Annotated in this window: 35 protein-coding genes and 2 rRNA genes; 35 read left to right on the plus strand and 2 right to left on the minus strand. The window is 53.9% G+C overall.

All coding sequences use genetic code 11. The features are described from left to right. The first annotated feature begins 46 nt into the window (after positions 1 to 46). From H5U36_00005 to H5U36_00020, 4 genes are all read left to right on the plus strand, one after another. Entirely contained in the window at positions 47 to 1054 is a 1008-nt protein-coding gene (locus H5U36_00005; protein MBC7216574.1) for an ABC transporter substrate-binding protein, read from the plus strand. 61 nt (positions 1055 to 1115) lie between these two features. After that, on the plus strand, positions 1116 to 2012 hold the full coding sequence (locus H5U36_00010; GenBank protein MBC7216575.1) for an ABC transporter permease: 897 nt from the start codon (positions 1116 to 1118) through the stop codon (positions 2010 to 2012). A 2-nt stretch (positions 2013 to 2014) separates the two neighbouring features. Further along, on the plus strand, positions 2015 to 2812 hold the full coding sequence (locus H5U36_00015; protein ID MBC7216576.1) for an ABC transporter ATP-binding protein: 798 nt from the start codon (positions 2015 to 2017) through the stop codon (positions 2810 to 2812). An 18-nt stretch (positions 2813 to 2830) separates the two neighbouring features. Continuing rightward, positions 2831 to 4147: a TrpB-like pyridoxal phosphate-dependent enzyme gene (locus H5U36_00020; protein ID MBC7216577.1), complete on the plus strand. Its 1317-nt coding sequence runs from the start codon at positions 2831 to 2833 to the stop codon at positions 4145 to 4147. Positions 4148 to 4192: 45 nt separating this feature from the next. On the opposite strand, the gene H5U36_00025 is transcribed toward H5U36_00020, so the two are convergent. Next, entirely contained in the window at positions 4193 to 6067 is a 1875-nt protein-coding gene (locus H5U36_00025) for a phosphoenolpyruvate carboxykinase (GTP) (protein MBC7216578.1), read from the minus strand. 242 nt (positions 6068 to 6309) lie between these two features. Between H5U36_00025 and H5U36_00030 the strand changes: the two genes are divergently transcribed. The 10 genes from H5U36_00030 (at position 6310) to H5U36_00075 (ending at position 18836) form a co-directional block, all read left to right on the plus strand. Next, the gene (locus H5U36_00030) at positions 6310 to 7842 is read left to right on the plus strand and encodes an FGGY-family carbohydrate kinase (protein MBC7216579.1); all 1533 of its coding nucleotides are present in this window, start codon (positions 6310 to 6312) and stop codon (positions 7840 to 7842) included. Between the two features lie 47 nt (positions 7843 to 7889). Beyond that, on the plus strand, positions 7890 to 8537 hold the full coding sequence (locus H5U36_00035; GenBank protein MBC7216580.1) for a rubredoxin: 648 nt from the start codon (positions 7890 to 7892) through the stop codon (positions 8535 to 8537). A gap of 123 nt (positions 8538 to 8660) precedes the next feature. Continuing rightward, positions 8661 to 11685 (plus strand): 23S ribosomal RNA (locus tag H5U36_00040). Positions 11686 to 11726: 41 nt separating this feature from the next. Further along, a 5S ribosomal RNA gene (gene rrf, locus H5U36_00045) occupies positions 11727 to 11843 on the plus strand. A gap of 56 nt (positions 11844 to 11899) precedes the next feature. Next, a complete protein-coding gene (gene murJ / locus H5U36_00050) occupies positions 11900 to 13450 on the plus strand; it encodes a murein biosynthesis integral membrane protein MurJ (GenBank protein ID MBC7216581.1) in 1551 nt (516 codons plus the stop codon). Positions 13451 to 13454: 4 nt separating this feature from the next. Continuing rightward, positions 13455 to 15257, plus strand: a complete 1803-nt coding sequence (lepA, locus tag H5U36_00055; protein MBC7216582.1) for an elongation factor 4 — start codon at positions 13455 to 13457, stop codon at positions 15255 to 15257. After that, positions 15254 to 16411: a radical SAM family heme chaperone HemW gene (hemW, locus tag H5U36_00060; GenBank protein ID MBC7216583.1), complete on the plus strand. Its 1158-nt coding sequence runs from the start codon at positions 15254 to 15256 to the stop codon at positions 16409 to 16411. Before lepA ends, hemW begins: the two co-directional genes overlap by 4 nt. Positions 16412 to 16489: 78 nt before the next feature. Further along, positions 16490 to 17176, plus strand: coding sequence for a rhomboid family intramembrane serine protease (locus tag H5U36_00065; GenBank protein ID MBC7216584.1), 687 nt, complete (start codon positions 16490 to 16492; stop codon positions 17174 to 17176). Positions 17177 to 17192: 16 nt separating this feature from the next. Further along, complete coding sequence (locus H5U36_00070) at positions 17193 to 17627, plus strand: CBS domain-containing protein (protein MBC7216585.1); 435 nt, start codon at positions 17193 to 17195, stop codon at positions 17625 to 17627. Between the two features lie 15 nt (positions 17628 to 17642). Next, entirely contained in the window at positions 17643 to 18836 is a 1194-nt protein-coding gene (locus H5U36_00075) for a phosphoglycerate kinase (GenBank protein MBC7216586.1), read from the plus strand. Here H5U36_00075 and H5U36_00080 read toward each other — a convergent pair whose 3' ends face one another. Continuing rightward, a complete protein-coding gene (locus H5U36_00080; GenBank protein MBC7216587.1) occupies positions 18837 to 19286 on the minus strand; it encodes a Mut7-C RNAse domain-containing protein in 450 nt (149 codons plus the stop codon). A 51-nt stretch (positions 19287 to 19337) separates the two neighbouring features. Here H5U36_00080 and H5U36_00085 point away from each other — a divergent pair, with 51 nt between their 5' ends. From H5U36_00085 to H5U36_00185, 21 genes are all read left to right on the plus strand, one after another. Continuing rightward, positions 19338 to 20912, plus strand: a complete 1575-nt coding sequence (locus tag H5U36_00085) for a hypothetical protein (protein ID MBC7216588.1) — start codon at positions 19338 to 19340, stop codon at positions 20910 to 20912. A gap of 73 nt (positions 20913 to 20985) precedes the next feature. Further along, a complete protein-coding gene (gene rplM / locus H5U36_00090; GenBank protein ID MBC7216589.1) occupies positions 20986 to 21429 on the plus strand; it encodes a 50S ribosomal protein L13 in 444 nt (147 codons plus the stop codon). Further along, positions 21426 to 21827 carry a 30S ribosomal protein S9 gene (gene rpsI, locus H5U36_00095; protein MBC7216590.1) on the plus strand — a complete coding sequence of 134 codons (402 nt, stop codon included), beginning with the start codon at positions 21426 to 21428 and terminating at the stop codon, positions 21825 to 21827. The genes rplM and rpsI overlap by 4 nt, the downstream gene beginning before the upstream one ends. Positions 21828 to 21875: 48 nt before the next feature. Next, a complete protein-coding gene (locus H5U36_00100; GenBank protein ID MBC7216591.1) occupies positions 21876 to 22976 on the plus strand; it encodes an alanine racemase in 1101 nt (366 codons plus the stop codon). Beyond that, positions 22973 to 23902, plus strand: coding sequence for an ornithine carbamoyltransferase (gene argF / locus H5U36_00105; protein MBC7216592.1), 930 nt, complete (start codon positions 22973 to 22975; stop codon positions 23900 to 23902). The genes H5U36_00100 and argF overlap by 4 nt, the downstream gene beginning before the upstream one ends. Positions 23903 to 23921: 19 nt before the next feature. Then, entirely contained in the window at positions 23922 to 24677 is a 756-nt protein-coding gene (locus H5U36_00110) for a TIGR00159 family protein (protein ID MBC7216593.1), read from the plus strand. A 158-nt stretch (positions 24678 to 24835) separates the two neighbouring features. Next, entirely contained in the window at positions 24836 to 26920 is a 2085-nt protein-coding gene (gene fusA, locus H5U36_00115) for an elongation factor G (GenBank protein MBC7216594.1), read from the plus strand. Then, positions 26917 to 27306, plus strand: a complete 390-nt coding sequence (locus H5U36_00120; GenBank protein ID MBC7216595.1) for a 4'-phosphopantetheinyl transferase superfamily protein — start codon at positions 26917 to 26919, stop codon at positions 27304 to 27306. The genes fusA and H5U36_00120 overlap by 4 nt, the downstream gene beginning before the upstream one ends. After that, on the plus strand, positions 27299 to 28888 hold the full coding sequence (locus tag H5U36_00125; GenBank protein ID MBC7216596.1) for an NAD(P)H-hydrate dehydratase: 1590 nt from the start codon (positions 27299 to 27301) through the stop codon (positions 28886 to 28888). Before H5U36_00120 ends, H5U36_00125 begins: the two co-directional genes overlap by 8 nt. Beyond that, positions 28830 to 29948, plus strand: coding sequence for an alanine racemase (gene alr / locus H5U36_00130; protein MBC7216597.1), 1119 nt, complete (start codon positions 28830 to 28832; stop codon positions 29946 to 29948). The genes H5U36_00125 and alr overlap by 59 nt, the downstream gene beginning before the upstream one ends. A 3-nt stretch (positions 29949 to 29951) precedes the next feature. Continuing rightward, a complete protein-coding gene (tsaE, locus tag H5U36_00135; GenBank protein ID MBC7216598.1) occupies positions 29952 to 30398 on the plus strand; it encodes a tRNA (adenosine(37)-N6)-threonylcarbamoyltransferase complex ATPase subunit type 1 TsaE in 447 nt (148 codons plus the stop codon). Then, positions 30382 to 31050 carry a tRNA (adenosine(37)-N6)-threonylcarbamoyltransferase complex dimerization subunit type 1 TsaB gene (gene tsaB / locus H5U36_00140; GenBank protein MBC7216599.1) on the plus strand — a complete coding sequence of 223 codons (669 nt, stop codon included), beginning with the start codon at positions 30382 to 30384 and terminating at the stop codon, positions 31048 to 31050. The genes tsaE and tsaB overlap by 17 nt, the downstream gene beginning before the upstream one ends. Then, complete coding sequence (rimI, locus tag H5U36_00145; protein ID MBC7216600.1) at positions 31013 to 31510, plus strand: ribosomal protein S18-alanine N-acetyltransferase; 498 nt, start codon at positions 31013 to 31015, stop codon at positions 31508 to 31510. Before tsaB ends, rimI begins: the two co-directional genes overlap by 38 nt. Next, complete coding sequence (gene tsaD / locus H5U36_00150; GenBank protein ID MBC7216601.1) at positions 31507 to 32535, plus strand: tRNA (adenosine(37)-N6)-threonylcarbamoyltransferase complex transferase subunit TsaD; 1029 nt, start codon at positions 31507 to 31509, stop codon at positions 32533 to 32535. The genes rimI and tsaD overlap by 4 nt, the downstream gene beginning before the upstream one ends. Positions 32536 to 32609: 74 nt before the next feature. Beyond that, a complete protein-coding gene (groL, locus tag H5U36_00155; GenBank protein ID MBC7216602.1) occupies positions 32610 to 34184 on the plus strand; it encodes a chaperonin GroEL in 1575 nt (524 codons plus the stop codon). A gap of 18 nt (positions 34185 to 34202) precedes the next feature. Continuing rightward, complete coding sequence (locus H5U36_00160; protein ID MBC7216603.1) at positions 34203 to 35363, plus strand: GuaB3 family IMP dehydrogenase-related protein; 1161 nt, start codon at positions 34203 to 34205, stop codon at positions 35361 to 35363. Positions 35364 to 35365: 2 nt separating this feature from the next. Further along, a complete protein-coding gene (gene guaA, locus H5U36_00165) occupies positions 35366 to 36904 on the plus strand; it encodes a glutamine-hydrolyzing GMP synthase (GenBank protein MBC7216604.1) in 1539 nt (512 codons plus the stop codon). 13 nt (positions 36905 to 36917) lie between these two features. Further along, positions 36918 to 38204: an adenylosuccinate synthase gene (locus H5U36_00170; protein MBC7216605.1), complete on the plus strand. Its 1287-nt coding sequence runs from the start codon at positions 36918 to 36920 to the stop codon at positions 38202 to 38204. Positions 38205 to 38218: 14 nt separating this feature from the next. After that, positions 38219 to 40234 (plus strand): NAD-dependent DNA ligase LigA, encoded by a 2016-nt coding sequence (ligA, locus tag H5U36_00175; GenBank protein ID MBC7216606.1) that lies wholly within the window; start codon positions 38219 to 38221, stop codon positions 40232 to 40234. A 3-nt stretch (positions 40235 to 40237) separates the two neighbouring features. Continuing rightward, the gene (gatC, locus tag H5U36_00180; protein MBC7216607.1) at positions 40238 to 40549 is read left to right on the plus strand and encodes an Asp-tRNA(Asn)/Glu-tRNA(Gln) amidotransferase subunit GatC; all 312 of its coding nucleotides are present in this window, start codon (positions 40238 to 40240) and stop codon (positions 40547 to 40549) included. Beyond that, positions 40546 to 41023: Asp-tRNA(Asn)/Glu-tRNA(Gln) amidotransferase GatCAB subunit A (locus H5U36_00185; GenBank protein MBC7216608.1), on the plus strand; the 478-nt coding region annotated here is incomplete at its 3' end. The genes gatC and H5U36_00185, both read left to right, overlap by 4 nt.

Consider the following 41023-nt stretch of genomic DNA (forward strand, 5'->3'; position numbering starts at 1 on the left):
CCTGCGGCGAGGGGTTTTTTTGTAAAAAACGAGAGGGGGGTTTGGCATGAAAAGGATAGGTATTGTGCTCTTCGTGGTTTTGCTCTTTGGACTTGCCCTGGGTGTGGGAGCAGAGGAAAAAGTGCGCATCGGTATCATGCAAATCATTGACCACCCGGCCCTCAATGCCGTCCGCCAGGGGTTCATCGACGCCATGAAGGAGGTTTACGGGTACGAAGAAGGGGTTAACATAGAGTACGATGCACAGTCTGCCCAGGGGGATATTGCAACGGCCAACACCATTGCCCGGAAATTCGTCACCGAAAAGGTGGACCTTATTCTCTCCATTGCTACTCCCACGTCACAGGCTGCGGTCAACGCCACAAAGGAAATACCCATCGTTTTCTCGGCGGTTACCGACCCGGTGAGCGCAGGTCTTGTGAAAGACCTCGAGCACCCGGGAGGAAACGTCACAGGAATTTCTGATATGACACCGGTAGCCCGCCAGATTGCGCTCATCAAGTTCCTCTTCCCTGAGGCAAAGCGCATTGGGACGCTCTACAATGCCGGAGAGGTCAACTCGGTGGTGACGAATGAACTGGCTAAAAAAGCCTGTGCGGAACTTGGCCTTGAACTTGTTGAGGCAACGGTGGCAAGCACTGCCGATGTGGCCATGGCTGCCCAGTCCCTGGTCGGAAAGGTTGACGCCATTTACGTTTCCACCGACAATACCGTGGTGAGCGCTCTGGACGCGGTGGGGAACGTATGTCTTACCAATAAAATCCCCCTCATTCTTGCGGATCCGACAACGGTTGGAAAAGGAGCCCTCTGCGCCCTTGGGTTTGACTACTACCTCCACGGAAGGCAAACCGCCGATATCGCAGCTCGAATCCTCAAGGGAGAAAAACCGGGGGATATTCCGGTCGAGTTTGCCAAAAAACTCTTTCTCCTTGTGAATCCCAAGACCGTTGAGGCTTTAGGACTTTCGGCGGCTGACCTTGAGGCCAAGCTCAACGAGTTCGTCAAGGCAATGGAAAAAGAGGGTGTCGAGGTTACGCTGGGTAAGCTCGAGTAAAAATTAATGAGCGGGAGACTGTTTCCAGTCTCCCGCCTCGAGAAAGAGAGGGGGCATTCCGATTCAGGAGTTTTTCCTCTACAGCATCCAGGAAGGATTGCTCTTTGGGATTCTGGCCCTTGGGGTTTTCATTACCTTTCGGTGCTTGAATTTTCCCGATCTTACCGTTGATGGGAGCTACCCCCTGGGGGCGGCGGTCTTTGCCCTCATGATGTACCGGGGGTATGGTCCGGGAGTGGGAATTGCCGTTGCTCTTGGTGCGGGGGCGGTAGCAGGACTTTTCACCGGTATCCTCCACACCTTTTCCCGGATTCCGGCGCTTCTTTCGGGTATCCTCACCATGATTTGCCTGTACTCCATAAACCTTCGAATCATGGGGAGACCCAATCTCTCTCTTTCTGAGTACCTTGGGCACCGTACACTCTTTACCATCCTTCGGGATTCCTTTCCTTCTGTGCCCGAGGTGTACGTTCGTCTTGTCTTTCTCTGCGGCCTCATCATTTTCCTGAAATTCCTCATCGATGCTTTCCTGCAGACGGAAGTCGGTCTTTCCATTCGGGCTACAGGGGACAACGAAGTCCTTGTGGCCACCCAGGGTATTGACCCAAACGACATGAAACTCATCGGTATCAGCCTTTCAAATGCTTTGGTGGCCCTTGCAGGAGCGATGTTTGCCCAGTACCAGGGCTTTGTGGACATCAACATGGGCATCGGCATGGTCATCTCGGGACTTGCCTCGGTCATTGTGGGAGAGGTACTCCTGCGGGGGAAAACAATCTTTGTCATGACCCTTCAGGTGATTGTGGGGTCGGTGGTGTACCGTTTGGCCACGGCCATTGCCCTGAACTGGGGGTACAGCATCGGCTTTAAACCGTACGATCTGAAGCTCTTTACGGGGCTTCTCGTGATTATCATTCTCTCTTTCCCTGTTCTCAAGGAAAAATTTGGGAAGGCGTAGCCATGCTTCGGCTTGAACGGGTGAACAAGTACTTTTTCCGGAATACTCAGGATGAGCGATGGGCCATCCGGAACCTGAGCCTTGAGGTGACCAAGGGGGAATTCGTGACCGTTGTGGGGAGTAACGGTGCGGGGAAAACGACGCTTCTCAACCTCATCGGAGGTACGTACTTTCCCGACAGCGGCCGTATCTTCATCAACGGTAGCGATGTGACCACGGTTCCCGCTCATGAACGGGCGAAGTACCTCGGGAGGGTCTTCCAGAATACGTTCCAGGGGACGGCTCCAAACCTCACCATTGAGGAGAACCTGGCAATTGCCTATCTCAAGGGGAAACGGAAGGGTATCCGCATGGCCATAAACGAGAAAATGCGGGAGTACTTCCGGGAGCGTCTTGCCGAAATTGGACTTGGCCTTGAGAAGCGCCTGAAGGACCGGGTTGGACTTCTCTCGGGGGGTCAAAGGCAAGCCCTTGCCCTTCTTATGGCTACCTTTGGGAATCCGAAAATACTCCTTCTTGACGAACATACGGCAAATCTTGACCCCAAAACGGGCGAGAAGATAATGGAGTTGACCACGCGTCTCATAGAAGAGAACGCCCTCACGGCCATCATGGTGACGCATAACCTTCAGGATGCTCTCCAGTACGGGAACCGGACGCTCATGATGGATGAAGGGGAGATTGTGCTTGACATTTCCGGGGAAGAGCGAAAGCGCATGACCCTGCAGGAGCTCCTTGAGCGGTTCAGCGAGCGACGTCACAAGAAGTTCGCGGACGATAGAGCTCTGCTCTCGTCATAGAAGAAAGGAGGAAAGAGTATGGATGAGAATCGCGTTCTTCTGAGCGAGCGGGAGATGCCCACGGTCTGGTACAATATCCTCCCTGATCTTCCCCGTCCCCTTGACCCTCCGCTCCATCCTCTCACCAGGGAACCGGTGAAACCGGAGGACCTTGCCCCCGTGTTTCCTCCAAGCCTCATCGAGCAGGAGGTGAGCGGGGAACGCTTCATCGATATCCCGGGGGAGGTTCTCGATGTGTACCGCCTGTGGCGGCCAACACCCCTTGTCCGGGCCCGGCGTCTTGAGAAGGCCCTCGGCACACCGGCCCGCATCTACTATAAGTACGAGGGGGTGAGCCCTGCAGGGAGCCACAAGCCGAATACCGCCGTGGCCCAGGCGTACTACAACAAAAAAGACGGGACGAAGCGTCTGACCACAGAAACCGGGGCGGGTCAGTGGGGTTCGGCCCTGGCCATGGCGTGTCGGTTCTTCGGTCTTGAGTGTACGGTGTACATGGTGCGGATAAGCTACGAGCAGAAACCGTACCGGCGAGTTCTCATGGAAACCTGGGGAGCAGAGGTGTACCCAAGCCCAAGCACCCGTACGAAGGCAGGGCGTGACATCCTCGCTCAGGACCCGAATTCCCTCGGAAGCCTTGGCATCGCCATCAGTGAAGCCATAGAAGACGCGGTGACGACCCCAAACTCCAAGTACAGCCTGGGAAGCGTTCTGAACCACGTGCTCCTGCATCAGACCATTATCGGCGAAGAGGCAAAGCTCCAGCTTGAGAAAGTCGGGGAATACCCGGATATCATTGTGGGGTGTGTGGGAGGAGGGAGCAATTTCGGAGGAATCCTTCTCCCCTTCATGCGGGACAAGCTCGAGGGAAAGAAGAACTTTCGGGGGATTGCGGTTGAGCCGGTGGCCTGTTCCTCCCTTCTTCGGGGAAAGTACGAGTACGACTACGGGGATGTGGCCAAGAACACCCCTCTTTTGAAGATGCACACCTTAGGGCATGATTTCATTCCTCCGGCGATTCACGCGGGGGGCTTGCGGTACCACGGTATGGCACCCATTATAAGCCTTCTCTACGATGCTGGTCTCATCGAAGCCCAGGCGTACCACCAGAACGCCGTTTTCGAGGCAGCGGTTCTCTTTGCCCGTACTGAGGGATTCGTGGTGGCTCCGGAGACGGCTCATGCGGTGAAGGCGGTTATCGAAGAAGCCAAAAAGTGTGCAGAAACCGGTGAAGAGAAGGTGATTCTTTTCAACTGCAGCGGCCACGGATTCTTGGACCTCAGTGCCTACGATCAGTACCTCTCTGGGAAACTCCCTGATGTGAACCACGGAAAATAGAGAAAAGCAGGGCAAGTTGCCCTGCTTTTCTCGGACACTTCCTCCTCAGACTACCTCAAAGACAAAGGGGTTCACGTACGGTCCGTATTTCTCAAGGACGGCAAGCAATCGCTTTCGTTGCTCTTCAAGGACCTCAAAGAGAATCGGGGGAGTGTCCTCAACTTTTTCGCGGTAGATCTTCGTGACTCGCTCAATTTTCCGAAGATTCTCGTTTACCCGAAGCATGAACTGCTTCACGTAATCTTCCTCCCGATACTCTTTTTGCAAAACCTCTTTGAAGAGCGCCTTGAGGTCTGGGTAAAGGGGAATGAATCCGGTCGGGGTTTTGGCAGCTCTGACCTCCCCGTGAACTCTCTTTTCCATCCACTTAAACCAAACCTTTTTGTCCCTTTTCTCGTTGAGGTAACGGCCATCCGCGTCCTTCAGGAAGTAGTTGACAGAGAAGATTTTTGGAACTCTCTTTAATCCTTTCCCAAAATTGAGGTTGTTTTGGATGTACCGACCAATAGGGATGGAGAGGAAGTCAAGGTTTGACATGGGGTTGAGTTCTCGTACTCCCACTTCTCCCAGAGTAGCAGCAGTGGTTTCTGATTCCAGGGCTGCGCCCTTTGTGATGATACCGTGAACCCAATCGAAAGCTTCTTCTACCGGTGGCCAGGTATCCGAGTCCCTTCCTCCATACACAATGCCGCTGACTACAACCCCAAGAGGGTCGTCAAGGTGAGGATCGAGGTTTTCAAGCTTTTCGAGAGAAATCGTAAAGCGGGCGTTGGGATGGGAGGGAGGAATCTCTCTTCCCTTTTCATCCTTTTTGCCGGGGAACCACATTCCGCTGTGATTTATCCCCCTTTCGGGCAGGGGAGCGTCTTTACCCTCCCAAAAAACCCCTCCGTCTTCGGTGATGAGGACGTTGGAGAATATGACCTCGCCCGGGGTACACAGGGCCTTGTAGATAATGGGGTCGTCAACGGAGTTTATTCCCTGAATGATACCAAACATTCCCCGCTCGACGTTTACTGCCCGAGCTTCGCCGTTGATATTTCGCAGATAAGCGATATCGTCTCCTACGATGGTTTCCCCCTCGAGCATAGCGGTTGAAGTTTTTCCACACAGTGAGGGAAAGGCGCCGGTGAAGTAGGTCACTCTTCCTTGAGAACCCCGGACACCCATAATGAGCATGTGTTCGGTGAGCCAGTTTTCACGGTCTCCTCGGCGGATGGCCAGACGCATGGCCAGCTTCTTCATTCCAATGCTGTTTCCTCCGTACTGGGTGTTCACGCTGTACACCGTTTCTCCCTCAAGGTCAATGTAGATTCTCCTTTTGTCGATGTTTTTGCAGGTCTTTCTCTCGTCGAGTTCTCCTTGGGCGTGAACAAACCGGAAAAAGTCGAAGGAATTTCCCCGACGAATGAATTCCTCGTATCCCGGACGGTACAGAAGATACTCATTGTGGGCCACATAACTTGAGTCAGTGAGCTGAACACAGGGTATGGTGAAAGGGGAATTTGCCGGTCCAAGGCACAAAAAGAGGACGTACATTTCTCGACCTTTCATGATATCTCTGAGAAGTTCGAGAATTTCGGAGAGGCCTTTTTCTCGGTCCATAGTCTCAATAAAGGGGCCGAGGTTCTCTCCAGGAGGAACAAGGATCTTGGTGTTCTTCTTATCCCGTCCCTGATCAAAGTAACTATCAAAATGCGCCGTATGTCCCGGTATGGCCAGAGGGATTTCTTCTCCATTCTTTATGGCACTTTCCCGGATGTACTGGAGGTCTTCCTCGCTGTCCGTTGAGATGAAAACCCTGTCGGGATTGCACAAGGACACGAAAAAGGCGATGAATTCATGGACCTGAGGGTTGGTGATACGCGCCAGTCTCTCCCACATGTTTGGGCTTAATCGCACTCTCAGGTTTTCCTTCATCCTTTCCACTCCTTTGTTTTTAGCGAGAATTTTAAAGGTTTGCGTTCCAAGTATCAATAGTTTCTCGGCATTTCTCTGTCGTTTCAGTTCGGGAGCCGAAAAAGGCATGGTAGCTGCGTTGTTGTCCTTGTTACATTCTTCAGATGTTTAGAGAAAGATTTTCCCGAAAGTGGATTTACAGGAATTTTTTTGAGTTATGGTACAATAGCCCCAGAGAACTTCTGGTAGGCGGGGGTGAACGTATGTACCTTCTTGGAACTGATATCGGGACCAACGGCACCAAGACGGTTATGGTGGATGAGAAGGGGAATTTCATCGCCGATGCCTTTGTGGAGTACGGCGTTATCACGCCGAAGCCATCCTGGGCAGAGCAGTGGCCGGATGTCTGGCTTGACGCGGTGGTGAAAACTGTTGCCCGCTGCGTGGAGAAATCAAAGGTCAATCCCAAGGATATTGCCGGCCTTGCCATAAGCGGTCTCTACGGTGGTTCGGGCATTCCTGTGGACAAGGACATAAAGCCTCTTCGTCCCTGCCTCATCTGGATGGACCGGAGGGCAAGGAAGGAAACGCAGTGGGTGAAGGACAACGTTCCCCTTGAGAAAATCTTTGGCATCACGGGGAATTACGTTGATTCGTACTACGGCTTCACGAAGATGATGTGGATACGGAACAACGAACCCGAGGTTTGGGAAAAAATTTACCAGTTCGTCACTCCCAAGGACTACGTGGTGTACTGTCTCACCGGGGAGCTCGCCACGGACTACTCTTCGGCGGGCAATATCGGTGGAGTCTTTGATATCCGCAAGCGCACCTGGTCTGATGAAATGTGCGAAATCCTTGGGATTCCAAAGCGGATGCTCCCCGAGAGAATCTATAAATCCTCCGAGATTGTGGGGAAGCTCAAGAAGGAATTTGCCGAGAAAATGGGTCTTTTGAGCGGCATGCCCATCGTGGCAGGGGGCATTGATGCGCCGGTTGCGCAGCTTGCGGCAGGGGTTTTAGGTCCTGGAGAACACGTGGCCATGGCAGGAACCTCCATGTGCTGGGGAACGGTGCACGATGGGACGTACCTTACCCCGTTCCTGGTGAGCTTCCCGTACGTGGTGTACGATGATAAGCTCATCTACACCTTCGGCGGAAGCGCAACCTCTGGAGCCTTAGCGCGCTGGTTTCGTGACCAGTTCGGGCGGCTTGAGAAGGAAGCGGAGAAAGACTTCGGCATTCCTGCGTACACTCTTCTTGAGCTCCAGGCACGGGACATCCCACCAGGAAGTGAGGGTATCGTCGTGCTCCCGTACTTCATGGGTGAACGCTCGCCCATTTGGGACCCCGATGCCCGGGGAACAATTCTTGGGCTCTCCCTCTACCACACAAGGGCTCACGTCTACAAGGCCATGCTTGAGGCTGCGGCGTACGCTCTCCGGCACAACATGGAAGAGGCTCTGAAAACGGGAATGAAGCTCAACCCCGAGTGCTGGATTGTCGGTGGTGTTGCCCGTTCCTCCTTCTGGGTGCAGATTTTTGCCGATGTGACTGGTTTTGATATGAAGCGTCTCTCAAAGGACGTCGAGGCACCTTTTGGTGATGCTTTTCTTGCCGGTCTTGGCACGGGGGTCATCGACAAACCGGAGCGCATCAAGGAGTGGGTGAGCTTCCGACCGGTCATTAAGGTGGACCCCGAAAGAAAAGCAATGTACGACCGGTACTACGAGCTCTTCCGGGAACTCTACGAGAGCACCAAAGGCGTCATGAAAAAGCTTGCGGATTTGATGTAGGGGGAGTTTTGGTGAATCTTGACGCCCTTTTTTCGCTCAACTGTGGAATGTACGTTTTATCTGCCCGCCATGGGGAGGAGGTGAATGGGTGCATTATCAACGCTTTGGTCCAGGTCACGGCTTTTCCTCCCCAGATTGTGGCAAGCCTCAACAAGGAGAGCTATACCCTTCCCCTTGTGCAGCAGAGCGGGTACTTTGGCATTTCGGTTCTTGACCAAGATACACCCCTCCAGGTAATAGGTCTTTTTGGCTTTCGAAGCGGCAAGGACACGAAGAAGTTCGACCAGGTGAAGTATTTCCTTGGAAAGACGGGTGTTCCCATTCTTGCTGAGCACGTTGTGGCTTTTGTCGAGGCAAAACTCGTCAAAAGTGTAGACGCAGGAACCCATGTCCTGCTCCTTGGGGAAGTGGTGGAAACGGATTTTGTGAATGCAGAAGCTAACCCCATGACCTACGGGTACTACCGGGATGTCAAGGGCGGAAAGGTCCCTCGCACCGCAGCAACGTACAAGGAAGAAAAGGTGAAACCCGAAGAAGTAGGACGGTACCGCTGCAAGGTCTGTGGGTACATCTACGACCCCCGTTTCGGAGACCCAGATTCAGGAATCCCTGCGGGGACTCGTTTTGCCGACCTTCCGGATACCTGGGTTTGCCCGATTTGTGGGGTTGGTAAGGACCAATTCGAGAGGGTGTAGAATTTTCACCCCTCCCCCTTGCAAAAGGAAAAGAAACCGAGTAAAATACCACTTGCCCTGTTGGGCATGCACCTTGACAAGTGAATACCGTCTGGGGAAAGCATCCTGCCGAATAGACAGGTTTGCGGTCAAGTTAGAAAGGGCACACGGTGGATGCCTTGGCGCCAGGAGGCGATGAAGGGCGTGGCTAACTGCGATAAGCCCCGGGTAGCTGTAAGCAAGCGATGATCCGGGGATTCCCGAATGGGGCAACCCACTGGGGCAAACCCCCAGTATCCTCCGCAAGGAGGAGGCGAACCGGGGGAACTGAAACATCTCAGTACCCCGAGGAAAAGAAAGAAAACTCGATTCCCCAAGTAGCGGCGAGCGAACGGGGAGGAGCCCAAACCCAGAGAGTGCCAAAGCCCCTGGGCGTTGCTCTCTGGGGGTAGCGGGACACAGAAGGGCCAAGCCAGGGTGCGGCCAGAGAGTTACAAAAGAGCGTCCGAGCCGAAGAGGACTGGAAAGCCTCGCCAGAGAGGGTGATAGCCCCGTAGGCGAAGGACAGCTCTCTCTCGGTTCTGTGTTCCCAAGTACCACGGTCCACGCGGAATTCCGTGGGAATCTGGGAGGACCACCTCCTAAGGCTAAATACTCCCTGGCGACCGATAGTGCACCAGTACCGTGAGGGAAAGGTGAAAAGAACCCCGGGAGGGGAGTGAAATAGAACCTGAAACCGTGTGTCCACAATACGTGGAAGGACCATGGTATGGACGTAGTCCATATCGGTTCGACTGCGTGCCTTTTGGAGAATGAGCCGGCGAGTTACGGGAGCTGGCAAGGTTAAGCACTTAAGGTGCGGAGCCGTAGGGAAACCGAGTCCGAACAGGGCGCAGAGTCAGCTTCCGTAGACCCGAAGCCAGGTGATCTACCCATGGCCAGGGTGAAGTGGGGATAAAACCCCATGGAGGCCCGAACCGGTGTGGGTTGCAAACCGCTCGGATGAGCTGTGGGTAGGGGTGAAAGGCCAATCAAACCTGGAGATAGCTGGTTCTCCCCGAAATAGCTTTAGGGCTAGCCTCCGGTGGTGAGGAGAGGGGGTAGAGCACTGGATGGGCTAGGGGGCTTACCCGCCTACCAAACCCAACCAAACTCCGAATACCTCTCCTTTGAGCCGGGGAGTCAGACCGCGGGGGATAAGCTCCGTGGTCAAAAGGGGAACAGCCCAGACCGCCAGCTAAGGCCCCCAAATGCAGGCTAAGTGGTAAAGGTGGTGGCGTTGCTGTGACAGCCAGGAGGTTGGCTTAGAAGCAGCCATCCTTTAAAAAGTGCGTAATAGCTTACTGGTCTAGCGACGCTGCGCCGAAAAATTCTCGGGGCTCAAGCCTGCTGCCGAAGCTGCGGAATGCAAAAGGTTTTGCCTTTTGCATTGGTAGGGGAGCGTTGGGTAGGCCGTTGAAGCGGGACCGTGAGGACCCGTGGAGGTATCCCAAGTGAGAATGCCGGCATGAGTAGCGTTAAAGAGGGTGAGAATCCCTCTCGCCGTAAGCCTAAGGTTTCCTGGGGAAGGTTCGTCCGCCCAGGGTAAGTCGGATCCTAAGCCGAGGCCGAAAGGCGTAGGTGATGGGCAGCCGGTTAATATTCCGGCACTACCTGCCACCGTTTGAGGATGGGGGGACGCAGGAGGGTAGGCGAGCAGCCTGGAGGAATAGGCTGTCTAAGCCCGTAGGCGGAGGGAGGAGGCAAATCCCTTCCCTCGTCAACGCCGAGAGGTGATGGGGAGCCCCTTTTTGGGGCGAACTCGCTGATCCCACACTGCCGAGAAAAGCCCCTAACGATGGGCGGCAGGTATCCGTACCGCAAACCGACACTGGTAGGTGGGATGAACATTCTAAGGCGCGCGAGTGATCCCCCGTTAAGGAACTCGGCAATCTGACCCCGTAACTTCGGGAGAAGGGGTGCCCCACTAAGGTGAGGAGGCTTGCCCTCTGAGCCTGAAGGGGTCGCAGGGAATCGGCCCTGGCGACTGTTTACTAAAAACACAGGGCTCTGCTAAGCCGTAAGGCGACGTATAGGGCCTGACGCCTGCCCAGTGCTGGAAGGTTAAGGGGAGGGGTTAGCCTATGGGTTCTCCTGTAGGCGAAGCTCCAAACCGAAGCCCCAGTAAACGGCGGCCGTAACTATAACGGTCCTAAGGTAGCGAAATTCCTTGTCGGGTAAGTTCCGACCCGCATGAATGGCGTAACGACTGGGGCGCTGTCTCGACGGGGGGCTCGGCGAAGTTTCAATGCAAGTGCAGATGCTTGCTACCCGCGACTAGACGGAAAGACCCCGTGAACCTTTACTGCAGCCTGATATTGAATCCGGGTGTGTCTTGTGCAGGATAGGTGGGAGGCGGAGAAGTGGGGGCGCCAGCTCCCATGGAGCCACCCTTGAGATACCACCCTTGACATATCCAGATTCTCACCTGCGGGAGTCATCCTCCCGAGGGACAGTGTCAGGTGGGCAGTTTGACTGGGGCGGTCGCCTCCTAAAAGGTAACGGAGGCGCCCTAAGGTTCCCTCAGCACGATTGGAAACCGTGTGGTGAGTGTAAGGGCATAAGGGAGCCTGACTGCGAGAGGGACGCCTCGAGCAGGGACGAAAGTCGGGCCTAGTGATCCGGTGGTGCCGTGTGGAAGGGCCATCGCTCAACGGATAAAAGGTACTCCGGGGATAACAGGCTGGTCTCCCCCAAGAGTCCACATCGACGGGGAGGATCGGCACCTCGATGTCGGCTCGTCGCATCCTGGGGCTGGAGCAGGTCCCAAGGGTTGGGCTGTTCGCCCATTAAAGCGGTACGCGAGCTGGGTTTAGAACGTCGTGAGACAGTTCGGTCCCTATCTGTCGCGGGCGCAGGATACCTGAGGGGAGCTGTCCCTAGTACGAGAGGACCGGGATGGACGGACCTCCAGTGTTCCAGTTGTCCTGCCAGGGGCATCGCTGGGTAGCTGTGTCCGGATGGGATAAGCGCTGAAAGCATCTAAGCGCGAAGCCCACCCCAAGATGAGGTATCCCACTGGGTCGACCAGGTAAGACCCCGGGAAGATGACCCGGTTGATAGGCCCCAGGTGTAAGGGTGGCAACACCTTGAGCCGAGGGGTACTAATAGGTCGAGGACTTGACCGCAATGGCTTCATTCCAGGATGCTTCCCCAGAGGTATACAGGTTTCCCGGTGGCCATAGCGGAGGGGAGACACCCGGAACCATTCCGAACCCGGAAGTTAAGCCCTCCAGCGCCGATGATACTGCCTGGGGAACTGGGCGGGAAAGTAGGACGCTGCCGGGAAAGAGCCGGAGAGCAATCTCCGGCTTTTTTTGTATTTACGCCTTGAGGAGATGGATATGCAGGAGAGCAGGCTCTTCAAAAACACTGTAGTCGTTGGTCTTGGGACGTTACTCTCACGAGTTTCGGGTCTTCTCAGGGAAATCCTTATATCTTCCTTCTTTGGGGCCACCTGGGTCACCGACGCATTCCTTCTTGCGTACACAATACCGAATCTTCTGCGGCGGCTTTTTGCCGAGGGTGCCCTGAGTACTTCTGTTGTTCCTGTGTTCTCTGAGTACTTTGCTTCCTCCCCTCGAAAGAAGGACCCTCAAAACTTCGTTTCTTCCGTATTCAGCGGTTTCACCTTCATCGTGGGCCTTGTGTGCCTTTTTGGCATCCTTTTTTCCCCGTGGATTGTCCGTCTTGCCGCCATTGGCTTTCGGGATGATGCGGCGAAGTTTCTCTTTACCGTCCACTCAACGCAAATCATGTTCCCCTTTTTGCTCCTCATCTCCTGGTCGGCGCTCCTTATGGGCTTTCTGAACACTCTCAATATCTTCAGCTGGCCCGCAGTGGCTCCCTTTTTCTTCAACCTGGGGACAATTGTGAGCCTCCTTTTTCTGCGGAAATCCTTTGGTCCCTATGCCCTTGCTTTCGGGGTGATTCTTGGGGGTCTCTGGCAATTCCTCTTTCAGATTCCTCCTCTCGGACGGAAAGGCTTCCTGCTCCGGGTGAACTTTCGGTTCTGGGAGGACGAAGGGTTCCAGAAGGTTCTCCACCTGATGCTCCCGGTCACCTTTTCTCTTGCCGTCTCCCAGGTGAACACTCTGGTGGACCGGATTGTTGCCTCCCTCTGCCGGGAGGGCGCTGTATCCGCCCTCTACTTTTCCGATCGCCTCATGGAATTTCCTCTTGGAGTGTTTGGGGTTGCCCTTTCGATTGCCGTTTTACCACCTCTCTCGCAGAGTGTGTGGGCGGGAGACACCGAAGAGTGGAAGAGGACTTTCTGGCAAGGAGTACGATGGGTCTTATTTTTCATGCTCCCTGCGGTGGTTTTCCTCATGACCTTTCCGCTTCCTCTTGTTGCCCTTGTGTACCGGCGAGGAATGTTCGACGCCCTGGCTGCGGACATGACGGCTTTAGCCCTCTTCTACTATGCCCCTGGGCTTGTCTTTTTTGCCTTGAATCACCTGGTAACTCGAGCCTTCTACTCGCTCCATGATACCCGTACCCCGGTGAAAGTTGGCCTTGCGGCTGTCCTTCTGAACATTGTCCTTGACCTGTGGCTGGTGCGATTTTTTGACTTTGGTGGAGTGGCTCTGGCCACATCTCTTGCCGCTTTTTTTCAGTTCGTCTTCCTTGTATACTTTCTACGGCAGAAGGTTGAGGACTTTTCTCTTTTTCCTTCAGGGCGATGGTTTCTCAAGGGAGCCATGCAAATTGGAATATTTACGGCGTGTTGTCTGTCTCTAAAAAGAATGATACCTTATGCTTCCTCTTTTGAGTTTGTGCTCATCCTCTGTTTCCTTGGGGGGCTTTACCTTGCGCTTCCCTTTCTTCTCAAAATGGATGAGAGGAGAGCTATCTTAGCGGTTCTTGGAGATTTTCGAAGGAGCGGAGGGTCCTGAAGCGGTGGAAAGAGAAAATATTCGAAATTTCTGCATTATAGCCCATATCGATCATGGTAAGTCTACGTTGGCTGACCGGATTCTCGAGCTCTGCAACGCGGTGCCCAAGAAACGGATGCGGGAGCAGTTTCTCGACCGCATGGACCTTGAGCGGGAACGGGGCATCACAATTAAGGCAAAGGCGGTTCGTCTCCAGTACGTTTCCCGAAAAACCGGAAAAATCTACCTCTTCCACCTCATCGATACTCCTGGCCATGCTGATTTCAGCTACGAAGTCTCAAGAAGCCTTGCCGCCTGTGAGGGGGCTATCCTTCTTGTCGATGCTTCCCAGGGCGTGGAGGCGCAGACACTTGCCCATGCCCGTCTTGCCCTTGAGCAGGGATTGACCATTCTTCCGGTCATTAACAAGATCGACCTTCCCTCTGCTGATCCCGAGAGAGCCATGCGGGAGGTCGATACCCTTCTTGGGGCGGATCATCTCCCTTACACCCTGGTGAGCGCAAAACACGGAGTTGGAGTTGAAGAGCTCCTTGAGCGAATTGTAGAGTTTGTTCCTCCTCCCCAGGGTAGGGAAGAAGGTCCTCTCAGAGCGCTCATCTTTGACTCCACGTACGATCCTTACCGGGGGGTTCTGCCTTTTGTCCGGGTTGTTGACGGTGTCATCCGCAGGGGAATGAAAATTCGCATGTTCTCCACGGGGAAAGAGTTCGAGGTGACTGCGGTTGGTGTTTTTGCCCCCGATATGCAGGAGGTGGAGTCCCTCGGTCCAGGTGAAGTGGGGTACCTTGCCTGCAACATTAAGAACGTTCAGGACAGCCGGGTGGGGGACACTATCACCTCGGCGGTTTCTCCTGCTCCCTGTCCGATTCCGGGCTACCGGAAAGTCAAGCCCATGGTCTTTTGCAGTTTCTACCCCGTGGAGTACGAGAGTTACGAGAATCTCAAGGAGGCCCTTGAGAAGCTCCAGCTGAACGATGCGTCTTTGGTTTTTGAACCCGATTTCTCGGAGGCTTTGGGATTTGGTTTCCGATGTGGGTTTTTGGGATTACTCCACATGGAGATTGTCCAGGAGCGGATTGAGCGGGAGTTCGGAATTGAGGTCGTTGCAACGGCACCTCACGTTGTGTACCAGGTACTGACGAAAAAGGGGGAGGTTCTCGAGGTCCGTTCTCCCAAGGACTTTCCTCCTCTGGGGGAAATCGAGGAGGCCGAGGAACCCTATGTGACGGCAAAGATTGTCGTTCCATCGGCGTACCTTGGAGGCATTATGGAGCTCTGTCAGTCCCGGAGAGGAGTTTTCAAGGACATGCTCTTCATGGACGAGAACACCGTTCTTCTCACCTACGAACTTCCGATGGCTGAGATTCTGCTCGACTTCTATGACCGTCTGAAGGCGATAAGTCGCGGGTACGCCAGTTTCGACTACGAATTTGCCGGGTATCGTCCGGCAAATCTCGTACGGGTGGATATCCTCGTCAATAAGGAACGGGTGGATGGTCTCTCCTTCATTGCCTGTCAGGAGAATGCGTACTACAGGGCACGGGAACTTGTAGGGAAGCTCAAGGAAATCATCCCCCGTCAGCTCTTCGTGGTTTCCATTCAGGCTGCCATAGGAGGCAAAGTCATTGCCCGGGAGGATATCCCAGCTCTCCGGAAAGATGTCCTCCAGAAATGTTACGGGGGAGATGTGACCCGCAAGCGGAAGCTCCTTGAGAAGCAAAAAGAGGGAAAGAAGAGGATGAAAGCCATTGGAAAAGTCCGTATTCCTCAGGAAGCCTTTCTTGCGGTTTTAAAGACCGGATCGTGAACGCCCTTGGTCTTTACGTTCACATCCCCTTTTGTCTGAAGCGATGCGCGTACTGCGATTTTGTCTCTTATCCCTGGCAGGGAGAGGGAAGGGAATTTGTTGGCCTCCTCCTTAAGGAGCTTGACCTCCGGGTAACGCATTCGAGTATCGAGGGAAGAGAAATCCAGAGTGTCTACTTCGGCGGAGGTACTCCATCGCTTCTTGAGCCATCACTTCTTGGGGATTTCCTCAAGGTCCTTCGGGAAAGATTCACCCTTTCTCTTCCTCTTGAGGTGACTCTTGAAGCAAACCCGGAAACTGTAACCCTCGAGAAGCTCCGAAAATGGAGGGATGCTGGTATTACTCGCTTAAGCATCGGGGTTCAGACCTTTCAGCCTCGGTACCTCCTTTTCCTTGGTCGCTCGACGTCACTTGCAAGGATTCGCATGAGCCTTGACATGGTTCGAAAAGAAGAGTGGAAGAATTGGAACATCGACCTCATATACGGTCTTCCCCTTGAGGATTTCGATACCTGGCAGAAGGACGTTGAAGAGGCTCTCCGGTATGCTCCTCCCCACATTTCCGTGTACAACCTGACCCTGGAGCCTCGGGTGCCTTTGGCCTCTTTTTTCCGCCGCCACCGCAGGCTTTTCCCTTCTTTTGATGCGCAGTCGTACCTCTTTCGTCTGGCCGAGAGGAAGCTAACCGAGGCGGGATACCTCCATTACGAGGTCTCAAACTTTGCCTTTCCAGGTTTTGAATGCCGCCACAATCTTCTCTACTGGAGAAACGGCGAGTACATAGGTCTTGGACCTTCGGCGTGGACACATCTTGGGGGGAAGCGCCAGAAAAACGCGGATTCTTTGCGTACGTATTCCCGGATGCTTCAAGAAAAGAAACTCCCGGTTGTCTTTGAAGAGGAGCTCTCCGGAGAGGCAAAAAAGCTTGAGGATATCATGCTCCTTCTGCGAACAAACCAGGGAGTTCCTCTCTCTTTTCTCTCCTCTCCAGAGTGGGGAGAGGTCCTTCGGGAATTTCTCGAGAGAGGGCTACTCTTCGTGCAGGGAGAACGTCTCTACCCCTCCTCCTCTGGGTTTCTGCTCCTGCACCAGATACTCCTTGAGATGCTTGATAGGAGGAATTGCTCCGGAGGGGAAACCACGACCTTGCGGTAACCCTGAGACATTGCAAGTCCTTCCCGTTTGTCACCACCTACCCTTGACTTTGGGGAAAGAGTTGTCTATTTTTAAGCCATGATTCCGATTCGAGATGAACTGCCGACCCGACGCTTTCCGATTGTTACGGTTCTTCTCATCCTCGTGAACACTGTAGTTTTCTTTTACGAGGTGGGACTTGGCCCAGAACGAGAGCTTTTTTTCTTTAAGGCTGGTCTTGTTCCAGCTCTTTTCTGGGGCAAGGTTCATATGCTCCGGGCCTCTCCCTCCTTCCCTTTGCTGACCCTTGTCACCTCCATGTTCCTCCACGGGAGTTTCTTCCATCTTCTCTCGAACATGTGGTATCTCTGGATTTTTGGAAACAACGTGGAGGATTTCCTGGGACGGTGGCAGTTCATACTCTTTTACCTTGGATGTGGCTGTGTGGCCGGGTTGTCCCATGCCCTTGTCTTCCCAACATCTCTTGTTCCCACAGTGGGCGCGAGTGGTGCTATTGCGGGGGTCATGGGAGGGTACTTTCTTCTCTTTCCTGGTGCCCGAATTATCACCCTCGTTTTCTGGGGATTTTTCGTACAGCTTTTGCGAGTTCCTGCAGTGGTTTACTTGGGTTTCTGGATTCTCCTGCAAATTTTCTACGCCCTTGTGTCCTTGGGTTTCCCGGGCTATGGAGGTGTGGCATGGTTTGCCCACGTGAGCGGCTTTGTTGCCGGAGCGTTATGGTGTAAAATTATAGCCTCAAGGACGTATCGGAGGATATACTGGTAGTCGAGGGGGAATGGCGGTGCTGGTAGAAGAAATCATGCTCCCTGAAGTTCCCACGGTTAGCGATTTCGATACGGTGGGGGATGTGCTCAATTTCATGATCCGCCGTAAAGTGAACGGCGTTCCCGTTGTGGACCTTGAGCAGCGCCTTATTGGATACTTTTCGGCTCAGACCTTCTTTCAGCAACTCCTCGAGGAAGCCCAAAAGGATCTCCCTCTTTTTGGAAATCTCATGAGCGCCATTCGGGAGAAGCTGCGAGATTTCGCCAAGCGCGAGGTCTCAGAGTTTATGGCTGAAGACGTGGAGTACCTGTCGGCAGAGGATGACATTGAGGATGCTCTGGATCTCCTTCAGACGGCCAACATTGACCTTATTCCGGTCGTGAAAGAGGGACGAGTGGTGGGAGTTGTGAACCGAGTCCGGGTACTCCAGGCGTTCCTTGAAACCAAGTGAGTGGAGGTGGATGGGATGAATAAAAAGACTATACGGGATATTCCGGAAGGGGAACTGCGAGGGAAGAGAGTTCTTGTGCGGGTGGATTTCAACGTGCCGCTTGATGAGAATCGGAACATCACCGATGACACGAGGATTGTGGAGAGCCTGCCCACGATTCGGTACCTCATCGAGCGGGGAGCCAGGGTCATTCTCGTTTCCCATTTGGGTCGGCCCAAGGGGAAGCCCAAGGACGAACTCCGAATGGATCCAATTGCGAAGAGGCTTGAGGAGCTTTTGGGACGGAAGGTTGTAAAGGTCAACGACTGCATTGGAGAGGAAGTAAAGCAGGCGGTGGCTCAGCTCAAAGATGGCGATGTGCTCCTTCTTGAGAATATTCGTTTCTATCCCGAGGAGGAGGCAAACGACGAGAACTTTGCGCGGGCTCTTGCAGAACTTGCCGATATCTACGTGAATGATGCTTTTGGAGCTGCCCATCGAGCCCATGCTTCTACCGCAGGAGTGGCAAAGTTTCTGCCGGCTTACGCGGGATTCCTGATGGAGAAGGAACTCGAAGCCCTGGGCGAGAAGCTCAACAATCCCGTTCGTCCCTTCCTTGCCATTCTTGGTGGAGCGAAGGTTTCGAGTAAAATTGGGGTTCTGCGGAAACTCCTTGAGAAGGTTGACGTCCTCCTTGTGGGGGGAGGCATGGCATATACCTTCATCAAAGCTATAGGGTATGAGGTTGGAAAGTCACTTCTTGAGGAAAGCATGATCGAAGAGGCCCGACAGATTCTTGAAACCGCCAAGGCAAAAGGTGTGCGTTTTGAACTCCCAGAGGACTTCGTTGTTGCCCCAGAAGGGAAGGAAGGAGTCGAGACGAAGGTTGTCGACTGGGATAAGATTCCTCCTGACATGGGAGGTTTCGATATCGGTCCAAAGACTATCGAGAAGTTTGGAGAGTACATAAAGGAAGCCAAGACCATTTTCTGGAACGGTCCTTTGGGTCTTTTTGAAGTCGATCTCTTTGCCCGCGGGACGGTGGAGATTGCAAAGAAAGTTGCAGAAAGTGGAGCGATTGTCGTTGTGGGCGGTGGTGATACCGTAGCGGCCATTAAGAAGGCCGGTGTGGAAGGAAAAATCACCCACATATCGACCGGTGGGGGAGCATCCCTTGAGTTCGTCGAGGGGAGACCGCTTCCCGGAGTTGAGGTTCTCCTTGATAAGTGATTACCGATCCAGGAACTCCTGGCAGAGCTTTTGAATCCTCTGCCAGTGGGTTCCTGGCCAGAACGTTCTCTGGCACAGAGGGCATTGCTTGAAGTTCGTAAAACTCAGGGCGACAAAGAGGGGTACGTTTCTGCGAGCCTCTTCTTGAGAGATGTCAAGGAGGGTCTCATTGCAGAATGGGCAACGTGGGGGAAGGGGAAAGGTGAGGTGAAAGGTCTTTTTCAGCTCAAGGAGCTGCTCAGGAAGGGTTTCGGAAACCACGAAGTAGGCCCATTCTTTTCCGGAGGCAGCGAGAGCTCTGTCCTTTGTGAGAAGGATTCTCTTCTCAAGAAGGGCAATGGCAAGGAGTTTCTTATCCTCGAGATTTCGAAAATACGCAACATCGTACCCCAGGATTCTCAACCATCGTGCGAGCTTACCTAACATGCAGTCAGCGATGAAACGCGTCATCTCGAGAGCCATTGTACCATGTTCCAGGGAGGGAGCAAGGAGGTTTATCCTGTGGCTAATGCCAAACCCCCTTATTTTCTTGGTATTGACGTAGGGACACAGGGTCTTCGGAGTGGCATCTTTGATGCCCGGGGAAACGTTGTGGCTCTTTCCTTCTACTCATACCCTGAGTACCATCCTCGTCCGGGGTGGGCGGAGCAGGACCCTGCGGATTGGTGGAAGGGTATCCAGGATACGGTGCGGCGTTGCCTCTTTGAGGGGGAGGTGCGTCCAGAAGACATCGCAGCTTTGAGTGTAAGCGCAAGTTCCTGTACCGTACTTCCTGTGGACCGGTTTGGAAACCCCAGGTATCGAGCAATTATGTGGATGGATGTGCGGGCCTTCGAGCAGGCGGAGCGTATTAACGCAACGGGGAATCCTCTCCTTCGGTACGCCGGTGGGCATGAGTCTCCGGAGTGGATGATTCCCAAAGCCCTTTGGCTCAAGGAAAACCTTCCGGATATTTTTGCGAATGCCGACTACATCGTGGAGGCCCAGAACTGGATTATCTTCAAGCTCACCGATCGCTGGGTTACCTCTCTCAACAACGCCATCTGCAAATGGAATTACTGCCCTACCGAAGGAGGGTGGCCGATTTCGCTTCTTCGGGACCTCCGCTTTGAGGAGCTCCTCAGTAAGTGGCCGAGGGAGCTCATTCCTGTGGGAGAGAAGGTTGGAGAGCTCACGAAGCGTGCCGCTTATGAGCTTGGCCTTGTCCCGGGAACTCCGGTCATCCAGGGTGGCATAGATGCTTATGCGGCTATGGTTGGGCTTGATGTTGTGCATCCTCAGCGTCTTGCCATGGTCATTGGTCCCTCAACGTGCCACCTGGCGCTCTCTGAAGAACCCATCTTCAGTCCCGGCATTTGGGGTCCGTACTATGGTGCTGTTCTGCCGAACATGTGGATTCTTGAGGGAGGGCAGAGCTCAACCGGTTCCGTTATCAGGTGGTTTGTGGACAATTTTGCCAGGGAAGAGTGTGCTCAGGCCTGTGAACTTGGAGAAGACCTTTTTGTCTTCCTTGACAAAATGGTTGCTCAGGTTCCTCCTGGCTCCGATGGCCTTGTGCTCCTTGACTACTTCCAGGGTAACCGGAGTCCTTACCAGGATCCCCTTGCAAGAGGAGCCCTCTGGGGTTTGTCCCTGAGTCACACCAAGGCCCATGTGCTCCGAGCTATATACGAGGGAACTGCTTACGGAACCTACCACATTCTTCAGACTCTGGCTCAATCGGGTTTTGAAGTGGAAGAGATGTACGTGAGTGGTCCAGGAGCTCGAAGCCGCTTGTGGCTCCAGATTCATGCCGATGTTACCAACATTCCTATTTACCTCACGACTGTAGAGGAAGCGAGTACCCTTGGGACGGCAATCTATGCCGCTGTAGGTGTGGGGTTCTACGATAGTATCCCAGAAGCCACCCTTAAGATGGTACAGATTTCTGGGCAAATCTATCCAAACCGGGAGAACCACGAGGTATACCTTTTCTACTACGACCGGTACATCAGGAGTTACTTCCAGCTCAGGGATTTGATGCACGAGGTTTCAGCGCGGATCGGAGCTTTCCCGAAGACCGGCGGGAAAAGTTAGCCCTTTTTCTTGACAATTCCCTTTCACTTTTCTAAAATTCGGTTTGTCTTTGACTACGTTGGGGGAGAGAACAATGCAGAACAAAACGTACGTTCCGTCGCCTAAGGGTATCGAGAAAAAATGGTACGTTGTGGATGCAGAGGGTCAAACCCTTGGCCGCTTGGCTTCTCGTATCGCCACTATTCTCATGGGCAAGCATAAGAACATTTACGTTCCCTTTTTCGATGTGGGGGATTACGTGATTGTCGTCAATGCTGAGAAGATTCAGGTAACGGGCAAAAAGCTCGATCAAAAACTGTACCGCCGGCACAGCGGATATCCTGGAGGGTTCAAAGAGGAGACACTGCGATCTCTTCTGGCGCGGAAGCCGGAGGAGGTCATTCGAAGGGCGGTCTGGGGGATGATTCCTCACCATCGTCTTGGTCGAAGGATTATCCGGAAACTCAAGGTCTACTGTGGTCCCTCGCATCCCCATGCTGCCCAAAATCCGGTTCCGCTGCCAATGGGGAGTGAATGAACGTGAGTGTAGCCGTAAAGTACTATGCAACGGGTAGGAGAAAGACATCGGTTGCCAAGGTCTGGTTGACCTTAGGAAGCGGTAAGATTACGGTGAACGGACGGAGTCTTGAGGACTACTTCCCCAGGTTGGCCTGGCAGGTACTTGTGCGAAAGCCCCTTGTGCTCACCGGAACCGAGTCTCGTTTCGACGTTGAGGCAGTGGTCAAGGGTGGAGGTTTAACCGGTCAGGCGGGAGCCTTAGCCCATGGCATTGCTCGGGCTCTGCTTTCTGTGGACGAGAACCTGAGAAGTGTGCTGAAGAAAGCCGGGCTTCTGACCAGAGACCCGAGGATGAAAGAGCGCAAGAAGTACGGTCAGAGGGCGGCACGAGCCCGTTTCCAATTCTCGAAACGGTAAAGCTCAGGGGGTGGCAATGCCACCCCTTTTCTTTCTGAGGTGGCCCTCTTGTATCCCCGCCTTGAGGTTGATCTTGATGTTCTTGAGGAGAATGCGCATATCCTTCTTGAGAAATGCTATGAGTGGAGAGTTTCACCTGTTGTTGTCACCAAGGGGTTCCTCGCAGATTCCGTACTTGTTCAGGTCTTCTGGGAAGCGGGGTTTTTGAAATTTGCTGACTCGAACCTTGCAAATCTTGTGAAGCTTCGCCATCTCCTCGGTCCTCAGGCAGAGCTTTTTCTCATTCGCCTCCCCATGCTTGAAGAGCTTAGCGTCCTGAGTGCTTACGACATCTTTCCTTTTGTTTCCCACATTGAGGTTCTCGAGTGTTTGCATAGTATTGCTCGGGAGTCCAAAAAGGTGCAATCCGTTGTGCTTGCCGTTGAGGGAGGCGATGGAAGAGAGGGGATGCTTCCTGAGGAGGTCCCGCAAGTGGCGGAGTTCATCAGGCGCCTTCCTTATCTCTCCATTCATGGCATCGCTACAACCCTTGCCTGTCTCAGTGGCGTGCTTCCTGATCGGAGTGCCCTTGCGCGTCTTGTGGAGACGAAGGAGTTTCTCCAGGAAGCCCTTGGGAAGAACATTGCGCTCTCGGTGGGAGGAACGACCTTTCTCACCCTCTGGGAAGAGGGCGATCCTCCTCAGGGTGTGGACGAGATTCGTTTTGGAGAGGCTCTGCTCTTTGGAAGCGACATAAGTAGGAAACGGGACATTCCATGGCTGAGGCAAGGAGCTTTCACGATTGCAGCAGAGGTTGTGGAAGTGCGCACAAAAGAGCCCTTGAGAGGGGGAGCCCTTGGGTACGATGCTTTCGGGGAGAGACCTCCTCAAGCTTTCTCTGGACCTCGTCGGAGAGTCCTTGTAGCCGTGGGGAGGCAGGATGTCGATGAAAACCAGTTATATTTTGACGATGCCCGTGTTACAATAATAGGTGCGACGAGTAACTACCTTGTTCTCGATGTAGAAGAGAGCAGAAGACCTTACCGGGTTGGGGACATTATCTTTTTCCGTGCTGGGTACGGAGCGGCATTGCGGGCGTTTCTTTCGCCGTACGTGGAGAAAGTGTATCGGAGAAAAAGGGCAAGGGAAGGAAGCGAGGGTGGACGATGACGTATTCATTCCGGGGCCGGCATTTCCTGGATCTTGCAGATTTCTCTAAGGGTGAGCTCCTCTTTTTTCTCGACGTTGCCTTGGATTTAAAGAGGCGGTGGCTTCTCGGAGAACGCCCGAAGCCCCTTGGAGGTAAAATCGTTGCCCTTCTCTTTGAGAAACCTTCTCTCCGTACTCGGGTTTCTTTTGAGGTTGCCACGCGCCAGCTCGGAGGAGAGAGTTTCTACCTTGGCCCTCAAGAGGTAGGTCTTGGAAAGCGGGAAGCGGTGAAAGACGTGGCCCTTGTTCTGGGGCGAATGGTTGACGCTATTGTTCTACGGACTTTCGCCCACGAAACAGTTCTTGAAGTGGCAAAGTACAGCGGCATTCCCGTTATCAATGGCCTTTCAGACCTTCACCATCCCTGCCAAGTTCTCGGGGATCTTCTCACCGTTCTCGAAAAGAGGGGAACCCTCAATGTGAAAATCGTCTTTGTGGGCGATGGGAACAATGTCTGTCACTCCTGGATTGTTGCTGCCGCGCGTCTTGGACTCTCCCTTACCGTCTCCACTCCCGAACGTTACAGACCCCTCCAGAGCATATGGGATTGGGCGCAGGAAGAAGCCAAAAAAAGCGGTGCTCAGATTGTCTACGAGCCTGATCCCAGGAAGGCCGTAAAGGACGCTGACGTGGTGTACACGGATGTGTGGGCAAGCATGGGGAAAGAAGGGGAGCTTGAGGAGCGGTTACCTTTCTTCCGGCCATATCAGGTCAACCAGGATCTCCTTGCCCTTGCCTCCTCTGACGCTATGGTAATGCACTGCATGCCTGCGCACCGGGGCCAGGAAATTACGGATGACGTCATGGACGGACCGCATTCTGTGGTCATTGATGAAGCTGAGAACAGGCTCCATGCCCAGAAAGCGGTTCTGAGTCTCTTGCTCTGAAAGCCCGGAGGGAGCCGTTATTCTCTCCCTACCGAATCTCTGGCGATATCTTATAGAAGTGGCGGTACTGTACTATTTCTCGTACCGTCTCATGAGGTGGGCGAAGGGGACTTTGCTCTTCCCTCCTCTGCGTTTGCTTGTGATTCTTTTTCTCAGCGCGGGCATCTCGAATCTCCTGGGTTTACACGGACTCCGTTTCTTCTGGCGTTTGTGCATTGGAGGGTACATAGGGGCGATGCTCCTTGTTCTTCAGCCGGAGCTGCGGAGAAACTACATGAACCGCTTGTACCACCACGGGTTTGTGGAGAGGGTTGGGAACGAAGAGAGCCGGAGCAAGTTCATTGACGATCTCACCCTGGCGTGCCAGACCCTTTCCCGGAAAAGGATTGGTGCTCTTGTCGTGCTTGAGCGAACTAACAGCCTCCGAGACCTTATTCAAACCGGTGTGCTCATCGACGCCTTCTTCACGCCGGAGCTCCTTTTTTCCATTTTTCTCCCTGAGTCTCCTCTCCATGACGGAGCAGTGGTCCTTCGGGAGAATAAGATTGTGGCGGCAGGTTGCATTCTCCCTCTTGCTGAAGAGGTGGAAACGAAGCGAAAGATTGGAACTCGCCATCGGGCGGGAATTGGGGTGACGGAGCAAACCGATGCTTTGGCCATTGTGGTTTCGGAAGAAACGGGTAAAATTTCCCTTGCAGTGCATGGGAGGATGGCATGGGATATAGAGGCAGGGACTCTCAAAAGAATGCTGAGAATTTTGTACCGGGGGTCGTGAGGGTTCTTTGGGATAAGCTGCGGAAGGCCTTCTGGAAAGATTGGCAAACAAAGCTCTTTGCCCTTCTTTTTGCCCTGGCCCTTTGGTTCTTCCTGTTCAGTGAGCGTATATGATATATTCTCAAGAGTGGGGAACGACGCGGAAGGGAGGAGTTGCGGTTGAAGGATTTCAATAGTAAAGACATTCGGAACATTGGCTTCTTTTCCCATGCAGGTGCAGGGAAGACTACTTTCTCCGAGGCTCTCCTTTTCAATGCAGGGGTTACGACACGAAGGGGAAGGGTTGAGGAGGGAAATACGGTATCCGACTGGCAACCGGAGGAAATCCGTCGGGGCCTTTCTATCGACCTTTCGGTGCTCCCTTTTGAGTGGAAAGGCCGCAAGGTAAACCTCATAGACACTCCAGGGTACATGGATTTTTTGGGGAATGTTATCGGGGCGCTTCGGGCAGTGGACAGTGGAGTTATTTTCCTCTGTGCAGTATCTGGAGTGGAAGTGGGTACGGAGAGAGCGTGGGACTATTTGAAGCGCGAAGGTCTCCCTGCCTTTTTCCTCATCAACCGTATGGACCGGGAGGGTGCAAATTTCTACACGGTCTTAGAGAGCATTCGGGAGAAGTTCACGCCTAAGGCCACCCCAGTTTTCCTTCCCATTGGAAAAGAGAGCGCTTTTCGAGGTCTCGTGAACCTTTTGAGGATGCGTGCTCTCTACTTTGAAGGTGATGGGAAGGTGCGGGAGGATGACATTCCTCAGGAACTCGTCGAGGAAGCCTCGAGGTGGCAGGAAGAACTCATCGAGAATGTTGCCGAAACCGATGACGAGCTTTTGAACCTCTACCTCGATGGCCAGGAAATTCCTTCTGAGAAGCTTTGGGTGAGTCTGAGGAGAGCTATTCTCGAGCGAAAAATCTTCCCTGTCCTTTGCAGCTCTGGGCTTGAGAATAAAGGAGTTTCGGCGGTTGCAGATTTCCTCGTTGATTTTGCTCCGAGCCCTCTTGAGCGTCCCCCTGTGAAGGGAAAAAATCCAAAGACTGGGGAAGAGGAGGAGCGTCCCTGCAGCGAAGAGGCGCCTTTCTCAGCCTTTGTTTTCAAAGTTCTGAGCGACCCATATGTAGGGAAGATTGCCTTTTTCCGGGTGTACTCCGGTAAGCTCTCTGCGGATGCGCGCATCTACAATGCTTCTCGGGACACAGAAGAGAAAATTGGACAGCTCCTTCTTGTGCGAGGGAAGACTCAGGAACCCATCAAAGAGGTGAAGGCAGGGGATATTGCAGCGGTGGCAAAAATCGCCGAAGTCTTTACGGGCGATACTCTCTCCGATCGAGAACGCCCGATAGTCTTTCCACCTCTTGAATATCCCGAGCCGAACTACATGGCAGCCATCCGACCGGTCGGAAAAGGTGACGAGGAGAAAATCAGCCAGGCCCTGAGCCGTATGCTTGAAGAGGATCCGACGCTTAAGGTGCAGCGGGAACCGGATACCAAGGAGGATATCGTGTACGGTTTCGGAGATATACACCTTGATGTTCTTGCAGAGAAGATGAAACGAAAGTTCGGGGTGGAGGTTGCCCTCTCGGTACCCAAGGTTCCGTACAAGGAAACGATAAAGAAAACGGCCCGGGCAGAGGGGAAGTACAAGCGCCAGTCCGGTGGACGTGGTCAGTACGGTCATGCCTGGCTTGAGCTTGAACCCCTCCCGAGAGGCCAGGGATTTGAATTTGTGGACAAGATTGTCGGTGGGGTCATTCCCAAAAACTACATCCCTGCTGTGGAGAAAGGCGTTCAGGAAGCCATGCAGGAAGGAGTTCTTGCCGGATATCCGGTTGTGGACGTGCGGGTAACGGTATACGACGGATCGTACCACCCGGTGGACTCCTCAGACATGGCCTTCAAGATTGCCGGTTCCATGGCGTTCCGTAAAGGTGCTCTCGAGGCGAATCCTGTGCTCCTTGAACCAATCATGAGCGTGGAAGTGGTGGTTCCTGAGGAGAACATGGGAGACGTCATCGGAGACCTCAATGCCCGTCGGGGAAAGATTCTTGGCATGGAACCGGAAGACGGGTACCAGAAAATCAAGGCCCTTGTGCCCCTGGCAGAGCTCTTCCGGTACTCTGTGGACCTTCGCTCGATAACCCAGGGAAGAGGGTCCTTTACCATGCGCTTCTCCCATTATGAAGAGGTTCCTCCACAGATAGCCGAGGCCATTATCGAGAAAGCTCGGAAGGAGAAAGAGACTGCTTCGTGAGGGGCGTTGCGCTTGTAGGCGTTGATGTGGTAGAAATCCCAAGAATTGCCAGGGCTCTGTCCCTCTTTGGCGAGCGATTTGTCCATCGCCTCTTTGAGGAGGAGGAGCTTGCCTTTTACCGGGGGAAGGGCACAAGACGGTGGCAGGAAGGAGTTGCCGCTCTTTTTGCCAGCAAGGAAGCGGTGAAGAAACTCTTTCTTCAGCAGGGGATTGCCCTTCGCTTCCGGGATATCTCCGTTCTCCATGCCCCTTCAGGAGAACCCCAGGTTTCCCTGAAGCGCGGAAATGGGGTTTTTTCGAAAATCAGCCTTTCCTTTGCCCATGGGCGGGATGTCGTTGTGGCCGTAGCGGTGGGTGTGGCACGAGGAGGGGAGGAACGTGCTTGAACTTGCCACCCGAGAGGAAATGCAAAAGAGGGAAAGGGAAGCTTGTGAGCAGTATGGCCTGACGACGCTCCTTCTCATGGAGAACGCGGGAAGGGGCATTGCTTCTGAAGTCATTTCCATCCTCCGGGGAAGGTCAGATCTTGAAACTGTTTCCATTGTTTGCGGCACCGGCAGTAACGGTGGAGATGGCATGGTGGTCGCCCGGCACCTCTTCGTGGAGGGTATAGTTCCACGGGTGTACCTTGTGGGTTCTCCCGAAGCTCTCAGAGGGGATGCCCGTTTCAACTATGAAGTTCTCGTTCGCCTTGGCCTTCCGGTGCAGGTGGTTGCTTCTTCTTCTGACTTTGCGGTGAGCCCGGGGACGCTGATTGTTGATGCCCTCTTTGGAACGGGGCTGACTCGCGAGGTTGGGGGGATTCATCGAGAGGTCATCCAAAAGATCAACGAAGCCAGGGACAAGTTCGTTGTTGCTGTGGATGTCCCTTCAGGAATTGATGCAAGCGATGGACGTGTTCTTGGAGAAGCGGTGAGGGCGGATTGCACCGTGACCCTTGGGCTTGTGAAGCGGGGACTTGTGCTCTTTCCGGGAAGGGCGTATGTTGGAAAGCTCAAGCTCTGCCCCATTGGCATTCCCCTCCGGGCCTGTGGAGGTAACCTTGTTCTCGCCCATGATATTCGGCGCCTTTTGCCCCAAAGGCCCTGGTTTGCCCACAAGATTTCCGCCGGTGTGGTTGGAATTGTGGCAGGGTCTTCGGGCATGCTTGGAGCGGGCATACTTGCGGCTCTTGGGGCGTACCGAAGCGGTGCCGGCATGGTGGTGTGGCCGCTTCCCCTTGAGCTCTCAAAAGTGGTGAAGGTGCGTATTCCTGAGGTCGTCAGTATATCTCTTCCTTTTGCCTCGTCCTCCTGGTGTTACGGAGAAGAGGATTTGGAGGAGGTTCTTGCAGGTCTTGAGGCTCGCAAGGTTTCAAGTGTTGTCGTCGGTCCAGGTCTTGGCATAGAAGAGAGAACGAGGAAGTTCCTCGAGAAGTTCCTTGAGCTTTCCCCTGTTGGGGGTGTTCTTGACGCTGATGGGCTGAACATTGTGGCTCAGAATCGAGCTCGTTGGGGGGGAAAGCTCGCCAGGTGGATTGTTACTCCCCACTTTGGCGAGGCAGCCCGACTCCTTGGATGGCCTATCCAGGAGGTATCCGAGAAGAAGGTGGAAGCCGCTCAGGAGATAGCCTCCCTTTTTGGGTGTGTTACGGTTCTTAAGGGTCCGGGAACTATTGTTGTCACTCCCGAAAAAGAGGTGTTCGTGAACCCCACCGGGAACGAACTTCTTGCCACCGCAGGGAGTGGGGATGTCCTGTCTGGGGTCATTGGGGGACTTTTGGCTCAGGGACTTGACCCTCAAAGTAGCGCTCTCTGTGGTGTTTTTCTCCATGGTCTTGCGGCGGACCTTCTGCGGGAGGAAGGAAGAACCTCGCTTCTTGCTCACGAGATTGCCGAGCACATTGATGCAGCAAGAAAGGTGGTTGACGATGGGGCATGGAAATCCCCACTGCTGGATGGAGATTTCCCGGAGCAGTTTGGCGCATAACGTTGCGGTGCTTCGGAGGCTTGCACATCCCCATGGGGATATCATGGGGGTTGTGAAGTCAAACGTGTATGGGCATGGAGTCGAAGTTGTTCCTCTCCTTGCCTCTTCTGGTCTTCGGAAATTTGGAGTAGCCTCAGTCGAGGAAGCCCTTGAGCTTCGGAAAGCCTCTGTTCCCGGGGATATTTACATCCTCGGGGGCTTTTTCCCGGATGAGGCGGAGGCCATTGTGGAGGAGGGTTTCATCCCTGTTGTTTCGTGTCGGGAGGAGCTCGAGAGCCTGCAGAGAGAGGGCAAAAGACAGGGGAAGCCGGTTCGCTTCCACCTGAAGGTGGATACCGGTATGGGGAGGATGGGATGCCTCCCCAGGGACTTTGATGGTGCTTTTTTTTCACTCCTTTCCAGTTCTTTCCTTGTCCTTGCAGGGGTCATGACCCACTTTTCAAGCGCCGAGAAGGACCCCGAGTACACAGAGTGGCAATTCCGTAAGTTCTGCGCTTTCCTGAAGCGATGGAATCTTCTCGGGAAGCCCCTTGAGTACCACTGTGCGAATAGCGCTGCGTTCCTCTTTTTCCCCCACATGCGCCTTTCCTTGAACCGGATTGGAATTGCCCTCTTTGGTGTTTCACCGAATGGAGATGCGAAAGCTGCGGTATCCCTGGGACTTCAGCCGGTAACAAGTATTAAGGCGCGGGTGAAGCTTGTGAAGGTTCTTCCCCCGGGATTCCGGGTAGGGTACGGGGGTACTTTCGTGACTTCCCGAAGGACAAAAGTGGCGGTCGTTGCCCTGGGTTACGCTCAGGGTCTTTTTCGGATTCTCTCCAACAACCTCGAGGTTCTCGTTTGCGGGAAACGAGCTCCCCTCATTGGGACGGTCTCTATGGACCAGGTCATGATTGATGTTTCCCATATTGATGGAGTGGAACGGGGCGATGTGGTGACTTTTGTGGGAAGAGATGGAGAGGAAGAGATACGGGTGGAAGAGGTTGCTCGCCGGGCAGGTACTATTCCCCATGAGGTTCTCTGCAACTTTGGAAAGCTGCGACATCGTCTCTTTGTTTGAGCTATGGAGGATCTCGTTCTCTGGCATACGGAAAGCGAGGAGGAGACGAAGGAACGGGGCAGGGAATTCGTCGTAAAATTCTGCGCAGGTCCCTCTCTTGTGCTCCTTGGAGGAGAATTGGGCGCGGGGAAAACAGTTTTCGTCAAGGGAATGGCAAAAGCTTTAGGGATTGCTGAGAGTCTGGTTCGGAGTCCGACCTTTTCTCTCATTCACGAGTACGGGGGAACTCCCTTCTCGCTCTACCATATGGACTTCTATCGCTTGAACGATTGGAGTGAGGTCCTGGACCTTGGTTTTGACGAGTACCTTGAGAAGGGAGGCATCATTGCTATTGAGTGGGGAGAAAAGTTCTTTGCTTTCTTTCCCCCTCCTTTCTTTGTGGTTCGCATCGCGGTAACTGGGGAAAAGACGCGAAGCCTCAGGGTGGTAAAGTGTGATTCTCGCCTTTGACACAAGTACCCCGTGGCTTGGAATTGGACTGGTCCAAGGGGAAGAGGTTCTCTTTCGGGTCGTGCAGTACACGAGAACCGCCCATTCTCTCCTTCTTTTCCGCCACCTGGAGTTCCTTGAAGCGCATTTTTCCTTCCGGAAACACCTTGAAGGTATTCTTGTGGGCCTTGGACCGGGGTCATTTACCGGGGTAAAAGTAGGTGCCATCATTGCCAAGGGCCTTGCCTATGCCCTCGGAGTACCCCTCGGGGGCTTTTCGACTCTTGAGGTCCTTGCAAGCCTTGCCCGAAGGTTTGGTCCTTTGGGATTTGAAGTTACGGTACCGGTTATCTTCCACCGGAGAGGAGAAATTTTCTGGTCGGAGTTCTCGGGAGAAAAGGTGGAGCTCTCCTCACTCTGCACGGGTTCTCCTGAGGATTTTTTGAGCCGATACAGAGGGAGAAAAGACGTTTTCGTGGTAACTCCGTGGAGGGATCTCTGGAAGCTTTTTACAGAAGTCGGGCTTTCCTGCCTGGATCCCTCGCGGGCTCTCCCGGATCCCTTAGAGCTTGTGGTTCTTTCCCGGGAACGGGGTTTTGGAAGTACCGAGAATGTGTTTTCATTGCTTCCCCTTTATGGTTCCAGGGTCTTCGAACGAGAAAGTGCTTCTTAGCGACGGAGATTTCCAGATTGTGGAGATGCGGACTCACCATCTACCGTACGTTGTGGCCATTGAGCGGCGGTCCTTCCCTCAGCCATGGTCGTACTCGCTCTTTCTCAGCGAGCTTTCCAACTGGGTTGCCTCGTACTTTGTGGCCCTTCTTGGAGGAAGGGTCATCGGGTACATTGGCCTTTGGATTCTCTGGGAGGAAGGACATGTCACCACCTTTGCCATCCATCCCAGGTACCGGGGTAGAGGTTTTGGGAAGAAGCTTTTCCAGTACGCTCTTGAGTATGCCCGAGCCTGTGGTTGCCGCCATGTTCTTCTTGAGGTTCGCATGAGTAACACCAGGGCTCAGACGCTTTACCGGAAGTTTGGCTTTCGGGTGGTTGGGGTTCGGGCAAGGTACTACGCTGATGGAGAGGATGCCCTCGTCATGCGGAAGGATTTCCTTTCGGAGGAAAAGCCGTGAAGCGTTTCCCTCTTGTTCTCGGTATTGAGACAAGCTGTGATGATACCTGTGTTGCGGTGGTGGACGGACACTTTGCGATTCTCTCTAACATCGTTTCAAGCCAGATTGCGGTGCATCGGGCTTTCGGAGGTGTTGTCCCTGAGGTTGCCTCTCGAAAGCACCTCGAGGCTCTCCCCCTTCTCCTTCACAGAGCCCTTGAAGAGGCAGGGGTCACCCTCGAGGACATTGATGTCCTGGCGGTGACCCAAGGTCCAGGGCTTCTTGGAGCGCTTCTTGTGGGAATGTGCCTGGCGAAGGCTCTGTCTTTTGCCCTGCAAAAGCCCCTCGTTGGGGTAAACCACCTTGAGGGGCATATCTTCGCCGTGCGTCTTGAATACCCTGAGGTTTCTCCTCCTTTTGTGGCTCTTGTGGTTTCCGGTGGGCATACGGAACTCTTTGCTGTTTCAGATTGGGGGAAGTATACCCTCCTTGGGCGCACAAGAGACGATGCTGCCGGGGAGGCGTACGATAAAGTGGCACGGCTTCTTGGCCTTGGGTACCCCGGAGGACCGGTGATCGATCGCCTGAGCGAGAGGGGCAACGGAAAACGGTTTGCCTTTCGGAGTGGTCTTGAAGACGAGGAAACCCTTGATTTCAGTTTCAGCGGCTTAAAAACCGCGGTGGCGAGAACCTTTGCCCAGTTTACCCCAGAGGAGCAAAGGGATACCTCCCTCCTTGCTGACCTTGCGGCTTCTTTCCAGGAGAGCGTGGTCCGGAGCCTTGTGAAAAAAGCATTTCGGGCTCTGGAGTTCACAGGGTATCGGACTCTGGCTGTCGGCGGAGGGGTGGCGGCGAATTCCTATCTGCGAAAGGTTATGCAGGAAGAGGGAGAAAAAAGAGGGGTTCGGGTCCTTTTCCCGTCTCGGCAGTTCTGCACGGACAATGGAGCGATGATTGCGGCTTGTGGTCTTTTCCATTTCCTCCGGGGAAAAAGGGATACCCTTGAAATTGACCCGATTCCCCAGCTCTCCCTTGGAGACGGGTAGCTCTCGAGGTTGAATTCCTGGGAGTGTCTGCGGTATCATTCTTGCATGTCTGAAGACGCAAAGAGGTGACTGTGGTGGCAGAGAATTTACTCTTTGGTGACGAAGCTCGTCGCGCCCTTGCACGAGGCATGCAGGCGCTTGCCCATGCAGTGCGAGTAACCCTTGGGCCCCGAGGGAGAAATGTCCTCCTTGAGCGGGGCGGTAACCTCCCTCTGTCAACAAGTGATGGTGTAACCGTTGCTCGGGACATTGTTCTCTCCGATGCCTTCGAGAATATTGGTGCGAAAATCCTTCAGGAGGTAGCAACAAAAACGAACGAAATAGCTGGTGATGGGACCACAACAGCAGTTGTACTTGCCCAGAAAATGGTGGAGGAGGGTATGAAAGCCTTTCTCTCCTTCCATAATCCTGTGCGGCTTCGGAGTGGAATGGAGAAAGCTCTGAGGATTGCCCTTGAGAAACTGAGAGAGTGGAGTATCCCTCTCAATGATGAGCGATACCTCTTTGAGATTGCCTCTATTTCTGCTCGCGATAGTTTCCTGGGGAATCTCGTTGCTTCGGCTCTCAAGAGGGTGGGAAAGGACGGGGTTGTTACCGTTGAAGAGTCTAAGGTTGTGGACACCACTCTTGAGGTGGTCGAAGGAATACAGTTTGAGCGGGGTTTCCTGTCTCCTTACTTTGTGACCGATCCAGAGCGGAATGAGGTGGTTCTTGAGAACCCCTTTATTCTTGTTTCCGACTACAAGGTCAGGAGTGCTTCGACGCTTCTCCCCCTTCTTGAAAGGGTCTTCCAGACCGGGCGTCCCCTCCTTTTCATTGTTGACGAGCTCGAAGGAGAAGCCCTTGCCCTTCTTGTGGTGAACAAACTCCGAGGGGTTCTCAAGGTTGCAGCGGTCAGGGCTCCAGAGTTTGGCGAACGGCAAAAGGAGATCCTTGGAGATATTGCGGCGCTTTCCGGGGGACAGGTTGTCCTTCAAGAGCTCGGCATGAAGCTTGAAAAGGTTTCTCTTGAGCTTCTTGGGCAGGCGGAGAAGGTACGGGTTACGAAGGACCGAACGATTGTCATTGGTGGGAAGGGGAAAAAACAGGACATCGAGGAGAGGGTGCGGCAGGTTCGTAATCGAATTGAAAACTCCGATTCTGAGTACGAAAAGGAATTCCTGAGAAAGCGCCTTGCCCACCTTACCCAGGGTGTTGCGGTGATCCGACTGGGGGCACCTACGGAGGTAGAGCTCCGGGAGAGAAGAGAACGGATTGAGGATGCTCTCTTGGCAACACAGGCAGCTTTAGAGGAGGGTATCGTTCCGGGAGGAGGAGCAACCCTTCTCCATCTGGCGGAAGAGCTGAGAAGGAGTGCCATCTCCGGTGAGGAGCGTGTCGGGCTGCGTATTGTATGCCGGGCACTTGAAGAACCAGCGCGACAGATTGCTGAGAACGCCGGATACCAGGGGTCTCTCGTGGTGGGGGAAATGAGAAGGCGTGGAAGGAATGTCGGGTTCGACGTTCTGCAAGGTACCTTTGTGGATATGTTCGAAGCAGGAATCGTGGACCCCGTAAAGGTCCTTCGGGTTGCCTTGCAGAATGCGGTGAGCATGGCTTCGCTTGTGCTTACGACTCAGGCGATTGTTGCGGAGACTCCGGAAAACTGAAGAATAAAGGTGAGGCCTATGGAGTACTTTCTGGGGAGGAACCGAAAGGCGCGGATGACCTTTGGTTTTGATGATGTGTCTCTTGTTCCCGGGAATGTCACCCTGGATCCTCGAGATGTCGATATCTCCACCTCAATTGGGCCGGTAAGGCTTTCTGTTCCCCTCCTTGGGGCTGCTATGGATGGTGTGGTGGACCCCCGAATGGCGGTAGAGCTTGGGAAGCTTGGGGCGCTTGGGGTCCTGAATCTTGAGGGGATTTTTACGAGATATGAGGACCCGTATGCGGTTATTGAGGAAATCATCAGCCAGCCGAAGGAACAGGTTGCGGCGGTACTCCAGCGGGTGTACCAGGAGCCGATTAAGGAGAAACTCGTGGTACGATGCGTTGAGGAAATCAAGTCCCACAACGTTCTTGCCGCTGCTTCCGTTACTCCTCTTCGAGCCGAAACCATTGGCAAGAAGGCCATCCAGGCTGGACTTGACATCCTTGTGATTCAGTCCACGGTCACCACGCTCAGGTACTACTCCTCTTCGCTCCAGGCTTTGGATCTTGAAAAGTTCTGTCGCGAGGCCCCGATACCCATTGTGGTGGGGAACTGCGCAACCTATGAAGTGGCCCTTGAGCTCATGCGGGCTGGCGCAAGTGGAGTGCTCGTTGGTATCGGTCCAGGAGCGGCCTGCACGACTCGGGCAGTACTCGGTATTGGAGTTCCTCAGGTCACAGCTACTGTGGACGTTGCGGCTGCGCGGGAAGAGTACTTTAAGAGCACCGGACGATACGTTGCCGTCATCACCGATGGAGGCATGCGTGTTGGAGGGGATATTGCCAAGGCCATCGCCAGTGGAGCCGATGCGGTCATGATTGGCTCTCCTTTGGCGGCAGCAAAGGAAGCTCCCGGGCGAGGACATCACTGGGGTATGGCCACGCCCGATCCTGCTCTCCCCAGGGGGACTCTTGTCAGAGTTGGCATTAAGGGAACCCTCAGAGAGATTCTCTTTGGTCCAAGTACGGTCACCGATGGCACCATGAACCTCATCGGAGCTCTCCGGGTTGCCATGGGGTCGCTTGGGGCTCGAAACATTCAGGAGATGCAGAGGGTTGAGATCGCGATTGCGCCAAGCATCTGGACTGAGGGGAAGCAACTCCAGAGAGAACAAGGCGTGGGAATGGGGCGATAGGGATGGACAAAATTGTCATTCTTGATTTTGGCTCTCAGTACACTCAGCTCATTGCCCGCCGTATTCGGGAACTGCAGGTGTACTGTGAGGTTTGGCCGTACCACCTTCGGGGCTGTCCCCCTCTTGAGCAACCGGACATCAAGGGTATCGTTCTTTCTGGAAGCCCCTACAGCGTTACGGATGAACGGGCTCCCCGCCTTCCTGAAGGAGTTCTGGAGAGTGGTAAACCTATCCTTGGAATCTGCTATGGCATGCAGCTTCTTGTGCATACCCTTGGGGGGAGGGTTATCCGGTCCCACAGTCGGGAGTACGGAAGGGCCCTTCTTTTTGTTCTTGAGCGCGGTGGGCTCTTTGAAGGACTTGGAAGTGAGCTGGTTTGCTGGATGAGCCATGGGGATAGTGTCAAAGAAATACCCGAGGGGTTTGTCTGTGTTGCCCGAACGGAAGGATGTGAGTATGCCGCCATTCGAGATAAAAACGGGAGAATCTGGGGCATTCAATTCCACCCCGAGGTTTCCCATACTCCCCTGGGGAAGGAGATTCTGGCGAATTTCGTCCTTGGCATCTGTGGATGCCGCCCTGAGTGGACTCCCGAGTCCATTGTGAAGCAGCAGATTCAATTCATCCGGAATGAGGTCCAGAAAGAGCGCGTGGTCTGTGCGCTGAGTGGAGGAGTTGATTCGGTCACCGCGGCAGTGCTCACGTACCGGGCCATTGGGGATCAGCTGAGCTGCATTTTCGTTAACAATGGTCTTCTCCGAAAAGGGGAGGCAGAGCAGGTCCTCTCGAACATGCGGGCACTCCTTGGGAAAGAGCGCGTCATCTATGTGGACGCTCGGGAAAGGTTCCTCGAAGCCCTTCGGGGGGTTGTGGACCCGGAGGAGAAGCGGAAGATCATCGGTCGGGTTTTCATAGAAGTCTTTGAGGACGAGGCGAAAAAACTCGGAAACGTGACGTATCTCCTCCAGGGGACGACATATCCTGACGTGATTGAGAGTGTCTCTGTGTGGGGACCGTCGGCACGGATTAAGACCCATCACAACGTTGGTGGCCTTCCCGAACACATGCGCCTTAAGGTTCTTGAGCCACTTCGGTTCCTGTTCAAGGATGAGGTCAGGAAACTTGCCGCCGAGCTTGGCATTCCAGAAGAAATTATATGGCGGCAACCCTTCCCCGGTCCAGGTCTTGCGGTGCGGATTATTGGGGAAGTTACGGAGGAGAGGCTGGCGATTCTCAGGGACATGGACGCTATCATCGACCAGGAGCTTCGGAAATCCCCGATTTACAGGAAGCTGTGGCAATCTTTTGGGGTTCTTGTACCGGTGCGGAGTGTCGGCGTCATGGGAGATGAGCGGACGTACAAGTACGTGGGGGTTGTCCGAGCTGTGATGAGCGAAGACGGCATGACCGCCGACTGGGCACGCATTTCCTATGATACCCTCGATGTCATTGCACGACGCATCGTGAATGAGGTAGCGGGTATTGGACGGGTGGTTTACGATATCACCTCCAAACCTCCTGCAACCATTGAGTGGGAATGAAGGTGGTCGAAAGGTGAGCATTTGCATCGTTGTTGGGACTCACTGGGGAGATGAGGGAAAGGGAAGGATCGTCGATTACCTGAGTCGTGGGGCAGATATTGTGGTGCGGGCTCAGGGAGGAAGCAACGCCGGTCATACAGTTGTGGTGGGAGAAAAAAAGTACATTTTCCACCTCATACCCTCTGGAATTCTCTTTCCTGGAAAGGTCTGCATTCTTGGAGACGGAATGGTCATCGATCCGCTCTCCTTCCTTGAAGAAACCCATCTCCTTGAAGAGGAAGGCATTGCCTTTGCAGATCGTCTCTTCATAAGTGAAAAGGCCCATGTTGTCATGCCTTACCATCGCCTCTTTGACGGTTTCTATGAGCATCTCCGGGGAGCGGGAAAAATTGGGACAACCAGACGAGGCATTGGGCCCGCTTACGAGGATAAGGTGGCCCGTTTTGGTATCCGCGTTGTGGACCTTCTGCATCCTGAGATTTTCGCTGCAAAGCTCAAAATTACCCTTGATTACAAGAACCGGATTCTTGAGCAAGTTTTTGCTCACCCTCCTCTCTCTTACGAGGCGATTCTTGAGGAGTACCTGAGGTACGGGGAGTGCTTACGACCCTATGTCCGGGATACGTCACACTTTCTGTACGAAGCCTGGCGCTCGGGGAAGCGTATCATCATTGAGGGAGCCCAGGGGACAATGCTTGATCTTGACCATGGAACGTATCCCTTTGTCACCTCTTCGTACCCGGTGGCAAGTGGTGCCCTCCTTGGAGCAGGGATAGGCCCGGTTCAAGATGCAGAGGTTCTGGGGGTGTGCAAAGCCTACACATCCCGGGTGGGAGAGGGTCCCTTCCCCACCGAGCTCTCTGACGACACCGGGATGTACCTTCGGGAGAAAGGAGGCGAGTACGGGGCAACCACCGGTCGGCCTCGCCGTTGCGGATGGCTTGACGGGGTTGTGCTCAAGTATGCAGCCCGAATCAATAACATAACCTCCCTTGCGCTGACAAAACTCGATGTTCTTGGAGGGCTTCCTCGGGTCAAGTGGTGCTATGCCTATGAGGTCGAGGGAGGGTTACTTGAGGAGTTCCCCATGGATCCTCATATCTGGCCTTTGTGTCGTCCTGTATATCGGGAGTTTGAGGGGTGGAGTGAGGACATCTCTGAGGTGCGCTCGTACAGTGACCTTCCCCGGAATGTCCGCATTTTTGTCGAATCCTTGGAGGATTTCCTTGGGATTCCGGTGGTTCTCCTTTCGGTTGGTCCTCGACGGGATGATACAATAGTGAGGGAGGAGCTCTGGTAGAGGAGGGGGATGCCATGGATAAGGAGCAGGCAAGAGCGGAAATCGAGCGGCTTCGAGAGATTATCCGCTACCACGATTACCGGTACTACGTTTTGAACAGTCCTGAAATCACCGACGAAGAGTACGATGCCCTGATGCGGAAACTCCAGGAGCTTGAGGCGCTCTTTCCCGATCTTGTCACTCCTGATTCCCCAACCCAGAGAGTGGGAGGAAAACCCCAGGAGGGTTTCGCGCCCTTCACCCATGCTCGTCCCATGCTCAGCCTCAACAACGCCTTTACCGAGGAGGAGATTCGGGATTTCGACCGGCGGATTAAGAGGATGCTTGGGGTTGAGGAAATTGACTATGTGGTGGAACTCAAGATTGACGGTCTTGCTGTGAACCTCAGGTACGAGGGAGGTATTTTCATCCGGGGAGCGACCCGTGGTGATGGAACCACTGGGGAGGATGTCACGGCTAACCTGAGGACCATCCGGAGCATTCCACTTCGCCTCCGGGGAGAGCGTATCCCCGCGGTTTTTGAAGTCCAGGGAGAAGTTTTCATGCACAAGGGGGATTTTGAGAAGCTCAACGAGGAACGCGCCAGAAGGGGTGAGCCGCTTTTTGCCAACACCCGGAATGCCGCTGCAGGATCGCTTCGCCAGCTTGACCCAAATGTTACCGCTTCGAGAAAGCTCGATATCTTCGTCTACGGAGCCTTCCTCATAGAGAGTCCTTGGTATCCCACAACCCATTGGGAGCTCCTTGAGTTTTTGAGAGAGCTTGGTTTCAAGGTGAACCCTCACGCCCGTCTGGCAGAAAGCATTGACGAAGTCATTGCCATCCATAACGAATGGGAGGAAAAGCGGAAAACCCTTGACTACGATATCGATGGGTTGGTCGTGAAGGTGAATAACCTCACCTTCCAGGAGCTTCTTGGAGCGACGAGCAAAAGCCCCCGCTGGGCCATCGCGTACAAGTTCGAGCCCACCCGGGCGGTAACGAGGGTCCTTGATATCGAGGTGAATGTGGGACGGACAGGGACTTTGACTCCTGTTGCGGTTCTTGAGCCGGTTGAAGTGGGAGGAGTGGTGGTGAAGCGAGCCACGCTCCACAACGAAGACGAGGTACGACGAAAAGACGTTCGCATTGGGGACTGGGTCATTGTGGGAAGAGCAGGAGAAGTTATTCCGGAGGTCGTTCTCGTTCTGAAGGAACGGAGGAACGGGAGCGAGAAAATTTTCAAGATGCCCACTCACTGTCCGGTGTGCCATTCTCCAGTCGTCCGGGAAGAAGGGGAGGTGGCGGTTCGCTGCATCAATGCGAGTTGTCCTGCTCAGGTGAAGGAACGGATTCGCCACTGGGCTTCCCGAGATGCGATGGACATCGAGGGCCTGGGAGAAAAGCTCATCGAGCAGCTTGTGGATCGGGGCTACGTCCAGAGCATCCCGGACCTTTACCGTCTGACCAAGGCAAAGCTTCTTGAGCTTGAGCGAATGGGGGATAAGTCCTCGGAAAACCTCCTGCAGGCCATCGAACGCTCGAAGAAACGCCCCCTTGCGCGGTTTCTGTACGCTCTTGGTATCCGTTACGTTGGCGAATTCGTGGCCCAGATTCTTGCGGAACACTTTGGGTCCCTGAAAAAGCTCATGGAGGCTTCTCTTGAGGATCTTCTGGCGATAGAGGGAATAGGACCGAAGGTAGCCGAAGCGGTCTGGCAGTTTTTCAGGAATCCTGAGAACCAGAAGATGCTTCGAGAACTCGAGACTTTGGGTGTAGTTCCAGAAGAGGAAAAGGTAGAGGTTTCGGCCTCTGAGAATGTACTCCAGGGAAAAACTTTCGTCTTCACAGGAACCCTCTCCCGCTTTACCCGAAAAGAAGCGGAAGAGCTGGTTCGCCGAAAAGGAGGGAAGGTGGCAAGCGCCGTTTCCCGCAAGGTGGACTACCTTGTGGTGGGGGAAAATCCTGGAGGAAAGCTCGATGAAGCTCGTTCGAAGAATGTTCGAATTCTCTCGGAGGACGAATTCTACCAAATGATTGGGGTGTCGTGAGCGATGTCTGGTCGGGTTTCTCTTGATGAAGTTCGCAAGATTGCTCAACTTGCCAAGCTCTCCTTCTCGGAGGAAGAGCTGATCCGGTTTTTCCAGGACATCAGTGGCATCATTGCCCATTTCGAAAAACTCAACGAGCTGGACCTTGAGGATGTTTCCCCAACGTCCCACATTTCCTGGAGCCAGCCCCCTATGAATCCGGACGAGCCGGTCCTCTGGCAGGGAAGTGACCTTGTGCTTGAGTGTGCTCCTCTTGTGGCAGATAGGTACTTTATTGTCCCTAAAATCGTTGAGAAAGAGGAGAAGCCATCATGAATCTCCAGGAGTTTCGAAACTGTACAATCGAGGACTACCAGAATCTCTTTGCCCGGGGAGAACTCTCGCCACGGGAGCTCCTTACGATTTTCTTTGCGCGCATTCGTGAGGTGGATCCCCTTCTCAACGCCTTTCTCTTTGTCAACGAGGAGAGAGCTTTTGCCCGAGCGCAAAAACTTGAGGAGGAAGGAAAGGGTAGGGATGCTCGTCCTCCTCTCTGGGGTATCCCAATGGCCATCAAGGATAACATCTGCACTTTGGGAATTCCAACCACCTGTGGGTCTCGAATACTGGAAGGTTTCATTCCCCCCTACAATGCCACAGTCATAGAGCGCCTTGAGGCGGCAGGGGCTATTGTCCTCGGGAAGACCAATATGGACGAGTTCGCCATGGGGTCTTCCACAGAGAACAGCGCCTATGGTCCTACTCGCAATCCCTTTGATTTGAGACGAGTCCCGGGAGGGTCAAGCGGAG

The organism is Candidatus Caldatribacterium sp. (assembly GCA_014359405.1).
Lineage (GTDB): Bacteria > Atribacterota > Atribacteria > Atribacterales > Caldatribacteriaceae > Caldatribacterium > Caldatribacterium oleiphilum.

Coding starts and splice junctions, on each gene's coding strand:
- H5U36_00005 (MBC7216574.1), top strand. CDS start 47: ATGAAAAGGATAGGTATTGTGCTCTTCGTGGTTTTGCTCTTTGGACTT.
- H5U36_00015 (MBC7216576.1), top strand. CDS start 2,015: ATGCTTCGGCTTGAACGGGTGAACAAGTACTTTTTCCGGAATACTCAG.
- H5U36_00020 (MBC7216577.1), top strand. CDS start 2,831: ATGGATGAGAATCGCGTTCTTCTGAGCGAGCGGGAGATGCCCACGGTC.
- H5U36_00025 (MBC7216578.1), bottom strand. CDS start 6,067: ATGAAGGAAAACCTGAGAGTGCGATTAAGCCCAAACATGTGGGAGAGA.
- H5U36_00030 (MBC7216579.1), top strand. CDS start 6,310: ATGTACCTTCTTGGAACTGATATCGGGACCAACGGCACCAAGACGGTT.
- H5U36_00035 (MBC7216580.1), top strand. CDS start 7,890: ATGTACGTTTTATCTGCCCGCCATGGGGAGGAGGTGAATGGGTGCATT.
- murJ (MBC7216581.1), top strand. CDS start 11,900: ATGCAGGAGAGCAGGCTCTTCAAAAACACTGTAGTCGTTGGTCTTGGG.
- H5U36_00065 (MBC7216584.1), top strand. CDS start 16,490: ATGATTCCGATTCGAGATGAACTGCCGACCCGACGCTTTCCGATTGTT.
- H5U36_00075 (MBC7216586.1), top strand. CDS start 17,643: ATGAATAAAAAGACTATACGGGATATTCCGGAAGGGGAACTGCGAGGG.
- H5U36_00080 (MBC7216587.1), bottom strand. CDS start 19,286: ATGACGCGTTTCATCGCTGACTGCATGTTAGGTAAGCTCGCACGATGG.
- rplM (MBC7216589.1), top strand. CDS start 20,986: ATGCAGAACAAAACGTACGTTCCGTCGCCTAAGGGTATCGAGAAAAAA.
- rpsI (MBC7216590.1), top strand. CDS start 21,426: ATGAACGTGAGTGTAGCCGTAAAGTACTATGCAACGGGTAGGAGAAAG.
- argF (MBC7216592.1), top strand. CDS start 22,973: ATGACGTATTCATTCCGGGGCCGGCATTTCCTGGATCTTGCAGATTTC.
- alr (MBC7216597.1), top strand. CDS start 28,830: ATGGGGCATGGAAATCCCCACTGCTGGATGGAGATTTCCCGGAGCAGT.
- tsaE (MBC7216598.1), top strand. CDS start 29,952: ATGGAGGATCTCGTTCTCTGGCATACGGAAAGCGAGGAGGAGACGAAG.
- rimI (MBC7216600.1), top strand. CDS start 31,013: ATGGTTCCAGGGTCTTCGAACGAGAAAGTGCTTCTTAGCGACGGAGAT.
- H5U36_00160 (MBC7216603.1), top strand. CDS start 34,203: ATGGAGTACTTTCTGGGGAGGAACCGAAAGGCGCGGATGACCTTTGGT.
- guaA (MBC7216604.1), top strand. CDS start 35,366: ATGGACAAAATTGTCATTCTTGATTTTGGCTCTCAGTACACTCAGCTC.
- ligA (MBC7216606.1), top strand. CDS start 38,219: ATGGATAAGGAGCAGGCAAGAGCGGAAATCGAGCGGCTTCGAGAGATT.
- gatC (MBC7216607.1), top strand. CDS start 40,238: ATGTCTGGTCGGGTTTCTCTTGATGAAGTTCGCAAGATTGCTCAACTT.